The organism is Caballeronia sp. GAFFF1 (assembly GCF_023630705.1).
In the GTDB taxonomy this organism is placed as follows: Bacteria; Pseudomonadota; Gammaproteobacteria; order Burkholderiales; family Burkholderiaceae; genus Caballeronia.
In genome coordinates this window covers 1-57,671 of record NZ_JALQEM010000005.1, presented here as the reverse complement: position 1 = coordinate 57,671, position 57,671 = coordinate 1, and the positions used below count along the sequence as shown (strand labels likewise).

Genomic DNA, 57,671 nt, shown 5'->3' with positions numbered 1-57,671 from the left:
CGTACGCCGCGATCTGGATGTTTTTCTGGATGTTCGCCAGATCCAGATTCGCCTGATTCTGGCCGCCCTGGAAGATCGGCAGCGTGATCGTCGGCGCGAAACTCCACGCCGCCGAGCCGGGCTTGAACAAGCCGCCGAGCGTCGGACTGAGCGTGCCGAAACTGCCGGTGAGCGAAATGCTCGGGAAGAACGCCGCCCGCGCCGCGCCGATGTTCGCGTTCGCCGCGAGCAGATTCTGCTCCGCTTCCATGATGTCGGGACGACGCGTGAGCAGATCCGACGGCAAGCCGGCCGGAATGTCCGTCAGCAAGTCCTGCTCGTTGAGCGGCATGCCGGCCGGCAGATCGTCGGGAATCGGCTCGCCGACCAGGAGCGCCAGCGCGTTCACCGCCTGTGCCCGCGCGCGCTGCTGCGCCTGCAAGTTCGCCGCCGCCGTTTCCACCACCGTCTGCGATTGCGACAGATCCAGCTCGGAAGCCGTGCCGTTGTCGAATTGCAGCTTGACGATGTTGTACGACTCCTGCGCGGTCTTAAGCGTCTGCTCGGTGACTTGCAGCAGGTCATCCGCTTGCAGCACCTGCAGATATTGCGAAGCCACCTGCGACACGAGCGAAATCTCGAACGCCTTGCGCGCGTAGGCCGTGGAGAAATACTGCGCCAGCGCCTGATCCTTCAGGCTCTGCACGCGGCCGAACAAGTCGAGTTCCCACGACGCGTTCAGGCCCACGGAATAGGTGTTCGAGATGGTCCGGTCGAAGAACGACAGATTGCGCGGCGTGCGCTGCTTCGACTGATCTGCCTGCGCCGTGATCGACGGGAACAGCTCCGAGCGCACGATGCGGTACTGCGCCTGCGCCGCCTGAATGTTGAGCACCGACGCGCGCAGATCGCGGTTGTTCTTCAGCGCGATGTCGATAAGCCGCTGCAACCGCCCATCCACGAAGAAATCGCGCCAGCCGATCTCCGCGCCCGAGACGCCGTTCGCGCTGCGCGCGCCTGCATCCGCTGCGCCCGGCTGCGTGGCATACACGCCGCCGGTCGGGAACGTCGACGAGACCGGCGGCGCGGGACGCTCGTACTTCGGGGCCAACGAGCAGCCCGCCAGCACGGCGACGGCCGCTGCAATCAAGGAAAGTCTACGCATTTCAATGTCCTTCGTTGGAGCCGCCGCCATCGCGCGGACGGTGCTCATCGGGATGATGCTGCTCGTAGTGCTCGAGCGCCGTCTCCGGATTTTCTTTCTCGCCGCTGAACTGCGCGCGGATCACGACGAAGAACATCGGGACCATGAAGATCGCGAGGAACGTAGCGGTCAACATGCCGCCGATCACCCCGGTACCGATCGCGTGCTGGCTCGCGGAACCCGCGCCATTGCTGATCGCGAGCGGCATCACGCCGAGAATGAACGCGAGCGAGGTCATCAGGATCGGGCGCAAGCGCAGCCGCGCCGCTTCCATCGCCGCTTCGATCGGACCCATCTTCTCCGACATCTGCAATTCGCGGGCGAATTCCACGATCAGAATCGCGTTCTTCGCCGACAAGCCGACCGTGGTCAACAGACCCACCTGGAAGAACACGTCGTTTTCCAAACCGCGCAACGTGACGGCAAGCAGCGCGCCGATCACGCCGAGCGGCACGACCATGATGACCGAGAACGGAATCGACCAGCTTTCATACAGCGCCGCGAGACACAGGAACACGACGAGAATCGAGATGCCGTAGAGAATCGGCGCCTGCGAACCCGACTGGATTTCCTGATACGACAGTCCCGTCCATTCGTAGCCGATGCCCGCCGGGAGCTTCGCCGCGATGGCTTCCATCGCCTGCATCGCCTGACCCGTGGACTTTCCGGGGCCGGCCGCGCCCTGGATTTCGACCGACGAGATACCGTTGTAGCGTTCGAGCTTCGGCGAACCGTACGTCCAGTCGCCGGTGGCGAACGCGGAGAACGGCACCATCCCGCCCGATCCGTTGCGCACGTACCAGTCGTTCATGTTCTCCGGCGTCATGCGGAACGGCGCGTCGGCCTGCAGATACACCTTCTTGATCCGGCTGTCGGTATCGAGGAAGTTGTTCACGTACTGCGAAGCCCACGCGATGGAGAACGTCTGGTCGATCGCGGCCGCCGTCACGCCGAGCGCGAGCGCCTTCTCGCGGTCGATGTTCACCTTGAACTGCGGCGTATCGTTCAGGCCGTTCGGACGCACCTGCGCGAGCGTCGGGTCCTTCGCGGCCATGCCGAGCAGCTGATTGCGCGCGGCCATCAGCGCGTCGTGGCCCACGCCTGCGCGGTCCTGCAACTCGAAGTCGAAGCCCGCGGCCGTGCCGAGTTCAGGAATGGACGGCGGATTGACCGGGAACACCACCGCGTTCTTGTAGCCCGAGAAGCGGCCAAAGAGCCGGCCCACCAGCGCCTGCACCTTCTGGTCGCCCTTCTGGCGCTGCGCGTAGTCCTTCATGCGCACGAACACGAGACCCGCGTTCTGGCCGCGGCCCGCGAAGCTGAAGCCGTTGACCGTGAAGGTCGATTCGACGATGGACGCTTCCTGATTCAGCAGATAGTCGGAAACATCCTTCAGCGCGCGCGCCGTGGTTTCCTGCGTCGAACCGGCCGGCGTCTGCGCGAGCACGAACATCGTGCCCTGGTCTTCGTCGGGAAGGAACGACTTCGGCAGCTTCACGAACAGGAAGCCGACGGCGACGATCACGACCAGATAGATGACGAGCCAGCGCCCGGAGCGCCGGATCACGTGATAGACGCCCGAATGGTACTTCTCGCGGCTCTTGTCGAACGTGCGGTTGAACCAGCCGAAGAAGCCCTTCTTCGCTTCGTGATGCCCCTGCGGGATCGGCTTCAGGATGGTCGCGCACAGCGCCGGCGTGAGAATCAGCGCGGTCAGCACGGAGAGCACCATCGCGGAGACGATGGTCAGCGAGAACTGTCGATAGATCGCGCCCACCGAGCCGCCCGACAAGGCCACCGGCACGAACACCGCCGACAGCACGAGCGCGACGCCCACCAGCGCGCCGGTGATCTGGCCCATCGCCTTGCGGGTCGCTTCGCGTGGCGATAAGCCCTCCTCAGCCATCACGCGCTCGACGTTCTCCACGACCACGATCGCGTCGTCCACCAGCAAGCCGATGGCGAGCACGAGACCGAACATCGACAGCGTATTGATGGAGAAGCCCACCGCGCCCATGATCGCGAACGTGCCGAGCAGAACGACCGGCACCGCGATGGTCGGAATGAGCGTGGCCCGCAGGTTCTGCAGGAACAGATACATCACGAGGAACACCAGCACGATGCCTTCGATCAGCGTCTTGACCACGTCCTCGATGGACAACCGCACGAACGGCGTGGTGTCGTACGGATACTTCACGACGAGGCCGTTCGGGAAGTACTTCGAGAGCTCGTCGATTTTCTGGCGCACTGCCTTCGCGGTGGCGAGCGCGTTCGCGCCCGTTGCGAGCTGAATACCGAAGCCCGCCGCCGGCTGGCCGCTGTACTTGGTGTCGAAGTTGTAGTTTTCGCCGCCGAGCTCGATGCGCGCGACGTCCTTCAGACGCACCTGCGAGCCATCCTGGTTCACCTTCAACAGCACGTTGCCGAACTGTTCCGGCGTCGTGAGCAGCGTCGCCTCAGTGATGGTCGCCTGCAGCAATTGCCCCGGCACCGACGGCGTGCCGCCGAGCGAGCCGCCCGCCACCTGCACGTTCTGCGCGGTGAGCGCCGCCTGCACGTCCACGGGCGTCAGGCCGAAGTTGTTCAGCTTGTTCGCGTTCAGCCAGATGCGCATGGCGTACTGCGAGCCGAAGAGCGTCACTGTGCCGACGCCGTCCAGACGGCTCACCGGATCCTGAATGTGCGACGCCACGTAGTTCGCGAGGTCGTACTTGTTCATGCTGCCGTCCTGCGAGACGAACGCCAGCACGAGCAGGAAGCTGTTGCTCGACTTCGTGACCTTGGTGCCCAATTGCTGCACGATCTGCGGCAGGAGCGGCGTGGCGAGCTGCAGCTTGTTCTGCACCTGAACCTGCGCGATGTCCGGGTTCGTGCCGGGCGCGAACGTCAGCGTGATGGTCGCGGTGCCGGAGTCGTCGGACGTGGAGGACAGATACAGCAAGTGGTCGAGACCGCTCATCTGCTGCTCGATCACCTGCGTGACGGTGTTTTCCACCGTCTTCGCCGATGCGCCGGGATACGTCGCGCTGATCTGGACTGCCGGCGGCGCAATGGTCGGATACTGCGCGACCGGCAGCGTGAAGATGGACGCGATACCCGCGAGCATCAAAACGATGGCGATCACCCACGCGAAAATCGGGCGATCGATAAAGAACTTTGCCATGAGGCGGGCTCCTGGTTTTACGCGCCCGACGCAGCAGACGCGGGCTGCGCGGACGAGGCGGGCTGCGCGGCTCGCGCATCGCTCGCCTGCGACGCTCCGGCTGCGGGCGCTGCGGGCAGTTGCGCGGGCACGGTCTTGACTTCCATGCCCGGACGCACCTTGTCGACGCCTTGCACGATCACGCGATCGCCGGCGGCAAGACCGCTATCGACCACCCAGTTCTGACCGTAGGTGCCGGACGTGACGAGCTGGCGCAGCGCCACCTTGTTGTCCGCCCCGACGACGAGCGCGGTCGGCGTGCCCTTCTGGTCGTGCGTGATCCCGATTTGCGGCACGACGATGGCGTTCGGATTCACGCCTTCTTCGATGCGCGCGCGCACGAACATGCCGGGCAACAGCACGCGGTCCTTGTTCTGGAAGATCGCGCGGACCGTGACCGAGCCCGTGGTCGGATCGACGGTCACGTCGGTGAACTGCAGCCTGCCCTTCTCCGAATAGACGCGGCCGTCTTCCAGCACGAGCGAGACTTTGGCCGCGTTCGGGCCGCTGGTCGTGAGGCGGCCTTGCTGGATCTGCTGGCGCAGCTTCAGGCCGTCGAGGCTCGATTGCGTCAGATCGACGTACATCGGATCGAGCTGCTGGACGGTCGCCATGAGCGTCGCCTGGCTCGCCTGCACGTACGCGCCCGGCGTGACCTGCGAGATACCCACCTGCCCCGTCACGGGCGCAACGACATCCGTGTAGCCGAGATTGATCGCTGCGGTATCGACCGCGGCCTTCCCGGCGGCCACGTCGGCGGCGGCCTGGCCTTGCGCGGCGACGGCGTTGTCGTAGTCTTGTTTGCTGACCGCGTTCGCCGAAACCAGCACCTTGTAGCGGTTCGCCTGCGCGGTCGTCGATGCGAGGTTCGCCTGCGCCTTCGCGAGCGACGCCTTCGCATTGTTCAACTGCGCGATGTAGGGCGCCGGATCGATCTTATAGAGCCGCTGGCCCGCCTTGACGATGCTGCCTTCCGTGAATTCGCGCCGCAGCACGACGCCGTCCACGCGCGCCCGAACCTGCGCGACGAGATATGCGCTCGTGCGGCCCGGCAATTCGGCCGTGACCGGCACGGCGGTCGACTGGATCGTCACGACGCCGACTTCGGGCGTTTGCGGCGGCGGCGCCGACTGTTTTTGTCCGCACGCCGCCAGCAGGATGGCAGCCGTCGCGGCACTGACGAGGTGAAACGGAACCCTTTCGAAGCGCATGGAGCGACCTCTGTTTATGACTGATAGCGAAAAAAACACGCGCATCGCCGGAACGGCGGCTCAGTGACGAGACGCACTTCTCTCTCGAACGGCGATGCGCACATGAGCGAGCATCTGGCGCGCGTTAGAACGACGGCGGCGCCACACGCGAATCTGAACAACGATGGTGACGAAACTGACGAGGCGACAAATGCTTCCGTCTTGACGTCGTGTGGGCTGGTATTATAAATACATTCACGAATGGATGTAAAAATAAGATACCGCGAAGATTACGGCCGTAACGAGACGTTCTCGCGCCGTGGTTGGACAAAACAGGTACAGCTTTTCGTTCGCCGCATTCACACCCCGCATTGCGATTTATCGTTGCTCGCGGAAAGCCGTCATTCCCAGGATATGGTCAGACGAACCAAGGAAGAAGCGCAGGAGACGCGCAACCGCATTCTCGACGCCGCCGAGCGCGTTTTTTATGAAAAAGGCGTGTCTCGAACGTCCCTCGCGGACATCGCGCAGGCGGCGGGCGTGACGCGCGGCGCCATCTACTGGCATTTCACCAATAAAGGCGATCTTTTCAACGCGATGTTCGAGCGCAGCCTGCTGCCGCTCGACGAACTCGTCGAAGCCACGCTCGACGGCAAGGAGCCCGACCCGCTCGCGCGCATCCGCGAGATTTTCATCTGGTGCATGCGCAATATCACCGAGGACGAAAAACGCCGCCGCGTGTTCGACATCCTGTTTCTGAAGTGCGAGTTCGTCGAGGAAATGGGACCCGTGCGCGAGCGCCAGCAGAACAACATGCGCGACGGCATGGAACGCATCGCGCGGGCGCTGCGCAATGCCATCGACAAGGCGCAACTGCCCGCCGCGCTCGACGTGCGCCGCGCCACGACGCTTCTGCACGCGCTCTTCACGGGCATCCTGCACGATTCGCTGATGATGCCCGAGCGCGTCGATCCGTCGAAGGACGCCGAAGCGCTCATCGACGCCTGTTTCGACGCGCTGCGCGCCAGTCCGGCGCTGCTCACGACCGCCGGCGTCTGAGCGCTGCGCTCAGCGGCCACGCGCGCGCTGGTTGGACGCGAAGATGTTGTCGCGCAGCGGCGCCTCGCCGCTTTCGAGCGCCGCGATCCATTCATCCGTCGTCAGCACGGCGGCAAAGCGCGACTGCATGACGACCGTGAACACGCGATGAATTTCCTCCGCGCTCGCCCGCCCCGCGCGGTTTTCGTACGGCACGGCGCCGGTGGCGTCGGTCAGGAATTCGACCGATAAGCCGGCGTGCACCGCGTGCCGCACCGTGGAATCGTCGCAATTGTGGGTCATGTAGCCGGCGATCACGATGGTGTCGATGTCGCGCGCGGTGAGCCAGTCCGCCAGGTCGGTGCCCGCGAACGCGCTCGGCAGCGCCTTTTCGACATAGTGAGCGCGCGGGCGCGTCGCAACCGATTCGTGCAGTTCAGCCATTCTCGAGCCGCGCGCGAAGATCGGCGCGGTCGCGGGCGCGAAGTTCTGCACGACGACGATCGGCACGCCGTGCGCGTCGGCGGCATCCATCGCGCGCGAGATATTGGCGAGCGACACGTTCACATCGGGATATTCGATCGGCAGATTGCCGGTGACATACTCGTTCTGCACGTCGATGACGATCAGGGCGCGGCGCGGCATGGTGGATTCCTTCCGAAAACGTCGGGGAGAAACGCAGCACTCTAGCGCCGATCGTCCGTTATTGCAGGCTTCCGCGCTCGGCAAAGAACGCGAGCAGCGCGACCAAGACAAGCATCGCGGCCCACGCCCAGCCCGGCAGTCCGAACGGATGCGGATCGTGCTCGTGATTGTGATGCCGCTCGCGATGCGCGAACGGATGCCCGCCCAGCCGATGCCGCAGCACGCCGGTCGGCGCGGCATCGCCCGGTGCGCCGTGGACTGCCCGCGCGGTCGCCCCCGCGCGGCGCGAGAACGCCGCCGACATGCCGCCGGGGCGCAGAAACACGTGACGGCGCGCCCGGTCGCCGGCCGCGCGCATCGACGGCAGGCCGTGCTTCGCGCGCACGACTTCGCAGAATTCCGCGAAGAAATCGTCGGCGCCTTCGCGCAGCGCATTCTCGACCTGCCGCGCTGGCAAGCCCGCAAGCGGCCCCGAGACCGTTGCCCAGACGGTGTAGTCGATCCACGTCGACTCGCCGCCGTCGCCGGGATTGAGAGCCACGGCGATCTGTCCGCGCAAAGAACCGACGCCCTCGCCGCGCGCCTTGAAACTAAGCGTGCGGGCGTAGGCGCGGTCGTCGTCCTGCTCCGGATCGCCCTGCCGCGTGCGCCCGGCCGGATGCGCGCGCACCTCATACCGGGCGCGCAGCGCGCCTAACGGAACGAACAGTGTGAGCGCGTACTCGCCGGCCGGCGTTCGCGTGAACGATTCGCAATTGTCGAGACTCGCGCGCAACAACGCGAGATCGCCGAGCGCGTCCTCGACATGTGCCGGTTCGAGCGGCACGCGCAACGCTTCGGTGACTTCCATCCGAGCCTCCGGGACAAGAAACGCGTCTGCGTGCTTTATCGCACGCCGGAAAGATTGCGTCTGTTGGCCGGGCCGCTAAGCCGTCTCGTCGATGCGGTCCACGCGCGACGGATAGAACGCCAGATAGCCTTTGATCTCCGCAGCCGCGTCGAACGGGCTTTCGTAGCTCCACGCGGCGTTCTCCACCGGACCGTCTTCCGTCAGCAGATGGTAGTGCGTGGCCTCGCCCTTGAACGGGCAGTGCGTGGTGTGCGTGGAGCGCTCAAGCCGCGCCATGTTGACATCGGCGCGCGGGAAATAATGGACGGGCTCGTGCCCCTTTTCGACGAGCGTCATCGACGCATGCGTGTCCGCGAACGTGACGCCCTGATGAATCACGCGACAGCGCCGCGCGTTCGGCTTGATCTCGATGCGGCGCGCCTCTTGGCCGTGGTTCAGGTCCGTGCTCATCGTGCCTCCTCCGCGCTGCGGTCGAGAGAATCGCGGGCGCTCGCGCCTCGCTCACAAAAAAGCCACGAGCCGGAAGCGACTCGTGGCTTCATTATGAGACAAGTTTTCGCCGCGAGACAGAGGCGGCATTAGATGCGCGGACTACCGCGTCATTGAATGCTCCAGTGGAAAGCGGCCTTCGCCTTGCCCGGCCCGGACACGCTGACCGCCTGCTTCTTTTCCTGATCCTTGTACTTGGCATACACGGTATAGCTGCCCGGCGGCAGCTTGACGAGCATGTACGGCCCCATCGATTCGGTGTTCAGCACTTCGCCGCCCTTCCCGCCGACTATGCGCACGGTCACGCCCGACAGGTAATCGGCGGTCGGTCCCGTGAAGCGCAACGAGAGCGGCCAGTGCGCCTGCTCGCGCAACAATGCGCGGGATTCGTCGAGCCCCACGCCGCCCGACGTGTACGAGACATCGCCTTGTTGCTGAATTTGCGGCAGGCCGCCGCCGTTCGCGTTGCCGGCGCTGCCCGTATCGCTCGTGCCGGCGCTCGCTGCACTGGCCGAATCTGCGGACTGCTGCGCCCACGCGCCGCTAGCCAGCCCGGCGCTCAGTGCGGCCGCGATGACAGTCGCGGCCAGTTTGCCCGTTTTGCTCTTCATCTTCTTGGCTCCTTTTATCCGATGCCGCCGCGCCACGGCGCAGCGGCGTCACGCCCGATGCGCGGTGACACGCGATGGGGCCCCGGCGAGCCTTCGAGCATGCTCCGTGCCCGCATCGCGCGTCGCTGCATCAGCCGAGGTCGACCGGAACGAAGATCTGCGCGTCGTCGCGCTGGATCAGAAGCGCGATGCTGTCGCCGGCGTGCGAGATCATTGACTTGAGCTGCTGCACGCTCGTGACCGGCTGCCCGTTGACGGCGAGAATCACGTCGCCCGGCTGGATGCCCGCGCTCGCCGCCGCGCCGTTCGCCTGCTGCACGACGAGCCCTCGCGAGAGCGAAGCCTGCTGCTTTTCGTCCGGCGTGAGCGGCCGCACCGCGACGCCGAGCCGCGCATCCTGCGACGCGCCGCCCTGGTCGCCGTTCGCGTCCGCGCTGGCGGTCTTCGCGTCCTTGAGCGCGCCGACGGTCACCGTCAGGTCCTTCGAGCTCTTGTCGCGCCACACCTGCACCTTCGCGGAACTGCCCGGCGACAAGCCGGCGACCTGCGACGGCAGCGACGTCGAATCCGTCACCGGCACGCCGTTGAGCGCGGTGATCACGTCGCCCGGTTGCAGGCCGGCCTTGGCGGCGGGTCCGCCCGGCTCGACCGAACTCACGAGCGCGCCTTGCGGCGACTGCATGCCGAAGGAATTCGCGAGCGTCTGGTTCATCGCCTGAACGGTGACGCCCAGGCGGCCGCGGTCAACGTGACCGGTCTTGATAAGCGCGTCCTTGACCTTGATGGCTTCGTTGATCGGGATCGCGAACGAAAGGCCCTGGAAGCCGCCGGTCTGCGAGTAGATCATCGAATTGATGCCGATGACTTCGCCTTGCAGATTGAAGAGCGGCCCGCCCGAGTTGCCGGGGTTCACCGGCACGTCGGTCTGGATGAACGGCGTGTAGTTCTCATTCGGCAGCGCGCGCGACTTCGCGCTGATAATGCCGGAGGTCACCGTGTTGTCGAAGCCGTAGGGCGATCCGATCGCCACGACCCACTGGCCGACCTTGCTGCCGTTCGGATCGCCGATCTTGACCGTCGGCAGATTTTTGGCGTCGATCTTCAGCACGGCGACGTCGGACTGCTTGTCCGAGCCGATCACCTTCGCGCGATACTCGCGCTTGTCGGTGAGCTTGACGGTGACGACGTTCGCGTTATCGACGACGTGCGCGTTCGTCAAGATGTAGCCATCGCTGCTCACGATGAAGCCCGAGCCGAGCCCCTCGCTCGGACGGTCCGCGCCGGGGCCGTTATCGCCGCCGCCGAAGCCCGGCATGCCGCCGAAGCGCTTGAAGAACTGGTAGAACGGGTCGTCCGGGTCCATCGGCACCTGGTTCTGGCTGCGGCGCGCGGACGTCTGCTTGACGAGATGCTTGGCGCTGATGTTGACCACGGCCGGGCCGTACGTTTCGACGAGGCCGGAGAAGTCGGGCACGCCCGTTTTGGCGGCGGCTTCGGCCGGCATCATCGCCGCTTGCGCGGGGGCAATGACCTGCGGCGCGGGGATGTTGTTGTGACCGGCGACATAGCCTGCCGACAAGGCAACGGCGACGGCGGCTGCGACGGCGCTGCGGGTGAGGATCTTCGCTTTCATCGTTGTGCTCCGGACGGATTGCAATGCGCTTGAGAAGTTCGCGCGATTCGATGAATGAAGATTACGGGGCGTGGCTTAAATGTCTCTTAAATGCTGAAGTCGCGCGAACATGCGATAAAAAAAGGCGGCGATCCTTTCGGATCGCCGCCCTGTCTTACTGAATCAGCTTACGTCGAGCTTAGAACTCGTAGCCGACCTGAGCGCGCACGCCGGTGTCGCCGTGCTGCGTGAGCGACGCAGCCGCGTTGACGAGCCAGCGGCTGTCACGCGAGCGATACGTCGCGCCGAGACCCATTGCGGTGTAGCCCTTGTAGTTGCCGACGCCTGCTGCGACCACCGTCTTGCCCGGCTGGCTCGGCGTGAGGTTCGGCATGGCCATGGCCGCCGCGACGCCTGCGAACGCCTCGCGCGCCGTGGCGTTGACGCTGTTCTGAACCGCGTTCAACTCTTCATGTTCGCTGCGTCCGTGCCGTTCACGCCCGGCGCCACGTTCGTCAGACGGCGTTCGTTGCCGGCCGAACCGATCGACACCGTGTTGTCTTCGCCCGCGACGGAACCGCTACCGAGCGCGACCGAGTTGTTGCCCGTTGCCTTAGAACCGTTGCCGATGGCAGTCGAATCCGTGCCCGACGCCACGGCGGGCGTATCGGTATTCTGCGATGCGACCATCGAGCTCGCAGCCGCGACGTTGTTGATCTGCTGCGACAGGCTTGCGACGTTCTGGTTCGTCGCGTAGAGCTGCGATCCGTTGACCGCGTCGACGCTGTCGGCGGAGAGCGTGCCGGCAGCCACGCCCGTCACCGTGCGCGCGCCTTGCGTGCCCGTCATGTCGACGACCGTACCGTCGGTGTCCTTGGCGACCGTGATGTTGCGCGTGGTCGCGTCCTGCTTCACGAGACCAACGTTGCCGCTCGCGATTTGCTGGTTGATGTTGCTGATGTCGGCGGTGTTCTGCGCGACGTTCGTGTTCAGGTTGGCGATGTCGGCGGTGTTCTTCGCGACATTAGTGTTCAACGTGCCGAGCGCGTCGTCCACTTTCTGGAATGCCGTGCCGACATCCGTGGCGGCTCCAGTGGTGCCATTGATTGCGTTCGCGTTGTTCAGCGCGTAGCCCGGGGCCGATACCGTACCGTCAGCGTTGACTGCCGCGTTGCCGCCCAAGGCGCTCGCCGTGCTCTGCGCCGTGTTTTTCAACTGGCCGAAGTTCACAGCGTCCGTGTTCGCGGTGCCGGCAGCGAGATTGGTGACTTTGCCGTTGTTGAGCGCCAGATTCGCGCCCGGTTGCGTGATCGTCAGCGCGTTGTTGTTGGAATCGGCGCCGTTGATGAACCGGTAGCCGCCGACGGACATGTCGCTGTTTCCGATCACGACGCTCGTCGTCTGTCTCACGTTGTTGTAGCCTGCCGTGAAGGTGCCGCCGCAATTCTCCGCGCCAACGCTCGTGAAATTCTGGCCGGACAAGTACTGGCACTGACGTGGATCAACGGTGCCAAAGCTCATGTCGTTGACGATGAGCGGCGCTGCGGCCGATGCGGTCAACGGCGAGGCCACGCTGGCAATCCCCGCCACGGCCATGATGCCGGGTACGACTTTGCAAACGATATTCGCGTTGAATCTAACGTACGGATTCATTCGGTATCCGAAATAAAAAACGGGAGACTTCGAGATTTGGTTCGTTCACAAATTGAACTTTCTTGGGCGAACTGCGAATCAGGCGACGTGCGTCACATGACGATCAGCGCCCTGTTCGGAGGTGCGTCGGCGTCGAAGACAGGTAGCGCAACCGTAAGCATTTGCCGAACGCAATGCTTGCCAATTGGCAATCCGATGACTTGACAGAAAGCTCATCGGCAGCAACGGGATGAAATTTATGCAAAGCCGTGCCACAAGACATCGGTGCAGTCCGAATATGCCGATTGCGTCAAAGAACGCTATCAACGGATGTTGATTTTTCTTTTTTCGGCCAGGCAGTCCATTCGCGTCGCTGACGGAATCGATGAATCGCTCAGCGACGCGTTATGACGTTTTCCTTGCGCTCGATGCGAACGCTTTCGTCAGGCATGGCCACGCCCTGCCAGCGCGAATTCGACAGCGACTTTCAAGCCACCGGCGACTGATTCGCCCAGTGAAACCACTGCGCCATGCTGATCCGCGATTCGCCGCACGATCGCAAGCCCGAGCCCGCTGCCCGCCACGTCGGCACGCGCGCGATTGGCGCCCTCGCCCACGCGATAGAACCGGTCGAACACCCTCTCCCGTTCTTCTTCGGGAATGCCCGGCCCGGTATCCGCGATCTCGACGACCGGCCGTCCCGCATCGACCTTCAGGCACACGTCGACGCGCCCGCCCTTCGGCGTGTACTTGATCGCGTTATCGATGAGATTGTTGAACATGACGCGCAGCGAATCGGCGTCGCCGATGACCGTCGCCGGTTCGCTCGCCTCCACGCCGAGATCGACGCCCCGCTCCTGCGCGACCAGCACGTACGCGCGCACGCAGTCGTCGAGCAGCGCGCGCAGATCGACGGCAGCCGCGACCGCCTTGCCGTCCGGCTCCGACCGCGCGAGCGCGAGCAGTTGCTCGGCAAGCCGCGTCGCCCGCGCGATGCCTTCGTTCAGATCGGTGAGCGCCTCGCGGCGCGCGGCGTCGTCCCCGGCGCGCGCGACGAGTTGCGCCTGAATCTTCACGGCGGCGAGCGGCGTGCGCAGTTCGTGCGCGGCATCGGCGACGAAGGCTTTTTGCGTGTCCAGCGCCGTGGAAAGCCGCGCGAGCAGCGCATTGAGCGCGCGCACGAGCGGCCGCACTTCCTGCGGCAGACGCTGGTCCGACAGCGGATCGAGCGCCTCGGGATGCCGCGAATCGAGCGCGCGCGTCACGCGTTGCAGCGGCGCGAGCCCCCGCCCGACGATGACCCAGATGGCGAGCCCGAGCAGCGGCAACAGCAGCACGAGCGGCCACAACGTGCGCCACGCGACGCCCGCCGCGACACGGTTTCGGATCGACAACGGCTGCGCGAGCTGCACGACGTTATCGCCGACGATCGCGCTGTAGACGCGCCACTCGCCGCGCGGCGTCGTTTCGGTGGAAAAGCCCAGTTCCGCATGCGGCGCGAGCGGCACGCGCGGATGCGAGTAGTACATCAGCACGCCGTTGCGGTTCCATATCTGGATGACGACGCCTTCGTCGGTTTCGCTGCGGGAGCTGAGCACCGACGAGAACGGCTCGGACGGCAGCGCCGCCGCGATCTGCTGAAGCTGGTAATCGAAGAGTTCGTTGGCTTCGGCGAGCGCCTGCCGATAGATGAGCCATCCGGCGAATCCCACGCCCACGATCACGAGCGCGAGGAGCCAGACGAGAAGCTGGCGGCGAATCGACCGCATCAGGCGTCCTTCGCGACCATATAGCCGAGGCCGCGCACGTTGCGGATGAGATCGGCGCCGAGCTTCTTGCGCAGCGAATGGATGTACACCTCGACCGTGTTGCTGCCGATTTCCTCGCCCCAGCCGTAGATTTTTTCCTCCAACTGGCTTTTGGAAAGCACCGCGCCGGGCCGCGCCATCAACGCTTCGAGGAGCGCGAACTCGCGCGCCGAGAGCGCGACGGGCGCGCCCGAGAGCGTCACCTGATGACCGACCGGATCGAGCGTCAGGTTCCCGTGCCGCACGAGTGACTCGCCGCGCCCCGCGTGACGGCGGATCAGCGCGCGCATGCGGGCGCCGAGTTCGTCGAGATCGAAGGGCTTGACGAGATAATCGTCCGCGCCGGCGTCGAGACCTTTCACACGATCCGCGATGGCATCGCGCGCCGTGACGATCAGCACCGGCAGGGCATTCGCGCGGGCGCGCAGCGTCTTCAGCACGTCGAGGCCGTCGCGCTTGGGCAGGCCGAGGTCGAGCAGCATCAGGTCGTACGCCTCGCCGCTGACGGCCGTGAGCGCGGCCTCGCCGTCCTGCACCCAATCGACCGCGAAGCCGTCCGCGCGCAGCGCCTTGCGCACGCCCTCGGCGATCATCCGGTCATCTTCGACTAGCAGGATTCGCATGGTGATTCGGGAAGATTTGTGTGCGGCTCATTTTAGCCGCGCGGCTCGGCGGCAGGCTTAAGCCGGACTTAACCGGAAGCCCGCTCGGTTTGCCGCGTACGATTTCCGCAAGCCGGCTTGTCTACAATAGCCGCTTCGCCCGCGCCGGCCCGGCCCAGCCGCGCGGGGCAGTCTCAGAACTCACACCAAGAACGCACGTCCGTATGCCGCTCTTTTCTCCGATTCCCCGTTCACTTCCTGTGCGTCTGTCGACGCTCGCTTTCGCGGCGGCGCTCGCCTGCGCCGGACTGCCCCACGCACCGGACGCGCACGCCCGCGGCGGCACGCGGTCCGACTCGCAGAAGCACGCGCCCGAGCGCGCGGCGCGCGGCGCTTTTGGCGCGAAGAAAAGCGCCAGGGCGGAGAAGGTTGCACGCGTCGCGCCGGCCGGTCCACTGCCCGCCTCCGTGATGACCGCGCTCGCCCGCGCGCACGTGCCGCTTTCGTCGATGAGCGTCGTCGTGCAACGAATCGGCGCGCCGGAGCCGCTCGTCGCGATCAACGCCGACCGACCGATGCTCCCCGCCTCGACGATGAAGCTCGTCACCACCTACGCGGGCCTTTCGCTGCTCGGGCCGGACTACCGCTGGAAGACGACCGCCTACGCCGACGGCAACGTGGACGCGCAGGGCGTCTTGCACGGCAACCTGTACATTCAGGGCACCGGCGACCCGAAGCTCGTGCCGGAAGAATTGATCGATCTCGTCGAGCAGATTCGCAAGAACGGCATCACCGGCATCGACGGCGCGCTGGTGCTCGACAAGCGTTACTTCGACGCGTCCACGCGCGATCTGCCCGCCTTCGACAGCGACGAAGCCGCGCCGTACAACGTCGGCCCCGATCCGCTGCTGTATGCGTTCAAGTCGCTCTCGTTCACGCTGACGCCGAATCCGGACGGGCAAGTGTCCATCGACGTGCTGCCGCAGCTCGCGCAGCTTCAGATCGACAACGAACTGCGCGTCACGCGCGGCGCGTGCGCGGGCACGCTGCCGGCGGCCTCGCCGAGCGTCGCGCAGACGCAGGGCGGGTTCGTGCAGGCGTCGTTCATCGGCGACTATCCGCTGCGCTGCGGCTCGCGCACCATCAACGTCGCCGCGCTCGACCACTCGACGTTCTTCGCGGGCGGATTTCTCGCGTTGTGGAAGCAAACGGGCGGCACGTTCCAGGGCGCGACGCGCGAGGGCCCGACGCCTTCGGGCGCGCGGCTCGTCGGCACGCATCGCAGCCCGGTGCTGTCGGACATCGTGCGCGACATCAACAAGTTCAGCAACAACGTGATGGCGCGCAACCTCTTCCTGACCATCGGCGCGGTGCAGTCGAAGCCGCCCGCGACGACCGCGAAGTCCGCGCAGGCCATCCAGACCTTCCTGCGCCGCAACGCGCTGCCGATGGACGGTCTCTCGCTCGACAACGGCTCCGGACTCTCGCGCGACGAAGCGATCTCCGCGACCTCGCTCGCCGATGTGCTTCAGGCCGCGAACGCCAGCCCGGTCGCGCAGGTCTTCGTCGAATCGCTGCCGATCGCGGGCGTGGACGGCACCATGCGCAACCGCCTCACGAACGCGGGCGCGGGCGGGAACGCGCACATCAAGACCGGCACGCTGCGCGACGTGCGCGCCATCGCGGGCTACGTCGGCGCGGCCAACGGCGAAAGCTATGTCGTGGTGAGCTTCATCAACGATCCGCGCGCGGAAGCGGCGCGCGCCGCCCACGACGCGCTGCTCGAATGGGTCTACGAAGGCGCGCGCAAGCCCGGCATCGAAGAGTAGGCGGACTTGCACGACGTCGTAGGAGCGGCAATCCTGCAAAACCCGCGTTTCTTGCGAACGGTCGTGCGCGAGAGCCGAAGATTTCTTCTAGGAAGTCACGCCCGCCAAGGCTCGCGCGCCGTGTACGCTGTCGGAACGGCGGGTGTCGCCGGTCGCGCGGCGGTTCCGGCCGCCGTCCGCATCGCCCGACACGCGCCTGCTTTGCGGCACAATGAGGTGCGGCAGTGACGCGGCCGCGAGCGCCGCGCGAAACAAATAGAAAACACCGAAGAACGGAGACGAGGTCCATGAAGAAGCAACTCTCGATGCGCGCCGCTGTGGTGCGCAAGACGCGCATCGCCGCCGCGAGCGCGGCATTCGCCTTCATCGCAGCGTGCGGCGGCGGCGGCGACAACAACAATTCGACGCCGGCGGGCGGCATCAAGCTACAGGTGGTGTCGTTCGGCGACAGCCTCTCCGATGTCGGCACCTATTCGCCCGTCGCGGCAGCGAACTTCGGCGGCGGGCGCTTCACGACGAACCCCGGCGAAATCTGGGTGCAGGACGTCGCGAAGTATTACGGCGACGCGCTCACGCCCGCGGTGAGCGGCGGCTTCGGCGCGCCGCCGACCACGCTCACGGGCTTCGGCTACGCGCAGGGCGGATCGCGCGTGACGAACCCCATCGGCGTCGGCCACCAGAGCACGGACCCGGCGAACTACGCGGGCGCGCTGACGGTGCCGGTCGTGCAGCAGGTGACGAACTACCTCAGCGCGCATGGCAGCTTCAACTCGAATCAGCTCGTAATCGTCAATGGAGGCGCGAACGACATTCTGTACAACCTGACCGCCGTTCAGGCCGGCCAGATGACCCCGGCGCAGGCGCAGGCGGCGATCGGTCAGGCGGCGATCGATCTGGCGGGCGTGATCGGCAAGGTCGTGCAGAGCGGCGCGACGCACGTGCTGGTGTCGAATGTGCCGGATATCGGCGCGACGCCGCAGGGCGTGGCGAGCAATGCGTCGACGCGCGCGCTGCTCACGCAGGCATCGCTCGGTTTCAATCAGGTGCTCGCGGGCGCGCTGACGCAAGCCGGACTCATGTCGAAGGTGATCTATCTCGACATCGTGCCGGCGCTCGCGAATATCACGGCGAACTATCAGCAGTACGGGTTCGCGGTGTCGAACACCGGCACGGCCTGCAACCTTCAGGCGATGGCCGCAGCGGCGCAGAAGTTCGGCGAGCCGAATCCGCAGGCGTTCGCCACGTCGCTGTTCTGCTCGCCGCAGACGCTGACTGTCGCCGGCGCGGACCAGACCTACATGTACGCCGATACCGTGCATCCGACGACGCATCTGCATGCGCTTTACGCGCAGACCGCGGAACAGGCGGTGGCGAAGTCGGGACTGGGTAAGTAAGTTTCTCGTTCCGATCCGCGGTACAAGGCCGCCCAAGTTTCGGCTTGGGCGGCCTTTTCTTCATGTGTTCACGATACTTCGCCGGGCACGCTCAGGCGCTGGCTGCCGTGTTCTCCGGCGGCGGCCATCCTGAATCGGCGATGAGCGAACGCGCATCCGCACGACGGGCAACGCGATCTCAATCCCGCCGCAATTGCTGTTTTTCGTCAGTGATCCTGAGTAATACTGGCGAACGCGCGCCGCCAGTACACTCATGCCGCTTACCAGCGGTACCCGACTTGCGCCTTGATGCCCGTCGATCCGCTATCGGTCGTCGAAACGCCCATTCCGACGTTCAGATTCGCCGACGCCTGATACGCCGCCGCCACGCCGATTCCGACACGGCTACCGTAAGCGCCCACGCTGGTTCCCACCCATTTTTCGCCCGCCTGAAGCATCGGAATGCTCGGCATGGCGAGAACCGCAGCCACGGCTTTGTCGGTGTAGTTCTTCGACTGCTGGACGCCAGCGGAAACCGCCTTGTCCGTGTACGCGTTGGCACTCGACACCGCTCTGTCCGTGTACGTATTCGCCTGCTGCACCGCGCCGTTCAGTTGATTCACGTTGACGGCATCCGTGCCTTGCGTGCCCGCTGCAACGTTGACAATCTGCCGTTCGTTGCCCGACGAGCCGACCGAAACAGTATTCACGCGATCGGCACGCGAATTCGCGCCGATTGCGACCGAGTTATCGGCGGTTGCGGTCGCGTTCGCGCCCATTGCACTCGAATGGATGCCGCTTGCGACGGCTGCTTCCGTCGATGCGTTGCCGTCAGCCGCGAACAGCGGGTTCGCGCCGCCTGCCGCCGATACGTTTGCGATCCTGCTGCTGATGGCAGACATCGCCGAGTTGAGCTGGCTGACATTCACGGCGTCCATGTCGGCTGAACCAGCCGCGAGGTTGTGGATCGTGGTGCCATTCGCCCCGCCGAGCGTCACGTTGTCGAGGTCCGGCGACGAACCGCCCTTCGTGTCGTACCGCACCGCGCCCGTGTCGGTCGCGCCGGTCGCGCCGTTCGTCGTACCCGCGATGTTCGCAATGGCCGTGTTGATGTTCGTGAGGGAACTGTCCACGCCGTCCAGCGCGCTGCCGACATCGTGATACGTGACGCCGTTGACGACATACGACGGCGCCATCATGCTTCCGTTGGGCAAGGCCAGCGCGCCGCCGCCCAACGCCGAGGCCGTGCCGTTCGCCAGGACGCGCAACTGGTTGAGATTCACGGCGTCCGTGCCATTCGTGCCTGCCGAAACGTTGATGATGCGTCGCTCTGATCCAACGCTTCCGACGCTCACGACATTGCTCTGGCCGCCATCGTAGCTATAGGCGCCGAGCACGACTGAGTTTTGGCCTTTCGCGAACGCATAATTGCCGATCGTCACCGAATCCTGACCGGCCGATGTCGCACCGTTGCCCAGCGCAACGGAAGTGGCGCCCTGCCCCGACGCATTACTGCCTATCGCAACCGCGCTGCTTCCGCTTCCTGCGGCGTTGCGGCCCAGTGCAACGGCTCCGTTCGTTGCGGTGCTTCCGGCCCCGGCTGCGACCGCGGCGTCCGCCGCTGACGAATCGATTCCCAATGCAAGCGCGCGAAAGCCTGCGTTGGAGTTATCGCCGATTGCCGTAGCCTGGTTGTTCGTGGCGATCGCATTGCGGCCGATCACCACACCGTTTTCTTGCGATTGCGCGCCGAAACCGATCGCCACGGCGGCCTGGGCAGCTGTCTGGTTTCCGCCGGTCACGACCGCGCCATCGCCGACGACCACGCTTTCGTCGATGTTGTTATGCGTCCCGTTATTTCCGATAAGAACGCCTGTGTTCGCCGTCGTCGTTCCGTTACCTTCGATGATGGCTTGTGCGGATGCGGAGTTCATCGCCAGGCCAGCGAAACATGTGGCGATAGCGGCGAGAATCGGCCGGAGCGCGAAATTGGTTTTATTCATATCAAGGATTCCTTACAATAGATGTGTTGCGTACCTCCTCTTTTCATTACGCTTCGGCTTCCGGCCAGGGCGCCCGAATGCGGTGAGAAGTGTCTTGTGGCGAAGATTAATCGGTCAGTTCGATTCGGAATCCGGCTTCGGCTCGAAATGAAGCCAGGTCATCGGCCTTGCGCGGCCTTCCGAACATAAAAGCCAACGGTCCGAGTCGGTCCAGTGGTCGGCAATTAACGGAATGCGCGATAAGTCGCGTGCGCCGACTTTTATCTCAGCGACTCGAAAGAATTCACTCGCGCGGGCGATAAGATTCGGGAGCCATTCGTGCCGTTCCGGGCCCACAATCATGAAGTCGTGAATTTCGACGATGACGTGCGCATGCCTCAGCGTGCGAAGGCATTCTTGCGTGAGCGTCTCGAATTCATGGCCTTCGATATCGCAAAGCACGACCGCGTCCTCGAAATCGACGCCTTGTGCGGCCAGTTCATCGGCGAAAGCGAACGTCACGGCGCCTCGAATATCCACCCGGTTCCCGACGCCGCGCTCGTTCGCGAGAAGTTTCAAGTTGTCGCGACTGGCTTCGTCGATCTCATAGCAAATTGAGCGTTCAAAAAGGCCGGTGGCGACGAGTCCTATGCCGTAGAAGCCGTCGGCTGCGCCGAGGTCGATGAAGGTGCTGCGCCCGCCGTGAATCCTGCCGATGAGTTCACACACCTCGAGCTCATAAAGTCCGAGCAGTTTCGTTCCGGTGTCTTCGTAGCGCCAGGTGGCGCGTTCACCAAGAGAATATCCTTTGAGAAGTCCATGTTGAACGACACCGTTTGTCGCTCGCCAAAGCCGGCGTCCGTTATACATGCGTCGCGCTTCTACGACTTCGGCGCTCATCTTGATGAAATCGGGGGAGTCCAGGAATGAGTCGGCAGGGTTCATCGAAATACCGGCAGCGGGTAAGGTTGTTGATTCGGCAAAACCGCCGAAATGCTTCTCACGCACGCGAGAAAACGAAGGCAAATTCCAAAGCCTTTCGTAGTGCGTAATTTTACCGCGTGACCGGACGCCCCCATTCACGCAGACTGGCGATTTTTTCGGCCGATGCGCTTCATTCGGACATATTGCCGCTATCAATCAAGTCAACGGCCGATTACTTTGCGCTAAGACAACCGATTATCAGAAAGGTCCGATAAGCAGCGCTGAACTAACTCGCCGACATAATGGATGTCAGCACGCGGCCGCGCGTTGCGCGCGGCCGGCCGTTGTTTCACTGCTCCGAGAAATAATCAGAGCGCCGACTTACTCTTGCGCCTCGAACGCCGCAGCCGCCCTTCCGAGCCGATCATTCACCGCGACCCACTCCGCCGTCTCCGGCAGCTTTTCGATCAGGATGCGTTCGACATTCGCCCGGTCCAGTGCCCGGAGCAAGCCGTATAGCTCGCGCGCATAGCCTTGGGGATCCTCCGGCGCGGCGACGAAATGCACGTGCGGCGCATGCGCCCACTCGCCGGCGCTCGACGGCCGCGCGACCAGCGCGAGCTTCCCGCCACCCGCGCGATCGAACGCCGCGAGCAACGGCTCGATCGCCGCGAACGGCAACAGCGCCAGCGGCGTGCGCGGCGCGTAATGCGCTTTGAGCGTGCCCGACGCGCGCGGCGCGGTCGCATCGCCGCCATCGGGCAGTCGCGGCGCGGTGCCGATCACGTCGGCAATGGCCTGCGGGCTCACATGCCCCGGCCGCAGCAGCGCCGGAAAGCCGCGCGACAAATCCAGGATGGTTGATTCGATGCCGACATCCGCCGCGCCGCCATCGAGCACATGCACCGCGTTGCCGAACTCGTCGCGGACGTGTTGCGCGGTGGTCGGGCTGACGTGCCCGAAGCGGTTCGCCGAAGGCCCGGCCACGCCCGCTTGTTTGCCCGCTCGTTTGCCCGCTTTTTTGCCCTCTTCCTGACGTCGCGCATGGAACGCCGACAAAAGCTGCTGCGCGACCGGATGCGAGGGGCAGCGAATCCCGACCGAATCCTGCCCGCCGCTCACGGCCGCCGGGATATGCGCGGCGCGCTTCAGAATCAGGGTCAACGGACCGGGCCAGAATGCGTCGATGAGCTTCTGCGCATCGTGCGGCAACTCGCGCACCCAGTAGCCGGGATCCGCCTGCGGCGCGAGATGCACGATCACCGGATGATTCGCCGGCCGGCCCTTCGCCGCATAAATTCGCGCGATCGCCTCCGGGTTCTCGGCGTCGGCGCCGAGGCCGTACACCGTTTCGGTCGGGAACGCGACGAGTTCGCCCGCGTCGAGCAGGGCCGCGGCTTCGTCGATCTGCGCGGCGCTCGGGTAAATGATGGTCATTGCCAGACTACTGCCTGAGAGTTCAGTCGATCGCGATGTGCAGCATGCGCGCGCAATCGCGCGCCGCCGTGCGCGCTTCTTCGAGCGTCGCCGCCGTGAAGTTGATGTGCCCCATCTTGCGGCCGGGACGCGCTTCCTCCTTGCCGTATAGATGCAGCCGCGCCGCCGGCATCGCCACGACCTCGGTCCACGCGGGCGGACGCGGCTTGTCGTCCTGGCCACCGTCGAACCAGATATCGCCGAGCAGGTTCAGCATGGCGGCCGGCGAATGCTGGCGCGTGTCGCCGAGCGGCATGCCGGTCATCGCGCGCACTTGCTGCTCGAACTGGCTCGTGGCGCAGGCATCGACCGTGTAGTGGCCGGAATTGTGCGGACGCGGCGCCATTTCGTTCGCGATCAGCGAGCCGTCTTCCAGCACGAAGAACTCGACGCACAGCACGCCCACGTAGCCGAGCTTCGCGGCGATGGTCAGCGCGGCGTCCTGCGCCTGCGCGACGAGCGCGTCCGACGCGTCCGGCGCGGGCACCACGGTCTTCGCGAGAATGCCGTTGACGTGCGAGTTCTGCGCGAGCGGAAACACGGCGGACTTGCCGTCGCCGCCACGGGCGATCAGCACGGACACTTCGTATTTCAACGGCATGCGCTTTTCCAGCACGCACGGCACGCCTGACAACGAGCCGTACGCCGTGCGCACTTCTTCCACGTTGCGCACGCTGATTTGGCCTTTGCCGTCGTAGCCCAGGCGCGCGGTCTTGAGAATGCCCGGCAGCACGGCGGCGATTTCATCGTCGGACAACGCGACGAGTGCTTCCGGCGATTCGATCACCACATGCGGCGCGACCGGCACGCCAGCTCCCGCGATAAACCGCTTTTCGGCGACGCGATCCTGCGCGATCGCAACGCAACTCGCCGCCGGACTCACGAACGTGAGCGACGCCAGAAAATCGAGGCTCGTGGACGGTACGTTCTCGAATTCCGTCGATACCGCCGCGCACAGGCGACCGAGTTCGGTGAGCGCGGTTTGATCGTCGTAGGCTGCGCGAATATGGCGATCCGACACCGCGCCTGCCGGACTCGTTTCGTCCGGATCGAGCACGGCCACGCGATAGCCCATGGATTGCGCCGCGAAGCAGAACATGCGGCCGAGCTGGCCGCCGCCGACCATGCCGAGCCACGCGCCCGGCAGAATGGGGGAATTCGGGGAGTTTTGTGGGTTCATCGTGGGACTGGCCGATAACCTGGTTGGGGAGTTTCGCCGACGCCGCGCACGAGACACGCGGCCCGGCCGACGGAACGCTCAGAGCGGCGGCAGCGTCATGGCGTGCGCGGCCTGATTCTGCTTCACGCGAAACGCGGCGAGCGCCTCGGCATAACGCGCATCCGTCACGCTCAGAATGGACACCGCGAAGAGCGCCGCATTCGCCGCGCCCGCTTCGCCGATGGCAAATGTCGCGACCGGCACGCCCTTGGGCATCTGCACGATGGAATGCAGCGAATCGACGCCCTTCAGGTACTTGCTCGCCGCCGGCACGCCGAGCACCGGCACCGTCGTCTTCGCAGCGAGCATGCCCGGCAAATGCGCCGCGCCGCCCGCGCCCGCGATGATCGCGCGCAGTCCACGCTCGCGCGCGCTTTCCGCGTAGGCGAACATCTCGTCCGGCATGCGGTGCGCGGAGACGACCTTCGCCTCGTACGGCACGCCGAAATCCTGGAGGATCGCGACCGCGTTCTTCATCACGTCCCAGTCGGAACTGGAGCCCATCAACACGCCGACGAGCGGCGCATCGTGCGCATGCGCTCCGTTCTGTACTTCGCTCATTGCTTTTCCCTCGATCCGAGCGCGCCGTGTCGGTGTCGGTGCCACGGCGCGCGTGCCGACATTACGACAGCGTCTTGCCCGTGATGCGTTGCAGCGCTTCCTGATACTTCTCCGACGTCTTGGCAATCACGTCGTCCGGCAGCTTCGGCGCGGGCGGCTCCTTCTTCCACGGCTGCGTTTCCAGCCAGTCGCGCACGAACTGCTTGTCGAACGACGGCGGATTCGTGCCGACCGTGTAGCCGTCCGCCGGCCAGAACCGCGACGAATCGGCGGTGAGCACTTCGTCCATCAGGAACAGTTCGCCCTTGTTGTCGAGGCCGAACTCGAACTTCGTATCCGCGATGATGATGCCGCGCGTGGCCGCGTACTCGGCCGCTTCCTTGTAGAGCTGAATGGAGATGCGCTTGATGGTCGCCGACAGCTCCGTGCCGATGCGGCGCTCCATCTCGTCGTAGGTGATGTTTTCGTCGTGATGGCCCATCTCGGCCTTGGCCGCCGGCGTGAAGATCGGCTCGGGCAGCTTCTCGGCGTTTTGCAGGCCCGGCGGCAGTTGCACGCCGCACACGGCGCCCGTCGCCTGATAATCCTTCCAGCCGCTGCCCGCGAGATAGCCGCGCACCACTGCCTCGACCAGAATCGGTTCCAGCCGCTTCACCACGACCGCGCGGCCCTTCACCTGCTCGACTTCGTCCGGCGCGACCACCGAAGCCGGATCGATGCCTGTATTGTGGTTCGGCACGATATGGCCGAGCTTTTCGAACCAGAAATCGGCCATCTGATTGAGCACGCGGCCCTTGTTCGGAATCGGCTCGCCCATCACCACGTCGAAGGCGGAAAGGCGGTCGGTCGTCACGATCAGCAGCTTGTCGTTGCCGACGGCGTAGTTGTCGCGGACCTTGCCACGGCCGAGCAGCGGCAGCGATTTGATCGTGGATTCGTAGAGCGTGGACATCGTCATGTACCGAGAAGGTGCCGGAAAAAGTGAATCGCCGCCGCGAGCCTTGCGCGGCGGCGATGGAAAAAAGCGAACGGGTCCCGTCGCCGGAACCCGTTGATTTTACTTTACAAATGAAGCGAGCTTAATTGCGACCTGCGTGAGACCTTCGTGAGACCTGCGCCGCTCACCGGACAATCTGCGCGAGTTCGCCGGATGTGTACTTCCCGGCCATCTTGTCGAGCGTGACGGGCTTGATCTTGCCTGCCATGCCCTCGCAGCCGAACTGCATGTACCGCTGACGGCAGATTTCTTTCGCTGCCTCGCGCGCCGGCTTCAGATAGTCGCGCGGATCGAACTTCGACGGGTTTTCGAACAGATAACGACGGATCGCGCCGGTAATTGCGAGACGCAGATCCGTGTCGATGTTCACCTTGCGCACGCCGTGCTTGATGCCTTCCTGAATCTCCTCGACCGGCACGCCGTAGGTTTCCTTCATGTCGCCGCCGAACTCGCGGATTTCGGCGAGCAACTCCTGCGGCACCGACGACGAGCCGTGCATCACCAGATGCGTGTTCGGAATGCGCTGGTGAATTGCCTTGATGCGGTCGATCGCGAGGATATCGCCGGTCGGCTTCTTCGAAAACTTGTACGCGCCGTGCGACGTGCCGATGGCAATGGCGAGCGCATCGCACTGCGTCTCTCTCACGAAGTCGGCGGCCTGCTCGACGTCGGTGAGCAGCTGCTCGCGCGTCATCGTGCCTTCCGCGCCGTGTCCGTCTTCCTTGTCGCCCTTCATGGTTTCCAGCGAGCCGAGCACGCCGAGTTCGGCTTCGACCGTGACGCCGATCGAATGCGAGAACTCGACCACCTTGCGCGACACATCGACGTTGTACTCGTACGACGCCACGGTCTTACCGTCCGCTTCGAGCGAGCCGTCCATCATCACGCTCGTGAAACCGGAGCGGATCGCCGCCATGCACACGGCCGGCGACTGTCCGTGATCCTGATGCATCACGACCGGAATGTGCGGATACGACTCCACCGCCGCTTCGATCAGATGGCGCAGGAACGCTTCGCCCGCGTACTTGCGCGCGCCGGCCGACGCCTGCATGATGACGGGCGCGTTGACTTCGTTCGCCGCCGACATGATGGCCTGCACCTGCTCCAGATTGTTCACGTTGAATGCCGGGAGACCGTAGCCGTGTTCGGCTGCGTGATCCAGCAATTGACGCATTGATACGAGAGGCATTGAGAAACTCCAGGATGTGAAACGAAATCCTTCGCGCGCGCGGTTCTGCTCTTTGCTTCTTTGCCGCTTTTCGGCAGCATCTTCGGCAGCTTCCGGCCTTCTTCGTGGCGACGACTTGCGTCTGAGTCGTCCGCGCGCTCTTCGGCGTTCGCGGACCGAACCGCGAACGCCTTGCCATGCGTTGGAACGCGCCGATCAGAAATGGTCGCCGACGCGCACGATCTTCAGCGTGTTCGTGCCGCCCGCCTGCCCCATCGGCTCGCCGACGGTGAGCACGACCATGTCGCCGCGCGCCGCATAGCCTTTCGATACAACCACTTCCAGCGCCTGATTGAGCGCCGTGTCGCGGTCCATGTTGGTGTCGAGATGCAGCGGCGTGACGTTGCGATACAGCGACATCGTGCGCTCGCTGCCCACGCGCGGCGTCAGCGCGAAGATCGGCACATGCGTCCAGTGACGCGACATCCACAGCGCCGTGGAGCCGGATTCCGTCAGCGCGACCACGGCCTTCGCGCCCAGATGGAAGGCGGTGAACAAGGCGCCCATCGCGATCGACTGGTCGATGCGCGTGAACGTGCGGTCCAGAAAATCGCGGTCCAGTTGCGATTCCTCGGACTTCTCCGCTTCGATGCACACGGCGGCCATCGTTTCGATGGTCGTGACCGGGTATTTGCCCGCCGCCGTTTCGGCGGAAAGCATGACGGCGTCGGTGCCGTCGAGCACGGCGTTCGCCACGTCGGAGACTTCGGCGCGGGTCGGCACGGGCGCGTGGATCATCGATTCCATCATCTGCGTGGCCGTGATCACGAGCTTGTTCGACTCGCGCGCCATGCGGATCATGCGCTTTTGCAGCGCGGGCACCGCCGCGTTGCCGACTTCCACCGCGAGATCGCCGCGCGCCACCATGATGCCGTCGGATGCATCCAGAATGCCTTGCAGCGCGGGAATGGCCTCGGCGCGCTCGATCTTCGCGATCATTTTCGGCTTGATGCCGTACGGCGCGCCCGCGATGTTCGCCAGTTGCCGCGCCATTTCCATGTCGGTCGCGTTCTTCGGAAAGGACACCGCGACGAAATCCGCGCCGAGCGACATCGCCGTCTTGATGTCCTCCATGTCCTTCTCGGTGAGCGCGGGCGCGGTCAGCCCGCCGCCCTGCCGGTTGATGCCCTTGTTGTTCGACAACTCGCCGCCGACCTTCACCGTCGTGTGAATCTCCTCGCCGATCACGCGCGTCACGTCGAGTACGATCAGGCCGTCGTTCAGGAGGAGCACGTCGCCCGCGCGCAGATCGCGCGGCAAGTCCTTGTAGTCGAGGCCGACGCGGTCGTTGTTGCCCATCTCGCAGTTCGCATCGAGGATGAACGTGTTGCCCGCGACCAGCATGGTCTTGCCGTTCTCGAACTTGCCGACGCGAATCTTCGGGCCTTGCAGGTCCGCCATGATCGCGACTTCGCGGCCGACGTGACGCGCCGCCTCGCGCACCCACTCGGCGCGCTGGCGATGATCGTCGGCGGTGCCGTGCGAGAAGTTGAAGCGAACGACGTCGAGCCCGGCTTGCATCATTTGCAGCAGGATGTCCGGATTACTCGACGCCGGACCGATGGTGGCGACAATCTTGGTGGCGCGATGCATGTCTTTCCTCGTCTCTTTGGGAACGGCCGTAACCAGGCTGCGAGCACGTTGCGCTTGCAGTGACGTGTTGCTCACTGGCTGCGCGCGCGCGCCGGTTCGTGCCGGCGTCGCTTTATCGATGGGCTGCGCGGCATGAACGGGCATGCCGCCGATGGTGACGACCGGAGCCGTCTGTTCTTCCACATGCGGCTCTTCGCTCAGAGCCGCCTCCGCGATGATCGAAGCAGCAACGGCGGCGGCATCGCGTTGACTGCCGCTTTCGGTCACATCCGCTTGCGCGCCGCCGGCTGCTTGCGCGCCCTTCCTTGCTGCTTTCGCCGGATTGTCTCGGGCCGTCACCGGGCGTTACGCCCGCGACTCGAGCACTTCTACCGCCGGCAGTGTCTTGCCTTCGAGGAACTCGAGAAACGCGCCGCCGCCGGTCGAGATGTAGCTGACCTTGTCGTGGATGCCGTACTTCGCGATGGCGGCGAGCGTGTCGCCGCCGCCCGCGATCGAGAACGCCGACGAATTCGCGATGGCCTGCGCCAGCGTCTTCGTGCCGTTGCCGAACTGGTCGAATTCGAACACGCCGACCGGGCCGTTCCACACGATGGTGCCTGCCGTCGCGAGCTGCGCGGCGAGCGCGTTCGCGGTGTCCGGGCCGATGTCGAGAATCATGTCGTCGTCGGCGATATCGGCGACGGGTTTCGTTTCGGCCTTCGCGGTCGCGGCGAATTCCTTCGCGGTCACGACATCGCTCGGAATGGGCACCGACGCTCCGCGCGCGCGCGCCTCTCCGATGATTTCCTTCGCCTCGCCGACGAGATCGGCTTCGGCGAGCGACTTGCCGATCTTGAGGCCCGACGCCAGCATGAACGTGTTCGCGATGCCGCCGCCGACGATCAGCTGATCGACCTTCTCGGCGAGCGACTTCAGAATGGTGAGCTTGGTCGACACTTTCGAGCCCGCGACGATGGCCACGAGCGGGCGCTTCGGGTTGCCGAGCGCCTTGCCGAGCGCGTCGAGCTCGGCGGCGAGCAGCGGGCCGGCGCACGCGATGGGCGCGTATTTGGCGATGCCGTGCGTGGTCGCTTCGGCGCGGTGCGCGGTGCCGAAGGCGTCGTTGACGTAGATGTCGCACAGCTTCGCGAGCTTCTGCGCAAGGCCGTCGTCGTTCTTCTTCTCGCCCTTGTTGCAGCGGCAGTTTTCGAGCAGCACGACGTTACCCGGCTGCACGTCGACGCCGTCCACCCAGTCGGCGACGAGCGGTACATCGCGCCCGAGCAGTTCCGACAGACGCGCCGCGACCGGCGCGAGCGAGTCTTCCGGCTTGAACTGACCTTCGGTCGGGCGGCCCAGGTGGGACGTGACCATCACGGCCGCGCCGGCATCGAGCGCTGCCTTGATCGCCGGGACCGAGGCGCGCACGCGCGTGTCCTCGGTGATGTTGCCGGCGTCGTCCTGCGGCACGTTGAGGTCCGCGCGGATGAACACGCGCTTGCCGGAGACTTTGCCTTCGGCGATCAGATCGGTGAAACGCAGTACTTTCGTCATGGGAGTCAACGTTAGTCAGAGAAGCGGTTCGGGCGAAGATGGCCGGACGAACGCCGGCCGGTTCGTTGCAAATTCGGTGCGGGGACTGAAAACGGAAACGGGAAACAGAAAGACGCGAGCGGAACGAGCGGCCGGCGCGTGCCGCGCAAACGTGCCGAGGGTCGAATGGAGCGAGACGCGGAGAAAGAGCCGCGCAAAGCGCGCAGACACGGACGCAGCGGACAAGCCGGAGGCGGCGAGCTTCGGAACCGTTGCGGTGACTGCCGGACTCACTTTCGACCTCGCTCCATGCGACAGGAAAGACCGACATTTTAACCGATCACCCCGCCCGCTTTTAGCCGGTGATTCTTGATGATGCGTATTTGTGGCTCGGCGCGCCTCACGCGGCAAGGCGCAGCAGCGTGAAAACGATCATGCCGACCGCGATGGTGCCCATCATGCCGCGCCGCCACAGGTAGTACGCGAGGCCCGCGAGCGACGCCCACGCCGCATGGTTCGAGAACGCGATCGAGAAGCCGGCGGATGTTTCGAGCAGATCGGGCACGACGACGCCCGCCAGCGCGGCGGCCGGCGCGTAGCGCAGCACGCGTTGCATGCGCGGCGGCAGCACGGTGCGCTCGCCGCCGATCAGGAAGAACGCGCGCGTCGCGGCGGTCACTACGCCCATGCCGAGAATCGCGAGCCAGATCTGGAGCGTGGTCATCGCGCGGGCCTCGCCGGTTCGGGCTCGGCGGCGGGCGCTGCATCGGGTGTGCCGGGCGTCTCGGTGTCGCTGGGACGCGCCGCCGCCGGGCGCGCCCGTTCCGCGATCAGATCGGCGAGCGTGCCGGCCAGCAGCGCGGCGAGCACCGCGAGCGGCAAGCCGAAGCGATACGGCAGATGGAACGCGAGCAGCGCGACCACGCTCGCGACGACGACCGCGGCGAGCGTCGAGCGCGTGGCGATCGCGGAGACGATCAGCGGAATCAGCGCCAGCGTCCCCGCCAGTTCCAGCCCCCAGTCGTCGGGGATGAGGCTTGCGAGCAGAATCCCCGCGATCGACGACGCCTGCCACGCAAGCCAGCACGTGAACGCGAGTCCCCAGAAGAACGCTTCCTTGCCGGGCTGCCGGCCGACGGGAAAATTCCGCGCGGAGAACATCAGATAGATGATGTCGCCGTTGAAGTAGCCGATCGCGAGGCGCCGCCACATCGGCAGATAGGAGAAGTGCGGCGCGAGCCCGGCGCTGAAAATGACGAAGCGCAGATTCACCATCGCGGCGGTGAGAAGCACGGTCCAGAGCGGCAGCTTCGCGGCCAAGAGCGGCAGCACGGCGAGTTGCGACGACCCCGCGTACACCGCGAGCGACATGCCGAGCGCCTGCGGCACCGTGAGCACCGATTTCGTCATGGCGACGCCGGTGACGAGGCCCCACGAGAACGTCGCCATGACGGCGGGAGAGAAAGCGCGGGCACCGTCGAGAAATGCGCGGCGATTCGTGTCGGATAGCCGGTGGAGCATGCAAGGGTGCGCGGCCGAGTTGCCGCGATGACGAAATGGGGAAACGCCGCGCGCCGGCAACGCGAAAAACGGACGACTCGGCACAGCTTGCCGCTTGCCCGGTCGGCACGACGCTTTCGGGCGGCTTTGCCGGTTCGCGGCGAAAGGCAAAGTATAGCGGCGTGAAAGGCGCTTACCATCCAGTTTGATCGCGAAAAGACGCTAAAATGACGAACTTTGACCGCTCTTGCAGCCGGCAGCGCCGGCAACGCGCGGAATAGGAAGATTCACCCGGAGATTCACCCGGATTCATCGAATTTCTGAACGAGACAGCTAGGAGAACCGTATGTCAATGGCCGACCGCGACGGCAAGATCTGGATGGATGGCAAGCTGATCGACTGGCGAGACGCCAACATCCACGTTCTGACGCACACGCTGCACTACGGTATGGGCGTATTCGAGGGCGTGCGCGCGTACAAGACCGCGCAGGGAACGGCCATTTTCCGCCTGAAAGAGCACACCAAGCGCCTTCTGAACTCGGCGAAAATCTTCCAGATGGAAGTCCCGTTCGACCACGCGACGCTCGAAGCCGCGCAACTGGAAGTCGTGCGCGAGAACAAGCTCGAATCGTGCTATATCCGCCCGATTATCTGGGTCGGCTCCGAGAAGCTCGGCGTCTCGGCCAAGGGCAACACCATTCACGTGGCCATCGCCGCGTGGCCGTGGGGCGCGTATCTCGGCGAAGACGGGCTCGCGAAGGGCATCCGCGTGAAGACGTCGTCGTTCACGCGCCATCACGTCAACGTGTCGATGGTGCGCGCGAAGGCGTCCGGCTGGTACGTGAACTCGATTCTCGCCAATCAGGAAGCCGTCACCGACGGTTACGACGAAGCCTTGTTGCTCGACGTGGACGGCTACGTGTCCGAAGGCTCCGGCGAAAACTTCTTCCTCGTGAACAACGGCAAGCTGTACACGCCGGACTTGTCGTCGTGCCTCGACGGCATCACGCGCGACACGGTCATCACGCTGGCGCGCGACTTCGGCATCCCGGTCATCGAGAAACGCATTACGCGCGACGAAGTCTATACGTGCGACGAAGCCTTCTTCACCGGCACGGCCGCCGAAGTCACGCCGATCCGCGAACTCGACAATCGCACGATCGGCGCGGGCAAGCGCGGCCCGATCACGGAGAAGCTGCAAAGCGCGTTCTTCGACGTGGTCGGCGGCAAGAACGAAAAGTACGCGAGCTGGATCGCGAAAGTCTGACGCCGGGAGGGCCGCGCTGCCCTCGCGCGACAGACGACAGCAACGAACGACATTGAAAGAGATAGCAATGAGCGACCTGAAGGAAATGCCGCTGGTGGAATTGTCGGCGAAAGATATCCCCGCGTTCTGCCCGAATCCGAAGATGCAACGCTGGAGCGCGCATCCCCGCGTGTTCCTCGACGTGACGCACGGCGAAGCGCGCTGCCCGTATTGCGGCACGCGCTACAAGCTGAAGGACGGCGAAGCCATCAAGGGCCACTAAGCTCGCCGAAGCACTGTGCGAGCGTCGTCGATGCGCGCGTTCCGGTTTATCCGGGCGCGCGCTTTCGTTCGCTCTCGCTTGTTTTTGCCGCATGGCCGCCGCGCCATGACACCACACGACCGACGCCCCGCCGCCCGATGCGGCGAGCCGCCACTATTTTGAGACCGGAAAACGACTGATGCGCCGTGCGCTGGTTATAGCACCGAACTGGATCGGTGACGCGTTGATGGCGCAGCCGCTGTTCACGCTTTTGCGAAAGCTTCACCCGCGTATCGCGATCGATGCCGTCGCGCCGACCTGGGTCGCGCCCGTGCTCGAACGCATGCCGGAAATCCGCGACGTCTACGCGACGGATCTCGCTCACGGCAAGCTGCAACTGCTGCGCCGCTGGCAGCTTGCGAGCGACCTGCGCGATGTCGGCTACGACGCCGCGTACGTGCTGCCCAATTCCGCCAAGTCCGCGCTGATTCCGTGGATGGCGGGCATCCGGCTGCGCATCGGCTACAAGGGCGAGGCGCGTTACGGGCTCTTGAACGTGCGCCACCCCAATCCGCCGAAGACCGAACGCCCGCCGATGACCGCGCAGTATGCCGCCCTCGCCTATGCGCCGGGCGCGAAGCTGCCGTTCATCGACCGATACGCGCAAGCTCACGACGCAGCGGCAGGCGACGCGCCGCTCTTGCCCGTGCCGCGCCTCGAAGCCGATCCGAATGAAGCGGCGCGCGTGTCGGCGCGCTTCAATCTGGATACGCGCGCGCCGCTCGTCGTGTTTTGCCCCGGCGCGGAGTTCGGTCCGGCCAAGCGCTGGCCGCCCGAGCACTTCGCGTCGCTCGCGCAGTTCGTCGCGCAGTCGTTTCCCTATGCGCGCATCGTCGCGCTCGGATCGAAGAAAGATTCGGCCGTCGCGCAGGCCATCGCGGAGCGCGCGCCGAACGTGCGCAATCTGTGCGGCCAGACATCGCTCGGCGAAGCATGCGCGCTGATCGCCCGGGCGAGTGCCGTCGTCACCAACGACTCGGGGCTCATGCACGTCGCGGCGGCGCTCAAACGTCCGCTCGTCGCGGTGTACGGCTCCACCGATCCGCGCCATACGCCGCCCTTGTCCGACGTCGCAAAGGTACAATGGCTTCACCTTGAGTGCAGTCCGTGCTTTTCCCGCGAGTGTCCGCTCGGCCATCTCAACTGCCTGCGCGAACTCTCTGCCGAACAGGTTTTCGCCGATCTGCGCGGCATGTTGCTCGCGCATCGTTGAGGCGTCACGCCTGCCTTGCCGCGGCGGCTTTGCGGCGGCATCGGCATTTTCGTGTGCGGGCGCGGACACGCGAGTGTCTCCGAACGGAGGCATGCTTTGAACCATGACCGATGCGGCACGCCATCGTGACACGGCGTTGCGCGCGAATGCCAGAGACCCACGAGCCCATGCCACGTTTCGCCCGCCTGTTCGAAGCCGCCGCCGACACTCTCAACGCTTACTATCAGGCTGTCGCGGACAACAGCATCGACGCTGTGATGTCGCTTTGGATCGACGAGGAGTTCGCCACCTGCATCTGCGCGGACGGCACGCATCTGCACGGCCTCGAAAGCATTCGCGCGGGCCTCGGCAAGCAGTTCGGCGCGCAGGCCGTCAGCATCGAGCCGCTCGATATTCGCGTGTACGACAGTCTCGGCACCGTCGTGTATGCGATTGCGGAGGCGCATCAGCCGGCCGGGACCGCCGCGCCGCGCATGATTTTCTCAACTTACGTGATGGTTCACGAACGCGGCGAATGGCGCATCGCGCATATTCACGCGAGCGAGATGCCGATGGAAGCGGCCGGCCAGTTCGCCGCGAAGCTGCGTCACGGGCAGGGACCGTTGCACTGAAATACCGCAGTCACGAAGCATAGAAAGACGTTTGCCGGGGAGAAGGCCATGAAGCGCGATCCGTTGTTGAAACACGATTCGTCGTTCGTGGACAAGGCGCCCGCCGTCGCGCTGAAGGAAACGGCGCAGGCCGCGGGCCGCGTGCTTGCCGAACCCGTCTCGCAATGGCTCTACAGCGCGCCGCGCTGGCTGCCGACGAGTCACGCGCAGACCATCGTGCCCGCGCTCTTCGGGCGCAAGCCGGCGGTGCGTTATCGGCGCGAACGCTGGGATACGCCGGACGGCGATTTCATCGACGTCGACTGGCTCGCGCACGATGACGCAGCGCGCCCGGCATCGACCGCGCCGCTATTCGTGCTGTTTCATGGCCTCGAAGGCAACTCCGACTCCCACTACGCCCGCACGATGATGGTCGCCGCCCATGCGCGCGGCTGGCACGGCGTGGTGCCGCACTTTCGCAGTTGCAGCGGGCCGATGAACCGGCTGCCGCGCTTTTATCACCTCGCGGATAGCGCCGAAGTCGACTGGATCTTGCGGCGACTGCGCGAAAGGCATGCAGGCCCGATCGTCGCGGCGGGCGTGTCGCTCGGCGGCAACGTGCTCTTGCATTGGCTATGCGAGCGCGGCACGGACGCCTCGATCGTCAGCGCGGCCGCCGCCATTTCGGCGCCGCTCGATGTCCACGCGGGCGGTCACGCGATCTCGCAAGGCTTCGGCATGGTCTATACGCGCAGCTTCCTGAAGTCGCTCAAGAAAAAGGCTCTCGCGAAACTCGACCAGTTTCCGGGTCTGTACGACCGCCACGCCGTGCTCGCCGCGCGCACGCTGTATGAATTCGATAACGTCGTGACCGCGCCGCTGCACGGTTTTCGCGATACCGACCATTACTGGACGACCGCGACCATCCGCGCGCATCTGAACCGCATCGAAGTGCCGGCGCTCGTGCTGAACGCCCGCAACGATCCGTTCCTGCCCGAGCGCGCGCTGCCATCGCAGGCCGAAGTATCGGCGTCCGTCACGCTCGATCAGCCGGACCACGGCGGCCATGTCGGCTTCATGACGGGGCCGTTTCCGGGACGCATGGACTGGCTATCGTCGCGCGTGTTCGGCTACCTCGAACATTTTCTTCCGGGCGAATGAATCATGGATGAGATCGTCAAGCAGGCGCTGGCCAAGTGGCCGAACGTTCCGCATTGCACGGGCTGGCTGTTGCTGGACCGGCGCGGTCAGTGGCGCATGCGCGACGAGGCGGCGCAGGCCGCGGGCGCGCTCGGCGATGCCATTCGCCACGAAGCGCTGATCGGCTTCATCAACCGCAACTACGAGCGCGATGCCGACGGCCAGTGGTTCTTTCAGAACGGGCCGCAGCGCGTGTACGTGGAACTGGCTTATACGCCGTGGATCGTGCGTCTTTCCGCGATGAACGGCGCATTGCGGCTGACCGACCACACCGGCGCGCCGTTCGAGCCGGCGCAGGCATTTCTCGACGACGAAGGCGCCCTGCTCTTTTCCGACGCTGCCACGCCGCCGCGCTCAGCCGCCCTGCACGATCACGATCTCGATCTGTTCTCGACCCACGCGACGTTCGATGACGCGTCGCGCGGCGGCGTCTTCCATTGGCGCGATGGAGTCGATCTTCCGTTACAGCCTATCTCGCGCGCCGACGTCGAGACGCGCTTCGGTTTCGTCGCCAGTCCGGCTGCGCGCGCGGCGTCGAAAGCCTGAAGCGTCAGCTCTTTTTCTCCTCGTCGCGCTCTTCCTTGTAGCGTGCTTCGAAGTCGCGCAGGCGCGCGGAAATCGTCGAGAGATCGTAGAAGCTCGCGGTTTTGACATCGCGTGCTTCCTTCAACTGGCGAATGGCGGACGGCCATGCGCCGTCGAGCGCCAGTTTCTCGGCCATCGCCTGATGCTGGCGCAGCGGATCGTTCATGCCTGCGCTCGCCTGCGCCAGATACAGCCACCAGTCCGCGCGCAGCGGTTCCGCGCGCGTTTCGCGGCGCGCGAGCGTCTGCGCTTCCTCATAGCGATGCGCGGCCATCAGCGATTGCAGATGCGCGTCGATCGCCGCGTGCGAGTTGGGCCAGCGCGTCTGGGCGATGTCGGCGAGGCGCACGGCGTCGTCGTAACGGCCCGCGCGACGCGCGATCTCGGCGGCGAGCACGTCGAGGCTCGGCGTGCTGCGGGCGGCTTGCTGGGCGGTCACGCGCACGGGCAGGAGCGCGATGGGCCCGCTTGCCGCGGCGGGCGCGGCGTTCAGCGCGCCGTGTGCGCTGCTGCTTAGGAGCGAAGACATCGAGACGGCCGGGGCGGAAGGATTCGCGAGCGCGGCGGTTTGTGGCGTCGAGTGCGGGCCGACGTTGGTTGTGGACGCGCCTTGCATGGTGGACGCTTGAGCGGAGAGCGGTCCGTCGCCACGAGCAGGCGGAACCTCAATTCCGGCGCGTGCTTTTGTCGCCGAGGCCAACGTGCCTTGAATATTGGCTGGTTGTGAAGATGGTGCTCCGTCGCCACGCGCAGGCGCAGATCCAACGCCCGCGCGAGCGTTCGCCGCCGAACCCGACACGCCGCGCAGCGATGCGCCAAGGCTTTCGCCTTGCGCTTTCGACGCAGGCTTTTGCTGCTGCGCGTGGCGCTTGTCATCCGAACCCGCATCGCGGCTCTGACCGCCCTCGACCGTCTGCGCCAGTTCGCGCCGCGCCTCAACTGAAGCCGCCGCAGCGCTCGCTTCCTCGCCTTCAAAGAGCCGCCGCGCTCGGGCGAGCGCATCGTTGGCGGCGTCGTAATCGCCCGTCAGCGAACGCGCGAGCGCGATGCCGTACCAGTTCGCGGCGGGATTGAGCGCGGTCTGATCGTCGATTTCGGCCTTGAGACGGCTCGCGACCTCACGATAGTCGCTCGCGTAGTTCACCTGAAGCACGCGCGAGCGCGCACGCACGAACGCATATTCCGGCGACTGCCGCGGCTGCCGGTACGGCACGCGTCGCGCGCGGTCCTCCATGTCCGCGATGCGCTCGGTCGTCAGCGGATGCGTGCGCGCGTAAGCCGGCACGCCGTTATCGGCCATCGACGCCCGGTCGAGCCGCTCGAAGAACGCGGTCATCGCGTAGGGATCGTAGCCGGCGGCCGCGAGCATCTGAAATCCGACGCGGTCGGCCTCGTGCTCGGCCGCGCGCGAGAAGCGCAGCTGGTTATCGACGGCAAAAGCCTGTCCGCCCATCGCGATGCCCATGCCGAGATCGCCGCTGTGCGTCATGACGCCCGCCAGCAGCCCGGCGAGCATGGCCGCGAGCGCCGCGTACCCGCTCTTTTCCTGCGCGCCGATCATGCGCGCGATGTGGCGCTGGAGCACGTGCCCCATCTCGTGGCCGACGACGGACGCGAGTTCCGATTCCGTCTGCGTCGCCGAGATCAGCCCTGTGTTGACGCCGACGAAGCCGCCCGGCATCGAGAACGCGTTGATCTGCGGATCGCGCACGGCGAAGAGTTCGAAGTCCGGACGATAGCCGCCGAGGTACTGCGTCGCGGCGGCGGCGGAGAGCTTCGACGCGATGGAGTCGAGGTAATCGCGAATCAGCCAGTCGTCGAGGTAGTCGGGATCGGCGCGGACTTCGCGCATCATCCGCTCGCCGAGCTTGCGCTCCGCCTGAGGCGAGAGCGTGCCGCCGGAGCCGTCGCCCAAATCCGGCAGTTGCACGGACGAAAGCGGCGCGCGAAGGCCGGCCATCGCGCCCGGACGATTGGCGAAGCGGCTTTCCGCGCCGCCGTAGACGCCGAATATGCCGTCGGCGACGGTGTTGGGTGGTGTGCTGGCGGTGGAGGTTGCGGGTGGGGCGATCGCGGCTGTCGCGGTTGTCGCATAGGTTGTGTGCGCGCGGTTTTGCCCGTTTGAACCACTTGTGGCGTTTGCCGTCGCTACTGCGTTTGCTGCGTTTGCTGCGTTTGCTGCGTTTGCTGCGTTGGCTGCGTTGGCTGCGTTGGCTGCGTTGGCTGCGTTTGCTGCGTTGGCTGCGTTGGCTGCGTTGGCTGCGTTGGCTGCGTTGGCTGCGTTGGCTGCGTTGGCTGCGTTTGCTGCGTTGCCCGCGTTGGCTGCGTTCGTCGCCTTGGCCGCGTTGGTCGCGTTGGTCGCGTTGGTCGCGTTGGTCGCGTTGGTCGCGTGTGCCGCATTGGCCGCATTGGCCGCATTGTCCGCATTTACCGCCTTCGCCTCATTGCCCCCACGACCCACGGCCGCGCCCGCCTGCGCCGCGGCGAACGGCGGCATGGCGAGACTGAGACACAACGCGAACACGAGCCCGCGGCTCGGACGATTCAAGAACATAGCGCGAAGCCGGAGCGTCGCCGGCGGTCAGCGTGAGGACGGGAACGCGCTTATCGTATCAAGTGTTGCGCGCCCGGCGGCACCTGTGGACACGGCTTCGCGCCGTTTTCGCCGAAGGCCCCGCTGGTAAGATAAGCGCCCACTGCAAGGAGAGGCTATGTCCGGACTCACACATTTCGATGCCGCCGGCGAGGCGCACATGGTCGATGTCGGCGGCAAGAACGAGACGCGGCGCATCGCGGTGGCGCGCGGCTCCATCGTCATGCGCGACGACACGCTTGCGTTGATCCGCGAAGGACGCGCGAAAAAGGGCGATGTGCTCGGCGTCGCGCGCATCGCGGCCATTCAGGGCGCAAAGCGCACCGCCGATCTGATCCCGCTGTGTCATCCGCTTGCCCTGACGCGCGTCGCCGTCGACTTTTCCGTCGATGACGCGCTGCCCGGCGTGCATTGCGAAGTGCGCGTCGAGACCGTGGGACGCACGGGCGTCGAGATGGAGGCGCTCACCGCCGTGCAAGTCGGCCTGCTGACCATCTACGACATGTGCAAGGCCGTCGATCGCGGCATGACCATCACGAACGTACGCGTGATGGAAAAGCACGGCGGGAAGTCGGGCGACTGGGTGGCGGCCTCTCAGCCGCCCGCCTGAACCGCGCCTGAGCCGCGTGCTTACTGCTTACTCGTCGGCGTCATCGTCCGCGTGAGCATTCGCCCCGGCGGGCGGCCCGTAACGCTTAACGAGATCGGCCCTGAAGTCCGCCAGCGGCGCGCCGATTTCATCGACCGACTGATACAGCGACGCGAGCTGCGTCGGCCAGTCGTTCAGTTCCGTCGCGAAAATCTGCAGGCGCGCGACGGTATCGAGCGCCTCTTTGCGCTGACCCGCGATCGCCTGCAACACCGCGTAACGGCGCAGCACAGTCTCTCCCGGCAGCAGCGCGATGGCCTGCCGATGCGCCGCCAGCTTCGCTTCGATATCCTGCGCGTTCATCGGCAACAGCGTGGCGGCGCCATACTGGCCCCACGCGCCGAAAAGAAACGACGGATCGTCGCGATACTGCTCCGCCGGCCGCGAGCCGTAGTACAGCACTTCGGCGCGGTTGTAGTCGCGCATCGTCGGATACAGCGCAATGAGGCCCGCCACGACGAGAAAGACGTAGCCACCATACGACACGGGCCGCGCCACAAGCCGCAGCGGCCGCGTCTCCAGAAGACCGATCACGAGCATCGCGGGCATCAGAAAGAACATGTACTGCTGTGGATACTCGACGAGCGCGTGCATCATCAGCACGCCCAGCAGCGAGAGCGCAAAGACGCGCGCGGGCGTATGCGGCGCGCGCAGCACGCGAATCAGCCACAACGCGATGCCCACCACCAGCACCGCAACCCCGAGCAGCCCGGTCTTCGCAAGCAGGTCGATGAAGATATCGTGCGCGTTGTTCGCGATCTCCACGCCGCCGAGTTCGCGCACCATGTCGAACTGGTAACGCGGAAACTCGCCCCACCCGACGCCCAAGAGCGGATGCGTCCTGAACATGGTCCAGCCGTACTTCCACAGCGCAAGACGCGGCGCGATCTGATTGGCGTCCTGCATGCGCTCCGCCGCCGATTGCGCGAGACCGAGCTGATACCGCACGTTGGCCCAACGGACCGCGGCGTTGACCAGCAGGAACACCGCCGCGAGCGCAAACGGCATGATCCAGGCGCGGATGTCCCGTCCGCTGGTCGCTGTCGGGCTGTCGAAGTCGTCGGCCGCGCCGGGGCGTCGGCGGATCAACGCCATCCAGAATCCGGCGACGACGATCACCGCCGTTTGCAGCCACGGCCCGCGCGACACCGTCAGCGCGAGGCCGAACGACAGCACCGCCGACACGACGAGCCACACCACGACGGGCATGCGGCGCGTCTGCACGAAATACATCGCGCCCGCCACGGCAAAAGCGATGACGGTCGCGAGGTGATTCGCCTGCGCCATATTCCCGAAAGGCCGCCGCTTGATCGCGACGTTGTATGCCACGACGAGCGGCGCGAATTTCGCTTCCATGTGGAACAACTGCACGGTCTGGCAAAACACCGCGAAGAGCCCGCCCGCGAGCAACGCGGCGGCGCCGATGCGCAACGCCTTCTCCGACAGCCCCGCGCGCACCAGTCCGAACCCCGTATGCACGGCCACGAACGATGCGAGCAGATAGGCGCCGCCGAGCCAGTTCATCGAAGGCTGGGCGACCGGCAGCAGCACCGTCTGCGCAACGAGCACGATGCCGAACGCCAGTGGCATCAGCGCGACCACCGGCGACGCGAACGGCACGCGCGGCTCGGAAACGCGCACGAGTATGGCGACCGTGGCTCCGAGCGCAAGATACAAGGCCAGCGCGCTGTATTCCGCGTAGAACGTCGGGATCGGATACGTGTGGTTGACGACGCCGAACGGAATCGTCAACGCAAGACACAGAACGGCGAAGCAAAGGTAGCGCGCGAATTGGGAAGGCATGAGGGGCTGGGAACGTCGGGAACCGGCGCACTATACAAAACTTTGCGTCCGCTGTGCGCCGCGCACCCGTAAATGCGACGAAATCCACAGGTTCCCGCGCGGCGCTCATGCCTCTCGTCCACCGCGTGCAAGTCGCTTAGGCGCGGCACTCCGGCGGCGCGAGGTTGGCCGGGAGCGTCGCGGCTTGCGTGGGCGCAGGTCCCGCGCCCGGCGCAGGCAGCGACGAAGCGGCCTTGCCCGCCGCGAAGCATTCCCACGTGATCGTGCCCGCCTGCACCGAGCCGCGCGTCAGCGCGACGCGGGCCGTCGGCGTATCGGCGTTATCGGGCGCGGAAGGCACGAGGACGAGCGCATTCGATCCGGCCGGCGCGACGCGCGTCGTGTAGGCGATCGTGATCTGTCCGGTGTCGCTGTCGACGTGGATGGACTCGATGTTGCGCGTGGCCGGCGGCGACGCATACGCGCTCGCCAGATCCGCGCCGCTCGCGGCATTCTCGGCCACCGCGAGCCGCGCCGAGGACGCGAGCGACATGCCCTCGCCCACGCGGCTGCGCGACAGATAGTCCTGATACGCGGGAATCGCGTAAGCCGCGACCACGCCGACGATCGCCAGCACGATCATCAACTCGATCAGCGTGAAACCGCGCGCGCCTGCCTGCGCGCGTTTCAGCCATGCACTGAAGCCGTCGCCCTCGCGCGGCGCCTTAACATCCGAAACCATGCTCGTCATTGCCACTCCCTGAAAGACACGAAGCGTCGGCCGCGATATGCGAACCGAACGCTTCGATGGTAGGGAGGGTGCGCGGGCCGCGACAGTCGGCCATTCGGCTAACGCCCGCGTCGGTGGAGAGTCAGCCCGTGCTCGCGAGCGCGCGGCGCTTCGCGCGGCGCTTCATCAGCCAGCCCGCCGCGATCACGAGCGCCGCGCCCGCGAGGCGCGCGGCATACCCCGCCGCTTCGGTGTTGAGCGCGGGCCAGCGGTCGATGAACGGGTCGTCGATGATGAGTCCGCCCGCGATCCATCCGAGCAAGCCCGCGCCGAGCAGCACGACGATCGGGAAGCGGTCGAGCAGCTTCAGCACCAGCGTGCTGCCCCACACGATCAGCGGAATGCTCACGACGAGCCCGAAAATGACGAGCACGAAGCGGTGCTGCGGGTCCGCGGTCTCGGCCGCGCCCGCAATCGCGATCACGTTGTCGAGACTCATCACCGCGTCGGCGACGATGATCGTCTTGACGGCCGCCCAGAGCTTGTCCGACGAACTAATGTCGGGCTCGTCGTGGCCGGGTTGCAAGAGCTTCATGCCGATCCACAGAAGCAGCAAGCCGCCGAGGAACTTGAGGAACGGTATATCGAGCAGGAAGACCGCGAACGCGATCAGCACGACGCGCAGGACAATGGCGCCGAGCGTGCCGAGCACGATCCCGCGCGTGCGCTGCGTGGCGGGGAGATCGCGGCAGGCGAGCGCGATCACGACGGCGTTGTCGCCCCCGAGCAGAATGTCGATGACGATGATTTGCAGAACCGCGCCCCAGTGGAGCGTCGAGAAGAATTCGAGCATGGGCAGAACGAGCTGTGACCGGAAACAAAAAAGCGAGGAAGCCAACGCTCCCTCGCTTTTTCTTCGGCCTTAACGAAAGGATTCAGTAAGAGTACCAAACCCTCGCGTTGCGCGCCCGACTGCCTCAGATCACCGACTTCAGCAGGCGGCCCATCTCCGACGGGTTCTTCGTGACCTTGATGCCGCACGCGTCCATGATTTCGAGCTTGGCGTCCGCCGTGTCCGCGCCGCCCGAGATCAGCGCGCCAGCATGGCCCATGCGCTTGCCCGGAGGCGCCGTCACGCCCGCGATGAAACCGACGACCGGCTTCTTCATGTTGTCCTTGATCCAGTAAGCGGCGTTCGCTTCATCCGGACCGCCGATCTCGCCAATCATGATGACGGCGTCCGTTTCCGGATCGTCGTTGAACATCTTCATCACGTCGATGTGCTTCAGACCGTTGATCGGATCGCCGCCGATGCCGACCGCCGACGACTGTCCGAGGCCGAGCGCCGTCAGTTGGCCGACCGCTTCGTACGTCAGCGTGCCCGAGCGCGACACCACGCCGATGCGGCCCTTGCGGTGAATGTGACCCGGCATGATGCCGATCTTCAGCTCGTCCGGCGTGATCGTGCCGGGGCAGTTCGGTCCCAGCAGCAGCGTTTTGCGGTTCTCGCGGCGCATGCGGTCCTTGATTTCGAGCATGTCGCGAACCGGAATGCCTTCCGTGATGCAGATCGCGAGATCGAGATCGGCCTCGACGGCTTCCCAGATCGCGGCGGCTGCGCCCGCGGGCGGCACGTAAATGACCGAAACGGTCGCGCCGGTTTCCGCCTTCGCTTCCTTGACGGACGCGTAGATAGGAATGCCTTCGAAGTCTTCGCCGGCCTTCTTCGGGTTCACGCCCGCAACGTACGCTTCACGGCCGTTCGCGTATTCGCGGCACGCGCGCGTGTGGAACTGGCCGGTCTTGCCGGTGATGCCCTGCGTGATGACCTTCGTGTCTTTGTTGATCAGAATCGACATGTAGTGACCTCTGTTCGTTTGGCGTCGCCAAAGCAGTTGCTTGCGCCGCCATTCGTATCTGGTGGAACGCTCTCTTAGGCTCGGTAAGCGAAGCGCGCTTACTTGCCTTCGGCAGCCGCGACGACCTTCTGCGCGGCTTCTTCCATGCTGTCGGCCGAAATGATCGGCAGTCCCGACTCCGCCAGCATCTTCTTGCCGAGGTCTTCGTTGGTGCCCTTCATGCGCACGACGAGCGGCACCTTCAGGTCCACGGCCTTCGACGCCGCGATCACGCCTTCCGCGATCACGTCGCAGCGCATGATGCCGCCGAAGATGTTGACGAGAATTGCCTTAAGGTTCGGGTTCTTCAGCATGAGCTTGAAGGCTTCCGTGACCTTTTCGGTCGTCGCGCCGCCGCCGACGTCGAGGAAGTTCGCCGGCTCGCCGCCGAACAGCTTGATGGTGTCCATCGTCGCCATGGCGAGGCCCGCGCCGTTCACGAGACAGCCGATGTTGCCGTCGAGCGAGATGTACGCGAGGTCGAACTTCGACGCTTCGACTTCAGCCGGATCTTCTTCGTCCAGATCGCGGTACGCGACGATCTCCGGGTGACGGAAGAGCGCGTTCGAATCGAAGTTGAACTTGGCGTCGAGCGCGATCACCTTGCCGTCGCCGGTCAGGATCAGCGGGTTGATTTCGGCGAGCGATGCGTCGGTTTCGTAGAACGCCTTGTACAGGCCTTGCAGAATCGCGCGTGCTTGCGGAATCGATGCGTCCGGAATGCCGATCTTGCGCGCGAGGTCGTCCGCATCCTTGTCTTGCAGGCCGGTCGACGGCTCGACGGCGAACTTGTGCAGCAGTTCGGGCGTCTTTTCCGCGACTTCCTCGATGTCCATGCCGCCTTCGCTCGACGCCATCACGACGATCTTCTGCGAAACGCGGTCCAGCACGAGGCCGACGTACAGTTCCTTCTTGATGTCCGCGCCTTCTTCGATCAGGAGGCGGTTCACCTTCTGGCCTTCCGGACCGGTCTGGTGCGTGACGAGCTGCATGCCGAGGATCTGGTTCGCATACTCGCGAACCTGCTCGATCGACTTCGCGACCTTCACGCCGCCGCCCTTGCCACGGCCGCCCGCGTGAATCTGCGCCTTGACGACCCAGACCGGGCCGCCCAGCTCTTCCGCGGCCTTGACCGCATCATCCACCGAGAACACGGGTTTGCCGCGCGGGACCGCGACGCCGAATTTCCGCAGGATTTCCTTACCCTGGTACTCGTGAATCTTCATGCGTGATTCCTTCAGTCTGAGAGTTGGAGTGAACTTCTTCGATTTCGAATTGCTTGAACCGCTGATTGTTTGATTCTTGTCCGGTTGCCCGATGCGTTCCGCGTCGGGAACGCGAGCGTGTCAGGTGTCGGGCTTTTCGCGTTCCGCCTGGTCACGATGTTCCGCCTGCGATGGCTCATGGCCGAACCAGCGCGGGTAGTATTCGCGCACGGCCGGGCCGTCGAAGCGCAGCGCATGGCAGCGGCCGAGCTGGAACGGCGGCTGAGCCGACGTCGACTCGGGGCCGCCTTGCGCGAAAGGACTGCCGCTCTCGATGGACCACACTTCGCCGGAGAACGCCTGGATGGCCGCGGTCGGCAACACGGCGCACAGCTCGGTGAGATGCGTGCAGCCTGCCGTTCCGCGCAGGCGCGCGCCGGCTTTGCGACGAAAATTCTGGAGCAGATTGAGTCCGATGAGCGCGCGATACCCGGAATTCGACTCGGCGCACAACGCCGCATAAGGCGCCCACTCGGAAGACGCTTCGGCGTCGACAATGGTGAGCTTGCGGTCGATGGTGATGCGCAGCCAGAGTTCATGGATCGGCAGGCCTTGCGGCCGGACGCCCGCCGCGAGCGGAAAGTCGCGGGGCTTGTCATCGGTTAGACAGGCTTCGATGTCCCACAGGCCGTCGTCCCGCTCGAACGCTTCCAGCCGAATCGCGCGACGATGGCGCAACTGTCGGGAAACGGGCGGAGAAAGAGGCATGGGACCAAAGCCGGAACGGGGAAACCGTTGAATTTTAGCATAGCGAGTATTTCGGGCCGTGCATGCGCCTGATGATTGGCGGATGCCGGCGCACGGCGTGTCGCAAGGCGTGCAAGGTGCTTCACTCGTCGCTTGGCTCGTCGATCCAGTCTTCGTCGCCGCCTTTCAGTATTTTTCCGACGGTGCTGGCCGAAAAACCGCGCGCCGCAAGAAAGCGAGCCTGTTTCGCACGCTCGGCGGGCGTCTCCGGCACGACGCCGTACTTCTTTTCCCACACGGCCTGAGCGCGCGCGGTTTCCGTTTGCGCGAGCTTGTCCGCCGTCTCGCCAATCAACGCCTCGCCCACCGCGTGCCGCTTCAGTTCGTTGATGATCCGGCTGCCGCCCATGCGCGGCGCACGCCGATGAACGACGCTCTCCACGAAACGTTCATTGGACAACCAGCCGTCGCGTTCCAGGCTGTCGAGCGTGTTTTCGAGCGAGTCGGCCTCCTGCACGTACGGCCGCAGCTTGCGCGACAGCTCCGCGCGACTGTATTCGCGGCGCGAAAGGTAGGCCAATGCGCGGCCTTTCAGCGAGCGTTGAGGCCGTCTTGGGTTGTTCGCGTCCGGTGCCTTGCGCTGGCGCTCCGTCGAGCGGCTGTAGGTCGGGTCTTCTTGTGGTTCCGGCGCGGCGGCAGGAGCACATTGCTCGAACGGCTCGAAAGGATCGGCGTCTTCGAAGGGATTCGAGAAGGGATCGGGGCTCTCGTCCGGTAAGCGGGCTTCTTTCGGCGGCGTTGGCAGCCTTGGCGGCGCGTCGAACTTCTGGACGGATTGCGTTGTGGCCTGAGCGAGAAGCGAGCGCGCCTGCGCGAGACGCGCGGCGCGGTCGGGCTCTTGCGCCGGCGATGGCTCATGCGCGGCGCCTGCTGGCGCGTCCAGATTCGCATCGCGCTTCGGAGCGGCGGTCCTTGATGACTTAGCAACCGAGCGCGGCGCCTCGGCTACCGCGAATGTTTCCGTTGCGGGTGGCCGCTCAGATTCGTTCACGAGCCCTTGCGCCGCTCCAGAAACACTGCGCGCCGGCGCGAATGGCTTCGCGTCGGCGCGTGATGTAGTGCTTCGGGTGGACCAGCGTGATTTCGTCGATGCCGCGCGCCGCTCGCTGCTGCGCTCGTAGCGGTCTATGCCATCGGCGCCATCGGCGTGATTGCCCAACTCACCGACGCTGCGCGCCGACGATTCGGACGCAGCATCGTCGCCCGGCTCACCCCCGCCGTCAGACCGACCCGCACGGCCCCGCCGAAACTCGGCGCTGCCAGCCTTCGATCCGAACCGGCGCTTGAACATCGACCGTGCGGCGCGACGCTTATTCGTCGTCCGCGACTGCTGCGCCCGCGGCGACACCGTCCGCCAGCGCCGCGACACCCAGCGATTCGCGGATCTTGTTCTCGATCTCGCGTGCAATGTCCGGGTTCTCGCGCAGGAATTCCCGCGCGTTGTCCTTGCCCTGACCGATGCGATCGCCGTTATAGCTGTACCACGCGCCTGCCTTGTCGACGAGCTTGGCCTGCACGCCCAAGTCGATGATTTCGCCCTGACGCGAAATGCCTTCGCCATAGAGAATGTCGAAGATGGCTTCGCGGAACGGCGGCGACACCTTGTTCTTCACCACCTTCACGCGCGTTTCGTTGCCGATTACTTCGTCGTTCTTCTTGATGGACCCGATACGGCGAATGTCCAGACGCACCGACGAATAGAACTTCAGCGCGTTACCGCCCGTGGTGGTTTCCGGGTTGCCGAACATCACGCCGATCTTCATGCGGATCTGGTTGATGAAGATCACGAGGCAGTTCGTGCGCTTGATGGTGCCGGTGAGCTTGCGCAGCGCCTGCGACATCAGGCGAGCTTGCAGACCCGGCAGCGAGTCGCCCATTTCGCCTTCGATTTCCGCCTTCGGCACGAGCGCCGCGACGGAGTCGATCACGATCATGTCGATGGAACCCGAGCGCACCAGCGCGTCCGCGATTTCCAGCGCCTGCTCGCCCGTGTCCGGCTGCGAGATCAGCAGTTCCTGCACGTTCACGCCGAGCTTCTGCGCGTATTGCACGTCGAGCGCGTGTTCCGCGTCGATGAATGCTGCCGTGCCGCCGATCTTCTGCATTTCGGCGATCACCTGCAGCGTGAGCGTGGTCTTGCCCGACGATTCCGGACCGTAGATCTCGACGACGCGGCCGCGCGGCAGTCCGCCCACGCCGAGCGCGATATCCAGTCCAAGCGAGCCGGTGGACACCACCTGAATGTCTTCGACCGCCTCACCCGCGCCGAGCCGCATGATCGACCCTTTGCCGAATTGCTTTTCGATCTGCGAGAGCGCGGCAGCGAGGGCCTTGCTCTTTTCCGCAGTCATGCCAGCCGGGCCTTTCTTGCTTTCTTCCATGAATCGTCCTTTGCTATGATGAACGGCGTCTGAGGCTTGTGCGCGCGGGCTCGAAAGCTGGCTTCTGCCCGCGGGTTTTGCCCGCGGTTTGCTGGCTCTCACCCGCTTTTCGCACAGATTCAGACACTGTATAAAAAAACAGTAGTTTTTGCAAGCCCGATTGCGGCGTCGTGGCGTTCTTCCACGTCGCCCGAACCGCGCAAAAACCGCATAACACCCTGGAGACCGCCGCGCCGGGCGAAATGCGGTGCCGGCAATGCTGCGCTACCGCGCATCAGGCGCACAGACGATGCGAATCCTCATTGCCGAAGACGACAGCATACTCGCGGACGGCCTCGTCCGATCACTCCGCCAATCGGGATACGCCGTCGACCATGTGAAGCATGGCGTCGAGGCCGATACCGCGCTGACGCTCCAGCCTTTCGACCTGCTGATTCTCGATCTCGGGCTGCCGCTCATGCCCGGTCTCGAAGTGTTGCGCCGTCTGCGCGCGCGCAATTCGCAGATGCCCGTGCTGATCCTGACCGCCGCCGATAGCGTCGACGAGCGCGTGAAGGGCCTCGATCTCGGCGCGGACGACTATATGGCCAAGCCATTCGCGCTCAACGAACTGGAGGCGCGGGTGCGCGCGCTCACGCGGCGCGGCGCGGGCGGCGGGCCGACGGTCGTCAAGCACGGTTCGCTGTCGTTCGATCAGGTGGGACGCATCGCGCATATCGGCGATCAGGTGATCGACTTGTCGGCGCGCGAACTGGGCGTACTCGAAGTGCTGCTTCAGCGGACCGGGCGGCTCGTGTCGAAGGAACAGCTCGTCAATCACTTGTGCGAATGGGGCGAAGAAGTCAGCAACAACGCGATCGAGGTTTACGTTCACCGGCTGCGCAAGAAGATCGAGCCGAGCGGCGCGCGCATCATTACCGTGCGCGGGCTCGGGTACACGCTCGAAAAAGCGTCTCACGCCGCGTCGGCAAGCGCGCCGATGCCGCCGAGCCATCACTAAGCCGGGCCACGCATGGCCTCGCCTGTTTCCAGCGAACGCGCAGACGAGCCGCCGCGCACGCCGCCTGCGTCCGCCGCCGCGGCCAACGCAGCCACCGCCGATTCCGACGCGCTGCGCGACGCGCGCTACGCCAATCCCTTCGCGCCGCCGGACGAGCTGGAACCGGACAGCGAGACGCATCCGCGCTCGCTCTTCGGCGAGATTCTCGACTGGATGCTCGCGCCGCTTCTGCTGCTTTGGCCGATGAGCATTGCGGTGACCTATCTGGTCGCGAAGTCCATCGCGAACGGACCGTTCGACCGCGCGCTCGAAGCGGATGCCTACGTCATCGCGCGTCAGATTCAGCCGGTCAACGGCGTCGCGGAACTGCGCCTGCCCGACGCGACGCGCGATTTCCTGCGCGCGGACAACGTCGACAGCGTGTTCTTTCAGGTGCTCGGCACGCGTGGCGAACTGGTCGGAGGCGACCGCGACATGCCCTTGCCGCACGAAGACGACCGGCCGCAGCCGGGCATCGTGGAGTTTCGGGACGACGTGCTGCGCGGCAACGACATTCGCGTCGCCTATACGACCGTGGACCTTCCCGGACTCGACGCCCAGAACGCGCAGCCGGTGCTCGTGCAAGTGGCCGAAACGCTCGACAAGCGAAGCCAGCTCGCCAACGACATCATCAAGGGCGTGATCCTGCCGCAGTTCGTGATTTTGCCGCTCGCCATCGTGCTTGTCTGGTTCGGGCTGTCGCGCGGGCTCGCGCCGCTGCATGCGCTGCAATCGAATATCCGCGCTCGCCGCCCCGACGATCTTTCGCCGCTCGAAGCCGGCCGCGCGCCGCCCGAGATCGCGCCGCTCGTCGCGTCGTTCAACGATCTGCTCACGCGGCTCGAGCAGAACATGGAGTTCCAGAAGCGCTTCATCGCCGATGCCGCGCATCAGATGAAAACGCCGCTCGCCGGCCTGCGCATGCAGGCGGAGCTGGCGCTGCGGCAGGACGTGTCGAACGAAGTGCAGCGTTCGCTCGAACAGATCGCGACCAGCTCGGAACACGCCGCGCGGCTCGTCACGCAACTGCTCGCGCTGGCCCGCGCGGAGAATCGCGCGAACGGGCAGATTTTCTCGCACGTCGAGTTGACGGACCTCGCGCGCCTCGCCGTGCGCGACTGGGTGCAGGCTGCGCTCGCCAAGCGCATGGACATCGGGTACGAGGAGCCGCCGTATCCGGTCGAAGTGGAAGGCAACGCGGTGATGTTGCGCGAGATGCTCTCCAATCTGATCGACAACGCAATCCGCTACACGCCGGCCGGCGGTCGTATCACGGTGCGCGTGCGGGCCGACGACACGAATCTCGATCTCGTGCATCTCGAAGTGGAAGACACCGGCCTCGGCATTCCGCCGGCCGAGCGCGAGCGCGTGGTGGAGCGGTTCTATCGCATTCTCGGCCGCGAAGGCGATGGAAGCGGCCTCGGCCTCGCCATCGTCAAGGAGATCGCGACGATACACGGCGGCACGCTCGCCATCGAGGATCACGTCTACCAGGAAGCGCCGAGACTCGCCGGAACGCTGGTCCGCGTCAGCTTGCAGCGGGTTTATCCTGCCCGGGACAAACCCTGAGCGCTTATTCGCCAGCGCGTCGATGATTCAGCGCGATAAGCGCAGCTTGTTCGCCGATCTCATCGCTTTATCGACGAGTTAGCAGAACTTCGTGGGTCCACTCACACCGAAACCCCGAATAGTCCGAGTCAGAACGCCGTAAGTTTTCGTTCCAATAATCCTTGCACCGGCGCCGCGCTCGCGGCCCGACGGAATCGGAATAGACGGAAAACCTAAGGAGACGATTCATGGCAACGGTCGAAGGGCGCATTTCGCACGCGCCGATGACGAACGAGGAGCGAAAGGTCATCTTCGCCTCGTCCCTCGGCACGGTGTTCGAGTGGTACGACTTTTATCTCGCGGGCTCGCTTGCGATTTACATCAGCAAGACGTTCTTCTCGGGCGTCAACCCGACGGCCGGCTTCATCTTTACGTTGCTCGGGTTTGCGGCGGGCTTCGCGGTGCGTCCGTTCGGCGCGATCGTGTTCGGGCGGCTGGGCGACATGGTCGGGCGCAAGTACACGTTCCTGGTGACCATCGTCATCATGGGTCTCTCGACGTTCCTGATCGGCTTTTTGCCTGGCTATGCGACCATCGGTATTGCCGCGCCGATCATCTTCATCGCAATGCGCCTGTTGCAAGGGCTCGCGCTCGGCGGCGAGTATGGCGGTGCCGCGACGTACGTGGCCGAACACGCGCCCGCCAACAAGCGCGGCGCGTGGACCGCGTGGATCCAGACGACCGCGACGCTCGGCCTCTTCATCTCGCTGATCGTGATTCTGGCCGTGCGCACGGCGACCGGCGAAGAGCAGTTCGGCGCGTGGGCGTGGCGCGTGCCCTTCCTCGTGTCGATCCTGCTGCTCGCCGTGTCGGTCTGGATTCGCATGAAACTGCACGAATCGCCGGTGTTCGAGCGCATCAAGTCCGAGGGCAAGACCTCGAAGGCGCCGCTCACGGAAGCGTTCGGCGAATGGAAAAACCTGAAGATCGTGCTGCTCGCGCTCTTCGGCCTGACGGCGGGCCAGGCGGTCGTGTGGTACACGGGCCAGTTCTACTCGCTCTTCTTCCTCACGCAGACGTTGAAGGTGGACGGCACGAGCGCGAACATCATGGTGGCGGTCGCGTTGCTCATCGGCACGCCGTTTTTCGTGTTCTTCGGTTCGCTGTCGGATCGCATCGGGCGCAAGCCGATCATCATGGCGGGCTGCCTGATCGCGGCGTTGAGCTTCTTCCCGCTTTTCAAGGCGCTCGCGCACTACACGAACCCGACGCTCGAAGCCGCGACGCAGAAGTCGCCGATCTCGGTGATCGCCAATCCGGACGAGTGCTCGTTCCAGTTCAATCCGGTGGGCACGTCGAAGTTCACGTCGTCGTGCGACATCGCGAAGAGCGCGCTATCGAAGGCCGGCCTCAACTATCAGAACGTGGCCGCGCCCGCCGGCACGCTGGCGCAGATCAAGGTCGGCGAGACGGTCGTGAACACGTACGACGGCAAGGCCGCCGACGCGAAGGCGCAAGGCGCGGCGTTCGACAAGACGCTCGCCGGCACGCTCAAGAGCGCGGGCTACCCGGCGAAGGCCGATCCGGCGCTCATCAACTGGCCGATGGCGATCGTGATTCTGACCATCCTCGTGATCTTCGTGACGATGGTGTACGGCCCGATCGCGGCGATGCTCGTCGAAATGTTCCCGGCGCGGATTCGCTATACGTCGATGTCGCTGCCGTATCACATCGGCAATGGCTGGTTCGGCGGCTTCCTGCCCGCGACGGCCTTCGCGATCGTGGCGGCGCGCGGCGACATTTATTCGGGGCTGTGGTACCCGGTGGTGATTGCGCTCGCGACGTTCGTGATCGGCATGTTGTTCGTGAAGGACACCCGCAAGTCGAACGTGTACCACGAGGATTGATGCGTTGCGTTTTGCCGGGCCTGCCGCCGTTTTAGGAAAAACGCGCGGCAGGGGTTGACAGGCGTTTTAACCGCCGCCATAATCTCGGCTTCTTTCGGCGAATTAGCTCAGTCGGTTAGAGCGACGGAATCATAATCCGCAGGTCCGGGGTTCGAGTCCCTGATTCGCCACCAGCTTCAAGAAAAAGCCGCTGTTCCCACAAGGACAGCGGCTTTTTTGTCGTCCGCGTCCGGTTCAACGCCGCCCTTTCCCCGCAGAATCAGCCGAAGCGTCTTAATACGCCGCTAAGTCTTCGATGCCATCATGGTGTCGAAGGTCAAGCAGCCAGCGGCCCGCGCAGCCATTTGCATCGGTCCGCAGGAAACTTCATCGGGAGCTTTTCCGTGAGAAAGACATCGCCGATCACCCACGCCGCGCGCCCTGCCCTGTCACCGCTTTTCCGGGCGCTCAGCCAGAGCCGCGATGCCCGTGAGCCCGTCATCGATCTGATGCTGCTGAAGTGCTACGCCGCGCTCGACGCATTTCGCCGCGGGCACGGATCACACGCGCTTTCGACGGCCCTGCGCGGTCATGTGCTGATTGCGCGCGAACTTGCTCGCATCGGTTATGCGAGCGAACGCGTGGACGAGCTCGAACGCGCGCAAGAAACGCTGACGGCGCTCGACGCCTCCTACGCCGCAAGCTCGCAGTGGAGCCTCGACCCCGCCGCGCATCGTCATCTGTGCGATGCCCTCGCACTCTTCGCGGCACAGCTCGACGCAGCGTCCCTCGAACATATCGCCCGGGCGCAAGCGAGCGCGGTCACCCAATCGCTGATGACGGAGCGCACAACTCGCCACGAACTCGCGCCATCGCCAACCTGATCTGGCACGAAATGTTGGTGACCGTACATTCAGACAATTCGCCCGGCGCGATACTATTTGTGCGCACGGGGGATGTTTCAGCGCGCAAGGAGAGACCAAGAAGACGGGCGGCACTCGACCGAGCCGTGGGTAAAGAATGGGCGCGATGTCTCGCGCAGGTCTTTGCCAACGTCCCGGCGGGTAGCAGGCGAAGAAGTGAACCAGCCATCGCCCCGACAACGAAGTTAAAAGCCGGCAATCGCCGGCTTTTTCTTTTTCGGGGGCCTTCCGCTCACCGGTAACGGGCGAAGACGGTGCGGGCGCACTCGTCGCACCAGCGACGCTGGGCCGCATCGGCATCGGCTTGCCAGACGTGTCCGAACGCGCATCGCCAGGTGAGCGACGACGCCGCACCCGCGTGGCGCGACGGCACGAGCGCGCCGCCGCGAACTTCCGCGATTGCGCGGGCCCGAGTCATTTCGGCCTCGCGCCGCTGCGTTGCGCAGTTCATGCAGCGCACGTTCTGCGACGCATCCAGCGCATCATCCCAGTCATGCCCGCGCGTGCATGCCCAGCGCACGAACGCGTCGTCGTTCGCTTCCGCGGATGCGCGCTCGCGGTATCGCAACGCTTCGTCCATCAATGCGCGTTGTCTCTTGCCGATATATTTTTCGCTCATTGCCTCAACGCCTTCGCCCCTTCTGACGCCCTGTCGTCAATGCCGTCCGCCGCCCTCCGCCTCCGAACGCGATGTCGTGACCACCGTGCCGTCCGGACCGAAATGCGCGTTGAACATCGCGTCGCGGTTCACGCCGTCTTCGAGCCAATGCCAGCTCCACACGCGCTCCTGCTTCAGCCGGTATTCGGCGACCGTCGTCGGCTTGCCGAGGAGCCGCCGCACTTCGTCCTGCGTCATGCCCGGCCGCACTTTCGCGATGTTCTCGGCCGTCAGAACCTGAGTGACCGCGACAAGCAGGCCATCCGGATCAAGGTCCACCATGTAGGTGTTCGTGCCGGCCGGGCCGCGCGGATATTCGAGGCGCTTGGAGCCGTCCGTGTAGGTGCGTTCGGTTTCCGGCTCGCCCATCTGTTTGCGGATCTGCGCTTCGTTCGTGACCCCGGGCTTCAGGTCCTTCAGCAGCAGCACGTCCGGCTTCACCGCGTTGAAGAACGAACTGAGTTTGCTCATCGCTTCCCCGCTCTGTTGCTGATCGCAGCCCGCAAGCAACGAGGCCGCGACGAGCGCCGCGCACATGATTCTTTTCATACGGCTCCTTCCACTCAACTGCCCGCGCCGAGCAGCGGCACGGGATCGACGGCGGCGCCCGCCTTTCTGATCTCGAAATGCAGCACCGGCGACCCGCTCGGGCCGGTTCCCATATCGGCGATCGTCGCGCCCTGTTTGACCGTATCGCCTTCGCGCACGAGGAGCTTGTCGTTGTACGCGTAAGCGGTCAGATAGTCGTTGCTATGCCGGACGATGATCATGCGCCCGTACGACCGCAAGCCGCTTCCCGCATACACGACCTTGCCGGGCGCCGCGGCCTTCACGGGCTCGCCGACCTTGCCCGCGATATCGATGCCCTTGCTGCCGCTCGCCCCGAAGCCGCGCACGATCTCGCCCTTCACCGGCCAGACGAAGGTGCCCTTGCCCGCGGACGCCGTCGCGGCGGGCGCTTCGGCGCTCTTCGCGGCTAGCTTTTCTGTCGATTTCTCGGTCGCCTTCTCGCTCGATTTGTCAGCCGTCTGCTTGCCCGGCGTCGGCAGTAGCGGCGGCAGGTTCCTGGACGACGAAGCCGGAGCCGAAGCCGCCGTCGACATGGATGCACCCGGCGGCACGACCCGCAACACCTGCCCGACGTTGACCTGCTTGCTCTCGGGCAGGTTGTTCCACGCAGCCAGATCGGCGGGCTTCTGTTTGTACTGACGCGAGATGCCGTAGAGCGTGTCGCCCGGCTTCACGCGATAGAAACCCGCTTCCACCGGCGCCAATGCCGACGCTGCCGGCGCCGCGGGAACGGGCGCCGTGCTGACCGGCGCGCTCACGACGACAGGCGGCGGCGGGGACATCGAATTGTCGACGATGGGCGCAGGCGTGCGCGGCGTCGACGTGCATCCGGCAAGACCCGCCGCGACGGATGCGGCGAGCCCGAAGCTCGCGATGACCGCCCGAGTGCGCGGTCCCATGACAACTGTGTGCATCGACTCCAACTTTCCCATGCTTTTGTCTTGATCTAGTGCAACGCTCTTTGCGCTCTTGATTTTCCCGCCGCTGGCCGCCGCGCTAACACACGGTCAGGCCGACGCCATACACCGAAGTACCGACACATCCGACGATGCCGCAGCCCGGCAGCAGCGAAAGCGCCAGCGCACAAAACGATATGACCGCCAGCCGCGATCCGCGGCAGCCCGCGCGCTTCGCCTTCGGTTCGGACGAAACTCCGACAGCATAAAACATTACAGAATCCACTTCCTCAGTCAGTCGACGAGACACTTTAGGCGAAACTTCGCCTGATCCTTTGGGATTCTAAATTTTTCACGATTCTGCCCGCCCGCGCGTTGGCGTCGCGGCACGCCCGGATTCGCACGCTTTAAGCCAAACAGACAATCCACAATCCTTGACACTTTGCGCGCTTTTGGCACCGCGCTTTGGGCTACATTCACTGCGCTCGAAAGCGGGAGCCTCCTGCAGTCCTGCAATTTCCTTATTTTCGCGGAGTACTAGCGCATGCACATCACGCATCTCGGAATCTTCACCAGTTTGATCATTGGCGGCATCGCCGGCTGGCTCGCCGGTCTCATCATGAACGGCACGGGCTTTGGCGTGTTCGTGGACATTCTCGTCGGCATCGTGGGCGGCGTCGTCGGCAACTGGCTCTTCGGCGTGCTCGGCATTTCGCTCGGCGGCGGCTTGTTGGGTTCGCTGCTGACGGCGGTGATCGGCGCGGTGGTGCTGCTCTTCATCATCCGCCTGTTCCGGCGCGCGTAACGGCGCATCGGCATGTCGGGCCGTGCTACTTCGCGCTACGCGAAGCGCCGGCCCGTCCGACTTCTCCTCACGCTGCGCTCACACCTTCGAGCCGCGACGGCTCATCTTCCACAGCGCGCCCAACGCAATCGGCACGATGGCGGCGCCAATGCCGACCAACACGATCACATTCAGATACTGCCGGATAAACGGGATATTCCCGAAGAAGTAGCCGAGCAGCACGAGAAGCAACACCCAGATGGCCGCGCCCAGAATGTTGAACAGCTGAAAGCGCGTGGCATTCATCGCGGATGCTCCCGCCACGAACGGCGCGAAGGTGCGCACGACAGGCACGAAGCGCGCGATCACGATCGTCTTGCCGCCGTGGCGGTCGTAGAAGTTATGCGTCTTTTGCAGTGCCGCGCGATCCAGAAAGCGCTCGAGCACCGGTATGTTCGTATCGAACACCTTCGGGCCGATGGCGCGTCCGATCCAGTAATTGACCGTATTGCCCGCGACAGCGGCGATCAGCAGCAGCGCGATGAGCGCGCCGAGATCCATTTCGTGCGTGGCCGCGAACGCGCCGCCAATAAAAAGCAGCGAATCGCCCGGCAGAAACGGGAAGACCACGAGCCCCGTTTCGCAGAACACGATCAGGAACAGCACGGCGTACACCCACGCGCCGTACGTATGGATGAAGTCACCGAGCGATTTGTCGATGTGCAGGATGAGTCCCAGGAAATGCAGCAGCGTGTCCAAAAAACTTTCCTCGAAGAAGTGAGCCGGCAAGAAGCAAAGGGTCGCGCCATGATACCGAAGTGACCTGGCGCGTCGGTTAAAAAGCACGGATCGAGCCGCCATCTTGCGACGCATTGTCGGAACGATGCGCCCCGCGAGCGGCCGATGCGAATGGCTATAATTTCGGCATGGCCGATCTCAACGAACTCTCCGCCGGCGCTCCGACCGCCGCCGTGGGGGGGGGGGGGGGGGGGGGGCGCCCCCCCCCCCCCCCCCCCCCCCCCCCCCCCCCCCCCCCCAAAAAAAAAAAAAAAAAACCGTCCGCAAAAAAAAAAAAAAAAAAAATTAAAAAAAAAAAAAGAACAACTA

At 64.9% G+C, this 57,671-nt stretch carries 50 protein-coding genes, 1 tRNA gene and 2 pseudogenes (1 of these 53 running past the window's edge); 17 read left to right on the top strand and 36 right to left on the bottom strand.

The genetic code is table 11. From position 1 onward, the window contains the following. The 3 genes in view from NCR37_RS02610 to NCR37_RS02600 are tightly spaced (at most 17 nt apart) and all read right to left on the bottom strand, a layout consistent with a single transcriptional unit that may run on beyond the window. Positions 1-1,144, bottom strand: the 5' portion of a protein-coding gene (locus tag NCR37_RS02610) for an efflux transporter outer membrane subunit (protein ID WP_250471389.1). 392 nt of this gene lie to the left of the window's left edge; the window shows 1,144 of its 1,536 coding nt (coding positions 1-1,144); the start codon lies at positions 1,142-1,144; the stop codon falls past the left edge of the window. A gap of 1 nt (position 1,145) precedes the next feature. After that, on the bottom strand, positions 1,146-4,346 hold the full coding sequence (locus tag NCR37_RS02605; protein WP_250471388.1) for an efflux RND transporter permease subunit: 3,201 nt from the start codon (positions 4,344-4,346) through the stop codon (positions 1,146-1,148). A 17-nt stretch (positions 4,347-4,363) separates the two neighbouring features. Then, complete coding sequence (locus tag NCR37_RS02600; RefSeq protein WP_250471387.1) at positions 4,364-5,596, bottom strand: efflux RND transporter periplasmic adaptor subunit; 1,233 nt, start codon at positions 5,594-5,596, stop codon at positions 4,364-4,366. A gap of 393 nt (positions 5,597-5,989) precedes the next feature. Here NCR37_RS02600 and NCR37_RS02595 point away from each other — a divergent pair, with 393 nt between their 5' ends. Beyond that, complete coding sequence (locus NCR37_RS02595; protein ID WP_250471386.1) at positions 5,990-6,634, top strand: TetR family transcriptional regulator; 645 nt, start codon at positions 5,990-5,992, stop codon at positions 6,632-6,634. 9 nt (positions 6,635-6,643) lie between these two features. Here the strand turns inward: NCR37_RS02595 and NCR37_RS02590 are convergent, their stop codons facing one another. From NCR37_RS02590 to NCR37_RS02550, 9 genes and pseudogenes are all read right to left on the bottom strand, one after another. Beyond that, a complete protein-coding gene (locus NCR37_RS02590) occupies positions 6,644-7,258 on the bottom strand; it encodes a cysteine hydrolase family protein (RefSeq protein WP_250471385.1) in 615 nt (204 codons plus the stop codon). A gap of 58 nt (positions 7,259-7,316) precedes the next feature. Then, positions 7,317-8,108, bottom strand: coding sequence for an SRPBCC family protein (locus NCR37_RS02585; protein ID WP_250471384.1), 792 nt, complete (start codon positions 8,106-8,108; stop codon positions 7,317-7,319). 75 nt (positions 8,109-8,183) lie between these two features. After that, positions 8,184-8,558 carry a DUF427 domain-containing protein gene (locus tag NCR37_RS02580; RefSeq protein WP_250471383.1) on the bottom strand — a complete coding sequence of 125 codons (375 nt, stop codon included), beginning with the start codon at positions 8,556-8,558 and terminating at the stop codon, positions 8,184-8,186. A 149-nt stretch (positions 8,559-8,707) separates the two neighbouring features. Then, positions 8,708-9,208 (bottom strand): carboxypeptidase regulatory-like domain-containing protein, encoded by a 501-nt coding sequence (locus tag NCR37_RS02575; RefSeq protein ID WP_250471382.1) that lies wholly within the window; start codon positions 9,206-9,208, stop codon positions 8,708-8,710. Positions 9,209-9,338: 130 nt separating this feature from the next. Beyond that, a complete protein-coding gene (locus NCR37_RS02570) occupies positions 9,339-10,841 on the bottom strand; it encodes a DegQ family serine endoprotease (RefSeq protein ID WP_250471381.1) in 1,503 nt (500 codons plus the stop codon). 178 nt (positions 10,842-11,019) lie between these two features. Then, positions 11,020-11,639 (bottom strand): annotated as a pseudogene (locus NCR37_RS28685) (YadA family autotransporter adhesin); the annotation flags it as partial. 342 nt (positions 11,640-11,981) lie between these two features. Then, positions 11,982-12,191 (bottom strand): annotated as a pseudogene (locus tag NCR37_RS28680) (hypothetical protein); the annotation flags it as partial. A 704-nt stretch (positions 12,192-12,895) separates the two neighbouring features. After that, on the bottom strand, positions 12,896-14,221 hold the full coding sequence (locus NCR37_RS02555; protein ID WP_250471378.1) for an ATP-binding protein: 1,326 nt from the start codon (positions 14,219-14,221) through the stop codon (positions 12,896-12,898). Continuing rightward, positions 14,221-14,883 carry a response regulator gene (locus NCR37_RS02550; protein ID WP_250471377.1) on the bottom strand — a complete coding sequence of 221 codons (663 nt, stop codon included), beginning with the start codon at positions 14,881-14,883 and terminating at the stop codon, positions 14,221-14,223. Before NCR37_RS02550 ends, NCR37_RS02555 begins: the two co-directional genes overlap by 1 nt. A gap of 203 nt (positions 14,884-15,086) precedes the next feature. Here NCR37_RS02550 and dacB point away from each other — a divergent pair, with 203 nt between their 5' ends. Both dacB and NCR37_RS02540 read left to right on the top strand, forming a co-directional pair. Further along, positions 15,087-16,691, top strand: a complete 1,605-nt coding sequence (dacB, locus tag NCR37_RS02545; RefSeq protein WP_250471376.1) for a D-alanyl-D-alanine carboxypeptidase/D-alanyl-D-alanine endopeptidase — start codon at positions 15,087-15,089, stop codon at positions 16,689-16,691. A gap of 287 nt (positions 16,692-16,978) precedes the next feature. Continuing rightward, complete coding sequence (locus tag NCR37_RS02540; protein ID WP_250471375.1) at positions 16,979-18,085, top strand: SGNH/GDSL hydrolase family protein; 1,107 nt, start codon at positions 16,979-16,981, stop codon at positions 18,083-18,085. Positions 18,086-18,345: 260 nt separating this feature from the next. On the opposite strand, the gene NCR37_RS02535 is transcribed toward NCR37_RS02540, so the two are convergent. The 11 genes from NCR37_RS02535 to NCR37_RS02485 form a co-directional block, all read right to left on the bottom strand. Then, entirely contained in the window at positions 18,346-20,067 is a 1,722-nt protein-coding gene (locus tag NCR37_RS02535; RefSeq protein ID WP_250471374.1) for a YadA family autotransporter adhesin, read from the bottom strand. Positions 20,068-20,181: 114 nt separating this feature from the next. Beyond that, entirely contained in the window at positions 20,182-21,072 is an 891-nt protein-coding gene (locus NCR37_RS02530; RefSeq protein WP_250471373.1) for a hypothetical protein, read from the bottom strand. Between the two features lie 279 nt (positions 21,073-21,351). Continuing rightward, complete coding sequence (locus NCR37_RS02525; protein WP_250471372.1) at positions 21,352-22,407, bottom strand: L-threonylcarbamoyladenylate synthase; 1,056 nt, start codon at positions 22,405-22,407, stop codon at positions 21,352-21,354. Positions 22,408-22,429: 22 nt separating this feature from the next. After that, complete coding sequence (locus tag NCR37_RS02520; RefSeq protein ID WP_250471371.1) at positions 22,430-23,626, bottom strand: 5-(carboxyamino)imidazole ribonucleotide synthase; 1,197 nt, start codon at positions 23,624-23,626, stop codon at positions 22,430-22,432. A gap of 78 nt (positions 23,627-23,704) precedes the next feature. Beyond that, on the bottom strand, positions 23,705-24,226 hold the full coding sequence (gene purE / locus NCR37_RS02515) for a 5-(carboxyamino)imidazole ribonucleotide mutase (RefSeq protein ID WP_250471370.1): 522 nt from the start codon (positions 24,224-24,226) through the stop codon (positions 23,705-23,707). A 61-nt stretch (positions 24,227-24,287) separates the two neighbouring features. Further along, entirely contained in the window at positions 24,288-25,178 is an 891-nt protein-coding gene (locus NCR37_RS02510) for a phosphoribosylaminoimidazolesuccinocarboxamide synthase (protein ID WP_175939569.1), read from the bottom strand. A 169-nt stretch (positions 25,179-25,347) separates the two neighbouring features. Continuing rightward, the gene (gene fba / locus NCR37_RS02505) at positions 25,348-26,412 is read right to left on the bottom strand and encodes a class II fructose-bisphosphate aldolase (RefSeq protein WP_250471369.1); all 1,065 of its coding nucleotides are present in this window, start codon (positions 26,410-26,412) and stop codon (positions 25,348-25,350) included. A gap of 195 nt (positions 26,413-26,607) precedes the next feature. Beyond that, the gene (gene pyk, locus NCR37_RS02500) at positions 26,608-28,044 is read right to left on the bottom strand and encodes a pyruvate kinase (RefSeq protein WP_250471838.1); all 1,437 of its coding nucleotides are present in this window, start codon (positions 28,042-28,044) and stop codon (positions 26,608-26,610) included. A 345-nt stretch (positions 28,045-28,389) separates the two neighbouring features. Further along, positions 28,390-29,580: a phosphoglycerate kinase gene (locus tag NCR37_RS02495; protein ID WP_250471368.1), complete on the bottom strand. Its 1,191-nt coding sequence runs from the start codon at positions 29,578-29,580 to the stop codon at positions 28,390-28,392. Positions 29,581-29,959: 379 nt separating this feature from the next. After that, positions 29,960-30,283, bottom strand: coding sequence for an AzlD domain-containing protein (locus tag NCR37_RS02490; protein ID WP_250471367.1), 324 nt, complete (start codon positions 30,281-30,283; stop codon positions 29,960-29,962). Further along, positions 30,280-31,080 carry an AzlC family ABC transporter permease gene (locus NCR37_RS02485; RefSeq protein ID WP_250471366.1) on the bottom strand — a complete coding sequence of 267 codons (801 nt, stop codon included), beginning with the start codon at positions 31,078-31,080 and terminating at the stop codon, positions 30,280-30,282. The genes NCR37_RS02490 and NCR37_RS02485 overlap by 4 nt, the downstream gene beginning before the upstream one ends. A gap of 325 nt (positions 31,081-31,405) precedes the next feature. Here NCR37_RS02485 and NCR37_RS02480 point away from each other — a divergent pair, with 325 nt between their 5' ends. The 6 genes from NCR37_RS02480 (at position 31,406) to NCR37_RS02455 (ending at position 36,176) form a co-directional block, all read left to right on the top strand. Beyond that, positions 31,406-32,326 (top strand): branched-chain amino acid transaminase, encoded by a 921-nt coding sequence (locus tag NCR37_RS02480; RefSeq protein ID WP_250471365.1) that lies wholly within the window; start codon positions 31,406-31,408, stop codon positions 32,324-32,326. Between the two features lie 67 nt (positions 32,327-32,393). Then, on the top strand, positions 32,394-32,588 hold the full coding sequence (locus NCR37_RS02475) for a zinc-finger domain-containing protein (protein ID WP_250471364.1): 195 nt from the start codon (positions 32,394-32,396) through the stop codon (positions 32,586-32,588). Between the two features lie 178 nt (positions 32,589-32,766). Beyond that, on the top strand, positions 32,767-33,840 hold the full coding sequence (gene waaF / locus NCR37_RS02470) for a lipopolysaccharide heptosyltransferase II (RefSeq protein WP_250471363.1): 1,074 nt from the start codon (positions 32,767-32,769) through the stop codon (positions 33,838-33,840). A gap of 167 nt (positions 33,841-34,007) precedes the next feature. Then, on the top strand, positions 34,008-34,451 hold the full coding sequence (locus tag NCR37_RS02465; RefSeq protein ID WP_175939561.1) for a nuclear transport factor 2 family protein: 444 nt from the start codon (positions 34,008-34,010) through the stop codon (positions 34,449-34,451). Between the two features lie 48 nt (positions 34,452-34,499). Beyond that, complete coding sequence (locus NCR37_RS02460; RefSeq protein WP_250471362.1) at positions 34,500-35,591, top strand: YheT family hydrolase; 1,092 nt, start codon at positions 34,500-34,502, stop codon at positions 35,589-35,591. A 3-nt stretch (positions 35,592-35,594) separates the two neighbouring features. Continuing rightward, the gene (locus tag NCR37_RS02455) at positions 35,595-36,176 is read left to right on the top strand and encodes a DUF2946 family protein (protein ID WP_250471361.1); all 582 of its coding nucleotides are present in this window, start codon (positions 35,595-35,597) and stop codon (positions 36,174-36,176) included. Between the two features lie 4 nt (positions 36,177-36,180). On the opposite strand, the gene NCR37_RS02450 is transcribed toward NCR37_RS02455, so the two are convergent. Further along, a complete protein-coding gene (locus NCR37_RS02450) occupies positions 36,181-38,763 on the bottom strand; it encodes a M48 family metalloprotease (protein ID WP_284506763.1) in 2,583 nt (860 codons plus the stop codon). A 163-nt stretch (positions 38,764-38,926) separates the two neighbouring features. Between NCR37_RS02450 and moaC the strand changes: the two genes are divergently transcribed. Beyond that, entirely contained in the window at positions 38,927-39,418 is a 492-nt protein-coding gene (moaC, locus tag NCR37_RS02445; protein WP_250471359.1) for a cyclic pyranopterin monophosphate synthase MoaC, read from the top strand. Between the two features lie 27 nt (positions 39,419-39,445). Here the strand turns inward: moaC and NCR37_RS02440 are convergent, their stop codons facing one another. From NCR37_RS02440 to recA, 8 genes are all read right to left on the bottom strand, one after another. Then, the gene (locus NCR37_RS02440) at positions 39,446-41,260 is read right to left on the bottom strand and encodes a PglL family O-oligosaccharyltransferase (RefSeq protein ID WP_250471358.1); all 1,815 of its coding nucleotides are present in this window, start codon (positions 41,258-41,260) and stop codon (positions 39,446-39,448) included. A 136-nt stretch (positions 41,261-41,396) separates the two neighbouring features. Further along, positions 41,397-41,990 carry a pilin gene (locus NCR37_RS02435; RefSeq protein WP_284506762.1) on the bottom strand — a complete coding sequence of 198 codons (594 nt, stop codon included), beginning with the start codon at positions 41,988-41,990 and terminating at the stop codon, positions 41,397-41,399. A 121-nt stretch (positions 41,991-42,111) separates the two neighbouring features. Next, positions 42,112-42,822, bottom strand: a complete 711-nt coding sequence (locus NCR37_RS02430) for a TerC family protein (RefSeq protein WP_250471357.1) — start codon at positions 42,820-42,822, stop codon at positions 42,112-42,114. A gap of 124 nt (positions 42,823-42,946) precedes the next feature. Then, a complete protein-coding gene (gene sucD / locus NCR37_RS02425) occupies positions 42,947-43,828 on the bottom strand; it encodes a succinate--CoA ligase subunit alpha (protein WP_159835338.1) in 882 nt (293 codons plus the stop codon). A gap of 98 nt (positions 43,829-43,926) precedes the next feature. Continuing rightward, positions 43,927-45,093, bottom strand: a complete 1,167-nt coding sequence (sucC, locus tag NCR37_RS02420; protein ID WP_248321301.1) for an ADP-forming succinate--CoA ligase subunit beta — start codon at positions 45,091-45,093, stop codon at positions 43,927-43,929. A gap of 120 nt (positions 45,094-45,213) precedes the next feature. After that, positions 45,214-45,840 carry a DUF2889 domain-containing protein gene (locus NCR37_RS02415; protein WP_250471356.1) on the bottom strand — a complete coding sequence of 209 codons (627 nt, stop codon included), beginning with the start codon at positions 45,838-45,840 and terminating at the stop codon, positions 45,214-45,216. 121 nt (positions 45,841-45,961) lie between these two features. Continuing rightward, complete coding sequence (gene recX, locus NCR37_RS28675) at positions 45,962-47,248, bottom strand: recombination regulator RecX (protein ID WP_502800475.1); 1,287 nt, start codon at positions 47,246-47,248, stop codon at positions 45,962-45,964. Then, positions 47,190-48,260 carry a recombinase RecA gene (recA, locus tag NCR37_RS02405; RefSeq protein ID WP_175939548.1) on the bottom strand — a complete coding sequence of 357 codons (1,071 nt, stop codon included), beginning with the start codon at positions 48,258-48,260 and terminating at the stop codon, positions 47,190-47,192. Before recA ends, recX begins: the two co-directional genes overlap by 59 nt. A gap of 289 nt (positions 48,261-48,549) precedes the next feature. Between recA and NCR37_RS02400 the strand changes: the two genes are divergently transcribed. The 5 genes from NCR37_RS02400 to NCR37_RS02380 all read left to right on the top strand — a co-directional run bounded on the left by NCR37_RS02400 (position 48,550) and on the right by NCR37_RS02380 (position 53,617). After that, positions 48,550-49,260 (top strand): response regulator transcription factor, encoded by a 711-nt coding sequence (locus NCR37_RS02400; RefSeq protein WP_250471355.1) that lies wholly within the window; start codon positions 48,550-48,552, stop codon positions 49,258-49,260. Between the two features lie 12 nt (positions 49,261-49,272). Further along, entirely contained in the window at positions 49,273-50,868 is a 1,596-nt protein-coding gene (locus NCR37_RS02395; RefSeq protein ID WP_250471354.1) for a sensor histidine kinase, read from the top strand. A 227-nt stretch (positions 50,869-51,095) separates the two neighbouring features. Next, positions 51,096-52,754, top strand: a complete 1,659-nt coding sequence (locus NCR37_RS02390; RefSeq protein ID WP_250471353.1) for an MFS transporter — start codon at positions 51,096-51,098, stop codon at positions 52,752-52,754. A 96-nt stretch (positions 52,755-52,850) separates the two neighbouring features. Further along, positions 52,851-52,927 (top strand) — tRNA-Met (locus NCR37_RS02385). Positions 52,928-53,137: 210 nt separating this feature from the next. Beyond that, the gene (locus NCR37_RS02380; RefSeq protein ID WP_250471352.1) at positions 53,138-53,617 is read left to right on the top strand and encodes a hypothetical protein; all 480 of its coding nucleotides are present in this window, start codon (positions 53,138-53,140) and stop codon (positions 53,615-53,617) included. A gap of 271 nt (positions 53,618-53,888) precedes the next feature. Here the strand turns inward: NCR37_RS02380 and NCR37_RS02375 are convergent, their stop codons facing one another. From NCR37_RS02375 to NCR37_RS02365, 3 genes are read right to left on the bottom strand one after another with little or no spacing between them, the layout of a single operon-like run. Further along, complete coding sequence (locus NCR37_RS02375; RefSeq protein ID WP_250471351.1) at positions 53,889-54,275, bottom strand: hypothetical protein; 387 nt, start codon at positions 54,273-54,275, stop codon at positions 53,889-53,891. A 36-nt stretch (positions 54,276-54,311) separates the two neighbouring features. Beyond that, on the bottom strand, positions 54,312-54,863 hold the full coding sequence (bamE, locus tag NCR37_RS02370) for an outer membrane protein assembly factor BamE domain-containing protein (protein ID WP_250471350.1): 552 nt from the start codon (positions 54,861-54,863) through the stop codon (positions 54,312-54,314). Between the two features lie 14 nt (positions 54,864-54,877). Beyond that, on the bottom strand, positions 54,878-55,798 hold the full coding sequence (locus NCR37_RS02365) for a peptidoglycan DD-metalloendopeptidase family protein (RefSeq protein WP_250471349.1): 921 nt from the start codon (positions 55,796-55,798) through the stop codon (positions 54,878-54,880). 526 nt (positions 55,799-56,324) lie between these two features. On the opposite strand from NCR37_RS02365, the gene NCR37_RS02360 reads away from it, so the two are divergent. Continuing rightward, complete coding sequence (locus NCR37_RS02360) at positions 56,325-56,585, top strand: GlsB/YeaQ/YmgE family stress response membrane protein (protein WP_250471348.1); 261 nt, start codon at positions 56,325-56,327, stop codon at positions 56,583-56,585. Positions 56,586-56,663: 78 nt separating this feature from the next. Here the strand turns inward: NCR37_RS02360 and NCR37_RS02355 are convergent, their stop codons facing one another. Continuing rightward, a complete protein-coding gene (locus NCR37_RS02355) occupies positions 56,664-57,323 on the bottom strand; it encodes a VTT domain-containing protein (protein WP_250471347.1) in 660 nt (219 codons plus the stop codon). Positions 57,324-57,490: 167 nt separating this feature from the next. Here NCR37_RS02355 and NCR37_RS02350 point away from each other — a divergent pair. Further along, on the top strand, positions 57,491-57,671 hold a 181-nt coding region (locus tag NCR37_RS02350; RefSeq protein ID WP_250471346.1), incomplete at its 3' end, for a hypothetical protein.

Coding starts and splice junctions, on each gene's coding strand:
- NCR37_RS02605 (WP_250471388.1), bottom strand. CDS start 4,346: ATGGCAAAGTTCTTTATCGATCGCCCGATTTTCGCGTGGGTGATCGCC.
- NCR37_RS02600 (WP_250471387.1), bottom strand. CDS start 5,596: ATGCGCTTCGAAAGGGTTCCGTTTCACCTCGTCAGTGCCGCGACGGCT.
- NCR37_RS02595 (WP_250471386.1), top strand. CDS start 5,990: ATGGTCAGACGAACCAAGGAAGAAGCGCAGGAGACGCGCAACCGCATT.
- NCR37_RS02590 (WP_250471385.1), bottom strand. CDS start 7,258: ATGCCGCGCCGCGCCCTGATCGTCATCGACGTGCAGAACGAGTATGTC.
- NCR37_RS02585 (WP_250471384.1), bottom strand. CDS start 8,108: ATGGAAGTCACCGAAGCGTTGCGCGTGCCGCTCGAACCGGCACATGTC.
- NCR37_RS02580 (WP_250471383.1), bottom strand. CDS start 8,558: ATGAGCACGGACCTGAACCACGGCCAAGAGGCGCGCCGCATCGAGATC.
- NCR37_RS02575 (WP_250471382.1), bottom strand. CDS start 9,208: ATGAAGAGCAAAACGGGCAAACTGGCCGCGACTGTCATCGCGGCCGCA.
- NCR37_RS02570 (WP_250471381.1), bottom strand. CDS start 10,841: ATGAAAGCGAAGATCCTCACCCGCAGCGCCGTCGCAGCCGCCGTCGCC.
- NCR37_RS02555 (WP_250471378.1), bottom strand. CDS start 14,221: ATGCGGTCGATTCGCCGCCAGCTTCTCGTCTGGCTCCTCGCGCTCGTG.
- NCR37_RS02550 (WP_250471377.1), bottom strand. CDS start 14,883: ATGCGAATCCTGCTAGTCGAAGATGACCGGATGATCGCCGAGGGCGTG.
- dacB (WP_250471376.1), top strand. CDS start 15,087: ATGCCGCTCTTTTCTCCGATTCCCCGTTCACTTCCTGTGCGTCTGTCG.
- NCR37_RS02540 (WP_250471375.1), top strand. CDS start 16,979: ATGAAGAAGCAACTCTCGATGCGCGCCGCTGTGGTGCGCAAGACGCGC.
- NCR37_RS02535 (WP_250471374.1), bottom strand. CDS start 20,067: ATGAATAAAACCAATTTCGCGCTCCGGCCGATTCTCGCCGCTATCGCC.
- NCR37_RS02525 (WP_250471372.1), bottom strand. CDS start 22,407: ATGACCATCATTTACCCGAGCGCCGCGCAGATCGACGAAGCCGCGGCC.
- NCR37_RS02520 (WP_250471371.1), bottom strand. CDS start 23,626: ATGAACCCACAAAACTCCCCGAATTCCCCCATTCTGCCGGGCGCGTGG.
- purE (WP_250471370.1), bottom strand. CDS start 24,226: ATGAGCGAAGTACAGAACGGAGCGCATGCGCACGATGCGCCGCTCGTC.
- NCR37_RS02510 (WP_175939569.1), bottom strand. CDS start 25,178: ATGTCCACGCTCTACGAATCCACGATCAAATCGCTGCCGCTGCTCGGC.
- fba (WP_250471369.1), bottom strand. CDS start 26,412: ATGCCTCTCGTATCAATGCGTCAATTGCTGGATCACGCAGCCGAACAC.
- pyk (WP_250471838.1), bottom strand. CDS start 28,044: ATGCATCGCGCCACCAAGATTGTCGCCACCATCGGTCCGGCGTCGAGT.
- NCR37_RS02495 (WP_250471368.1), bottom strand. CDS start 29,580: ATGACGAAAGTACTGCGTTTCACCGATCTGATCGCCGAAGGCAAAGTC.
- NCR37_RS02490 (WP_250471367.1), bottom strand. CDS start 30,283: ATGACCACGCTCCAGATCTGGCTCGCGATTCTCGGCATGGGCGTAGTG.
- NCR37_RS02485 (WP_250471366.1), bottom strand. CDS start 31,080: ATGCTCCACCGGCTATCCGACACGAATCGCCGCGCATTTCTCGACGGT.
- NCR37_RS02480 (WP_250471365.1), top strand. CDS start 31,406: ATGTCAATGGCCGACCGCGACGGCAAGATCTGGATGGATGGCAAGCTG.
- NCR37_RS02475 (WP_250471364.1), top strand. CDS start 32,394: ATGAGCGACCTGAAGGAAATGCCGCTGGTGGAATTGTCGGCGAAAGAT.
- waaF (WP_250471363.1), top strand. CDS start 32,767: ATGCGCCGTGCGCTGGTTATAGCACCGAACTGGATCGGTGACGCGTTG.
- NCR37_RS02465 (WP_175939561.1), top strand. CDS start 34,008: ATGCCACGTTTCGCCCGCCTGTTCGAAGCCGCCGCCGACACTCTCAAC.
- NCR37_RS02460 (WP_250471362.1), top strand. CDS start 34,500: ATGAAGCGCGATCCGTTGTTGAAACACGATTCGTCGTTCGTGGACAAG.
- NCR37_RS02455 (WP_250471361.1), top strand. CDS start 35,595: ATGGATGAGATCGTCAAGCAGGCGCTGGCCAAGTGGCCGAACGTTCCG.
- moaC (WP_250471359.1), top strand. CDS start 38,927: ATGTCCGGACTCACACATTTCGATGCCGCCGGCGAGGCGCACATGGTC.
- NCR37_RS02440 (WP_250471358.1), bottom strand. CDS start 41,260: ATGCCTTCCCAATTCGCGCGCTACCTTTGCTTCGCCGTTCTGTGTCTT.
- NCR37_RS02435 (WP_284506762.1), bottom strand. CDS start 41,990: ATGACGAGCATGGTTTCGGATGTTAAGGCGCCGCGCGAGGGCGACGGC.
- NCR37_RS02430 (WP_250471357.1), bottom strand. CDS start 42,822: ATGCTCGAATTCTTCTCGACGCTCCACTGGGGCGCGGTTCTGCAAATC.
- sucD (WP_159835338.1), bottom strand. CDS start 43,828: ATGTCGATTCTGATCAACAAAGACACGAAGGTCATCACGCAGGGCATC.
- sucC (WP_248321301.1), bottom strand. CDS start 45,093: ATGAAGATTCACGAGTACCAGGGTAAGGAAATCCTGCGGAAATTCGGC.
- NCR37_RS02415 (WP_250471356.1), bottom strand. CDS start 45,840: ATGCCTCTTTCTCCGCCCGTTTCCCGACAGTTGCGCCATCGTCGCGCG.
- recA (WP_175939548.1), bottom strand. CDS start 48,260: ATGGAAGAAAGCAAGAAAGGCCCGGCTGGCATGACTGCGGAAAAGAGC.
- NCR37_RS02400 (WP_250471355.1), top strand. CDS start 48,550: ATGCGAATCCTCATTGCCGAAGACGACAGCATACTCGCGGACGGCCTC.
- NCR37_RS02395 (WP_250471354.1), top strand. CDS start 49,273: ATGGCCTCGCCTGTTTCCAGCGAACGCGCAGACGAGCCGCCGCGCACG.
- NCR37_RS02390 (WP_250471353.1), top strand. CDS start 51,096: ATGGCAACGGTCGAAGGGCGCATTTCGCACGCGCCGATGACGAACGAG.
- NCR37_RS02375 (WP_250471351.1), bottom strand. CDS start 54,275: ATGAGCGAAAAATATATCGGCAAGAGACAACGCGCATTGATGGACGAA.
- bamE (WP_250471350.1), bottom strand. CDS start 54,863: ATGAAAAGAATCATGTGCGCGGCGCTCGTCGCGGCCTCGTTGCTTGCG.
- NCR37_RS02365 (WP_250471349.1), bottom strand. CDS start 55,798: ATGCACACAGTTGTCATGGGACCGCGCACTCGGGCGGTCATCGCGAGC.
- NCR37_RS02360 (WP_250471348.1), top strand. CDS start 56,325: ATGCACATCACGCATCTCGGAATCTTCACCAGTTTGATCATTGGCGGC.